Raw genomic sequence first — 52,588 nt, 5'->3', positions numbered from 1 at the left:
AACCATAATATAAGGCTTTACTCCCAGTTTCCCGAGGCTATTCCTTTCCATAGGGCAGGTTACCCACGCGTTACTCACCCGTTCGCCACTTTCCAGTTCTAATTTCACCCGAAGGATCATTCAAAACCTTCTCGTTCGACTTGCATGTGTTAAGCATACCGCCAGCGTTCGTCCTGAGCCAGGATCAAACTCTCAATAAAAAGTTTATCGTTTAGCCTTTCGGCTTCTTGATCTGGTTCATTTGATGATTTTTTGAAGTGTTCATCGCACTTGCGTTTTTATCCTTTGCTGATTTTCATCAGCTGGAATTTCAGGTTTTATGGTACTATTCTCTTTTCTATGACCCTTACAGCTCTGCGCTGTAATCGTTGTTCGTTTTCTCAAGCGAACTTCTTTATTATACCGCGTTGCCTTTGTTCTGTCAAGCGCTTTTTAAAATTTATTTTTTAAATTTCTCAAGCGCCGGACTGAAAGCCCTGCGGTTCTGTACTCTCCGAGACAGCTTACTTAGTATACCCCGGACCTTACCCTTTGTCAAGCGCTTTTTAACATTTGTTTTAATCTTTTTTGATTTTATTTTAAGCTGGATATTTAAAAAAACAGATGCGCGGCGTCATCTGCTTTTTTCTACATTATATAGAGTATCTGTGGATTACAATTTGCTCCGGTAGAGCTGGATACCATCCAGCCCCCAGATCTTTTCGGAGAAGGCGCCAGGCTCTAGGGTGTTCTGAACTTTTTCCATGGTATTCATACGGGCGTCAATGATGTCGATGTGGTGAAGCAGCTCAGCTTCTGGAAACATCGGCTTTTTGGGGCTTCCGTATTCGGCTTCGTAATGGTGTGACAGAATCATGTGCTTTAAGAGGAGAAGAACTTCCTCGCTGACGCCAAGTTTTTGTCCATATTGGTCGATTTCCACGATTTCTGTGACGATATGCCCCAACAGCTTGCCTTCCTCGGTATAGTCGCTTACAGAGCCGTTTTCATCGGATTCCATCTCGGTAATTTTGCCGATGTCGTGAAGGATGATGCCCGAATACAGTAAATCTGCATTGAGAAATGGGTAAAGCGGTGTCAGGCTTTTTCCGATTTGCAGCATAGAATAGGTGTGATAGAGCAGCCCCCCCTTTAGGGCATGGTGGTTAGACTTAGCGGCCGGGAAATAGGACAGTACTTTTGTCTTATCTTCAAAAATGGCCTTGGTCAGCTTTTTAATGTCTTCATTTGTAAAGGCATCGATGGTCGTGTTGATCTCTCTGATCATGTCATTGACATTTTTGGGGGCACACTCCACAAAATCGTCGATGCTGACATCGTCGCCCTCATTGGCCAGACGCATACGGTTGGCAATGAGCTGGAGATGCCCGTTGTATTCCTGGACAGCGCCTTTGATCTTTACGAGCTTGCCAGTGACAAATTCCTCTTCATCGGCTTCCTTGACATCCCACATTTTTCCGTCGATTTCATCAAAGTTGGTGTCGGTGAGCTTCATATTAAAATAGCGGCTGCCGTTGGCAGCGGTTTTGGTTACCTGGGATTTGATAAAGAGATAGCCTAAAAACGGCTGTCCCTTCTGTAGATTTTTTATTTCCATTCTTTTCTCCTATTTACAGCGTTCCGGGAATTTTTCTTTATAGGTATTGAGTCCCTGTTTCAGGGTTTCCACGGCAGCTGCCATATCCGTATCCTTTAAAACATAGGCAATGCGCACTTCATCTGCGCCGTCCTCGGGATGAATATAAAAATCGTTGGCCGGGGACAGCAGCACGGTTTTTCCCTCGTAATCAAAATCGGTGATCATCCATTCGATAAAATCACAGGCATTCTTTGTCGGAAGCTTGGCCACATAGTAAAATGCTCCCGTTGGCTTTTTACAGACCACGCCGTCGATGGTTTTCAGACAATCGTAGACAATATCGCGTCGATGCGTGTATTCCTTGAGCACGTCATCAAAAAAGCTGGTGTCCAGCTTAAATAGCTCAGCGGCGCCAAGCTGGTCGACGCTGGAGACGGCCAGACGCATCTGGCAGAGTTTTTTAATCTGATTCATGAACACTTGATTTTTTGACAAGATAAAGCCAATGCGGGCGCCGCAGGCACTATAGCGCTTTGAAATACTATCGATAATAATGCAGTTCTGGTCCAGCTCTGGATAATGACCGGGGCTCACATAGGCGAGCCCGTCATAAATAAATTCGCGGTAAACTTCATCAGCGATGACGTAAAGATCGTGAGCAAGAGCGATATCCCGCACGCGTTCGATTTCTTCTCTGCTGAACACCTTACCAGTTGGGTTGCCAGGGTTGGTGATCAGAATTGCCCTGGTCGCCGGGGTGATAGCCGCCTCGATGGTTTCTCTGTCCGGCAGTGCAAAGCCTTCTTCGGCATAGGTTTTAATGCCTCTTAAGTCAATGCTGGTGGCTGAGGCCATCTCTTTATAAATGCTGTAGAGCGGTTCCGGGGTCAGAATCTGGTCGCCGGGGTTGCAGATGGTCAGAAAGGTGAATAGCAGGGCTTCGCTGCCGCCATTGGTGATGAGCATATCCCCTTTATGGTAGGTTAAGCCGTATTTCCGGTAATATTTGCAGGCTTCTTCCCGCAATGCGTTTTCGCCTTCGGGAGCTGCGTAGGCCAGAACGTTTTCCTTCATTTCGTTGACTTTTTTCATGAAGCTGGGCGGGGTACAGATATCGGGCTGTCCGATATTCAGGTAATAGACTTTTTTTCCCTCAGTCTCAGCTTTATCCACCAGGGGATAATATTTTAAAAGGGCGGGTTCTCCCATCCCCATTACGCGTTTGGATATTTGCATTTTATATTAACTCCTTTTTGATTTCCTTACATTAATGTATTCATTATAAGCTTAAGGCGAAAAAAAAACAAGCGCCACAAGGATTTTGGCGCGGATAAAAAAGGAGTGCCACGACAGGCTTTGTCGGCCCTTTCGTGCACTCCTCTTTTTTAGATTACTCTTCTTCGCCGAAGCCAGAATCGATCAGCTCGATCAGTGTATCGACTGCCTGCTGTTCGTCGTCGCCTTCAGCGCTTACAGCAACGCGTGTTCCCTTTGACAGGCACATTGCCATAACTGCGATGATGGATTTTGCGTTTCCTTCTTTATCCTCATCCAGATTTTTTACATTGATGGCTGATTTAAAGCCGCTGGCTTTTTTGGTAAAGTCCGATGCTGGTCTTGCGTGAAGACCGGTTTTGTTGATAATAACCGTTTCTTTTGAATACATATTTACCTCTCCGTTTTCTTAGGTGTGAATGATTTCGATGGTACAGCCTACAGTGATTTCTGGCATACCTTCGCCAAGGAGTTCGATGTGTCCTGGGATCTTCGCCGTATCCCCTCCATTGAAGCAGAAAGTACAGTGCCCCATTGTTCTGAATGTTTCGTTAGCTTCACTGCCGACAGCTGTTACCACGAATTCCTGTCCGCCAATGGCGATGATATCGTTCACGGCAATATCCTTTTCCATTTCTTCGATTGAATGGAGAACAGCCATTTCTCTGAGGGCTGCAGGTGCGTTATCGTTAAAGACGATAATCATTTTTTCACCGATAAAGTCCTGCACCATTGGTCCAATTTCGGTTACGGTTGATTTATATCCCATGATTCTTCCTCCTTAAAATCTATTCTAGAGCATTGTTGCTACAAAATATGCGATAAGCACCATGATCGGTCCTGTGAACAATCTAGATAATAACACAGATGGTACCCCGATGTCTACTGTATCGCTCGCGGCATCTCCCATGGATAAACCAACTGGGATAAAGTCGCAGCCTACCTGAGCATCGACGGCAAAAAGGGCCGGAAGTGCTAAAACGACCGGAAATGCGCCAATCATGATCCCATAACCGACCAAAACGGATAATACCTGGCCGATTAACGCGCCGGAACCAACCAGCGGAGAAATCATAGGAAGTGCGCAAATAATTACCAGTATCAAAAGACCCGGAAGGGTTCCTAAATACGGATAAACGTATTGTCCCATCAGAGCACCTAAACCGGAGAATTCGATCAGGCCGATGAGCAATGAATAGAAAGCCATGAACGGGAGAATGTCTTTGATGGTAATATCAATGGCTTCTTTACCGCCCTGTACACACTTGGTTGCAAAACCAGCAAGGGCTTTACCGCCGCGTGCGACCCAGTTTTCTTTTGGGGCATCCGCTGCCGGAGCGGCTTCTTCAACCACTTCTTCTTCAGCAGTGTCTTCCTCGACTGGGACTTCTGAACCGTCTGCCGGTGTGATGCCGCTTTCGACAACGCCGGAAACGTAAATATCTTCTTTAATAAATTCCGCTAAGGGGCCAGACTGGCCAACAGGGGTGATATTAACGGTCATAACACCTTTTTTCGGGTATACACCGCATCTTAAGGTACCGCCGCAGTTAATGATAACACAGGCCATTTCATCATCCGGCACACCGTTTGAGAAACCGTCAATGGCTTCTGCGCCAGTGAGCTTGGCAATCTTGCGGGTTAACGGGTCGATGCCGCCGCCAGTAATAGAGACAATTTTATTTTTCTTTTCAGTTGGCTGGATAACGAGCGGTCCGCCCCATCCGCCATGTCCTTTTTCGATTCTTACTGCATTATACATGGTTTATGCCTCCGTTTCTGAGCCCTGTGCATGGCCGTATTTTGCTTTGTACTTAGCGTTGTAGATTACCTGGGTAAAGATGCTGCGAAGCAGTACCATCACCATCCCAAGCAGGAAGTATTCCACTGCTAAACCACCAAGAGATTCGATGCCGATACCGAACTGTAAGCCCTGTACATAGACACCGCTGGCAATCCCCAGCCATACGAAAAGTTCGCCTGGGTTGGCGTGCGGGAATAAGCCGGTGACCGGGTGGCAGAAAGAAATACCAGGGTCAAAGAAGGCTACCTTCTGGTTTTCCGGTAAAAAACGGGCATAAGGATAAGTCATCGGGTTACCAGAGAATACCATGGCGATCACCGGTGACAGAATCCAGCGGGTTAAGAAAAATTTGTTGCACAGTTTAACAAGCTTTTCGATTCGTTCCAGTCCGATTAATTTAAACAGAATATGCATAAAGGTTATCATGATAATAACCCATGGCAGTAACTGTAAGACATAAAGTTGGATAAAGTAGTTCGCGCCGTTCTGGAACAGACCCATAAAGCCTTGTCCGAAAGTTTGTAAAGCTTCCATAAAATCACTCCTTCTAAAAATTAATAAATACTCATATAAATAAAACCATTAATCCTGCCGTATGCGTTACGGCCAACGTTTACACGTTCTCTGCATTTGTTCTTCACCTGAAGATAAACCGCCCCCTCACACAGCCCTGAAAGGCCCCTCAGCCTTTGCCGGACTGTTCTTTTCTGATTTCACGCTGTCTTGCGCGCAGCCGTGCCTGTAACTCCTGCCGTTCTAATCCGTCATCCTGCACGACCTTTTTTTGTTCCTCTTTTTCCATCTCTTTTGCGAGACGCCTGTCTATGGCTTCAATAGCCTGTATGAGAGCGCCTTTTTTACGGCGCTTATCAACCAACAGCGGACTATAGGGTTCTTTTTCGCGCAACCGGGGGTTGATGGCAAGATCTTCCTCGATCCCGATTTTGCGCACTTCATTGAGTGTCATGCCGTTATAGTCGTCCACATCTTCAAAACGCTTCCACATGGCAATGCCCTGTAGTCTTTTACAGGCCATGACCTGGTTGGTTCCCCGGTCCCATGCCAGCACAATAATGGCGCCGCCTTTTATATGAAAGCCGCCCTTGCGCATGCCAATGCCTAAGATCCAGCCCCTTCCCTGAAGGGCGCTTACGGCTTTCTGGTAGCTTTTATATTGAAGATAGGATAAAAAGCTCTGCAGAACCATCATGGCAAAAGCCAGAAATATAAAATACTTTAAGCCATCGTTCATCTGACACTCTCCATTTTTTACTAATAATCCTATATATTATTATATAACGATAAGCGAAGATCGACAATAAAGAATTAAACAGATCACATTTTTAAAAGAAAGTTTTTATATCCTCTCAGGATAACTTTCTTTTAAAAATGCGTTAGCCTTATTGCCGGACGCCCGCTACCACTCTGCGTGTCCTACCAAATTTCTGCGGAATTTGGATTTGGCGTCATAGGTATTTGCTCATTTCGTATAATGAATCATAAATACAGTCGGGTTCGACTTCAGACTCTGCAACAGTCTGCATATCCGCTTCACCGGTAAGTACCAGAAAGCCTTTTGCTCCGTTTTTAACACCGGTAGCCACATCCGTATAGATACGGTCACCGACAAAGGCAACCTCGTCGCGTTTGAAGCCGGTGATTTCCAATACCATATCCACCGTTTCCTTAAAAGGCTTGCCCAGGAAACGCGGCTTCACACCAGTGGAGGAGGTGATTAAATCGCACATTGCGCCGCAGTCTGGCATAAAGCCATCCTCTGTCGGGCAGTTGGTGTCCATATGGGTAGCCACAAAAGGTACGCCGTTACGGACAAAACGGCAGATTTTATCCAGCTTTTCATAGGTGAGGGTGGTATCAAAACTCTGAACCGCCACATCTGGCTCATCATCAACCAGATTGATGCCCTTTTCCTTAAAGCTGTTTTCCAAAAGCGGTGTCCCGTTCAGGTAAACACGCTTGCCTGGGTAGTAGGTTTTCAAAAATTCCGCGGTGACATCACCAGCGGTGACAACATCGCTTTCCTCTACCTCCAGACCCATTTTTGCCAGCTTTTCTTTGTAGAAAGACGGCACGCGGGATGCGTTATTGGTAAAGAAGATGAAGCTTCTTCCAGTTTCCTTAACCTTATGGATAAAATCCAAGGACCCTTCGATCAGGTTGTTGCCTAAATAGACGGTGCCATCCATATCCAGTACGAACAGTTTGACATCATTTAATGCCTGGTCTTTTTCAAATCGCATGTTTATTCTCCGTAAATTGTATTTGTAATTTTGTCTGCAATTTCTTCCAGACGGCCGTGGGCTTTTGCAAATTCCATAACAGAATACCGTGGACGTACTTTGTAGCCTTCGATCAGGCTTCTGTGGAATAAATCTCTGTCAATGCCGATATCCTTGGGTGTTACCGGGCAGCCGGCTTTGCGAAGAAGCGCTTCAATTTCTTCATGCGGCGGGCACAGCGCTCCGGTTCCCTCTGGCAGCAGGTCTGCCATTTCTTCAAAGAACATGGCGATGACCGGTGTCGCAACACCAACCTGTGTGCCGTGATGGATGGGTGTCAGGCCTCTCGCGATATAATCCATTTCCCAGTAATGGGACAGCATGTGTTCTGCGCCGGAAGCCGGACGGGAGATATTGACAAGCCCCATGGCCACACCGGTCAGGGTTAAGGCTTCAATCAGGTATAAGGTCGCTTCGTCGTTACGTTCCTTTAACGCTTCTGCCTGGCCAAAGCATTTGTCCAGAGCACGCTGCACAAGCTCTACGCAGGTTTCGCAGCGGTATTCGTCATTGACCTTAACGGATAAATCCCAATCTGCCAGAGCGGTAATTTTTCCTACGACATCGCCAAAGCCCGCATGGATTAATTCCATCGGCGCTTCTTTCATAATGTCGGTATCACCAACAACGCCATAAGCAAGGCATGCCGGATAAGAATATTTATAGCCATTGCAGATCAGCGGGGCACCATCGGCCACATAGCCATCCATAGAAGGCGCGGTGCAGACAATGATATAAGGCACCTTTGTACGGGAGGATACATATTTAACAGAGTCATTCAGTGAACCCGAACCTACGGCTACCATCAGGCTGACGTCTAGTTCCTGTTCTTCAAGAATACGTCCGACAACACTTTCATCTGGGATCAATAATTCTCCACCACGGTCAAACAGTAATTCCTTGACATTGAAGCCTGCGTCGTCCAACAGCTGTTTCGCTTCTCTTCCAGCTGCTTTATAGGTATTATCATCGTAAACGATGAGGATTTTTCCTTCTTTAAAGGGTTCCGCCACACGCGGCAGCTCCTTGATCGCGCCCTTCCCGATGGCGATGTCATGGATTGAAAAATTGTGATGTCTCCCGCAGGAGCAGTCGAATTCAGTGTTTGCCATTTCGTTGATGGCCAGGTTCAGGATTTCATTCATTGTTAGGTTCTCCTTTTAATTTAAAAAATCTAAAAGTATTAATGACCGTAAATTACGGCTATTCTTCTTCAATCAGCTTTCTTGCGCTTTCCACATCTGTAACCAGTGTATTGATATACTTACCGTTGATGGCGCCCTTGATGGCATCGACCTTTTCAATGCCGCAGGCTACACCGATGGAATGCGGTACGCGGCGCAGCTTTTTAATTTCAATGCCGACCACGTTGTTATCAATTTTGAAGGGAGTTGTACTTCCGTTTATGTCATAAAACTGCATACAGATGTCGCCTGCCACATGTTTTTCGCGCATTTTGTTCATTTCTACCCGGTCATAATAGCCGGTAGCCATAATGGCAGAAGTACTGTTGGGAACTCCGATTCCCACCAGTGCCACATCCAGCTTATCACCCATCCGGATAATTTTGCTGATGCCGTCCTCCTTCAAAAGCTCTTCCTTAATCTGTTTGCCGGAAACCCTTGCCGGTGCGTGCATGAGCATAAACTCTCCGCCAAAAACCTTTGCCAGATCCTCTACAATGTAGTTGGAATGCAGCTCCATCCGAAGATGGCCCATACCGCCGATCAGCGGGACAAAGGTGATGTTCTTGGTCGCGTTGCCCACAACGTGTCTGGCAATATACCCCAGGGTCGTACCCATGGATACCCCGACGATGTTGCCGTCCTTAACCACACGCTCCAGATACTGGGCGGCAGCCCGGCCAATTTCGTTTTTCTGGTCTTCGATGTCCTTCTTGGTGTCAACGACGATGACCTCACGCAGGCCATACAGGTTTTCGATTTCCCGCTCCAGCTCCACATAGTCGGTGCCTTCCAGGTTGTCGATGATGATTTTTACAATTCCCCGCTCCTTACCATTGCTGATGATCCGGGAAACCGTTGGCCTGGACAAGCCAAGCTGAGCTGAAATGACTTTCTGATTTAAATCCTGATTGTAATACATATCACAGATCTTAACCATCAGCCGCTCGTCATCAATGACCTTTTTCATCTTTTATCCCTCCAAACCTTTGTGATTTTTACTTTTGTTTATATCTGAAATATTGTCAATCATTGTTTAATGTCATTATATAACTTCTATAATGAATGTCAACCTGAAAAGTCGGTTATCTTAACAAGATTTTTGTATTTTTTCTAATTTTCTTCAAAATTTACGGATATTCTTCGCTGAAAATATTTACATTTTTTATTTTGTAAAAATAATATACTTTTTTTGAAATCAAAAAAATCCCACCGCAAGGCAGCATCTGCCCGCAGTGGGATGATCATCTCACTTTTCCTTCACTTCTTCTGTTTCCTGCTCCTGCACTTCCTCCGCCAGGGTGTCAGCGTCCTCAGCATCCACTTCCTCCACACTCAAATCAATGGTCTTGACATTCCGGTCTGCGCCGATAAAATAGGCAATGCCCAGAACAATGCTGACCATGTGCGGGATCATTGCAGTCAAACCATAGAGAATGCTCATACCCAGATTTACCGCACTGAACACAATGACCAGAATACTCAAGAACCTTAAAAAACGTGCCTTCCCAATGCTTTTACAGAAAATAATCCCCAAAATCCCAAGGATAACAATGCAGACGCCATTGACGATCAGCGATACTGACATCATATTGACCGTGTGCACCAGGCCTTCCATTGTAAGACCGCCCTCTGTGGCAATCTGCTGAATTTCATGGCTGTCGCCCAGCTGCTGCAGCATCGCCGCTGTTGAAAACAGTACGACGCCAAAAATTGTGATAAGGATACCCCATATCAGAAAAACAATGCCTGCGCCCTTTAAAAGGGCTTTTCCTTTCGGTTCCATTTTTTCCTCCTGAATAATAAGCTTTTTATTTATCCTATCACGAAAAGCAGGGATACCCGCAACCACTTTGGTAAAAATACACCCCTTTCGGTAAAACCCATAAAAGCGAAACCTTTTATTTTCAGAATGATTTTAATTGACAACCGTGATCTGCACTGGTACTATAATCACAGAAAAACAGTCCGTCTACTAAGGGCGGTCACGAGGTGAAAAGATCATGTTTAGAATAAAAGACTCTGACGCCATGCTGCACAATCTGATTGACCAGTCTGCCGCGGCTTTTTTTGACCAGTACCGCTTTGTCACACCAGCGGATTACTGTGTCTATAATTGTAAGAATGCCTGTCTTGAGGCCGAAGATATTCCCTGCTACGCAATCTGGCAGCGTGACACCCCCTGCCACAACTGTTCCTCCATTCGGGCACTCAGCCTCAAGGAGCCTGTCATCAAGCTGGAATATCTGGAAAACAAGGTCTTTCTGATCCTCTCCACCCCGCATACCCTCGATGGACGCCGCTGCGTTCTGGAAATGGCCAAGGATGTCACTGCCAGCCTGATGATCAATGATGACCGACACTGTGACAACACGATCATCACAGATGTTATCGCCGAACTCAACAATCTTTCTGTCCGTGATCTTTACACCGGCCTTTACAATAAAAATTACGCAGAACGCGAGGTTTCACGCTGTATTAACGAAAAAAAATCCTTTACCGCCGCCATGATGGATATTGATGATTTCAAAATTATCAACGACACTTACGGACACCAGACCGGTGACGTTGTCCTGCGTGAGATGGCCTCCCTGCTGACAGACGCGGCGGCCAACGGAAAAGGCTGGGCTGCCCGCATCGGCGGTGATGAGTTTATCTTAATTTTTCCTTCTCTTTCCCTTGAACAGGCAGAACCCGTCCTCTCCGCCCTGTCACGGGACATTAAAGAGCACCTTTTTTATAAAGGTGATTCCCGCTTTTCCGTCAATGCGAGCATGGGAATTAAGGAATACCACCCTGGGGAAATGAACGCCGCCGACTTTTTTGACCAGGTGGACATGCGGATGTATGCAGAAAAGAGACGAAATAAAAGCGGCCGATAAGCCGCTTTTTTAAATTGAGCGCAATAATTGTTTTACACGCCGGAGGTTTTATAATATAATTCTTTTTGAAAGCGCATGAGCATCGGGGATATGACACAGCTTTCATTTTAATTTATTCTGAAAAAAAGCGGCACTGCCGCGGGAGGTACAATATGACAAGAGCAACCGGCACCGTATCCAGAGGCGTACGGGCACCGATCATTCGAGAGGGCGACGATCTTGCGGGCATCGTGGTCGATTCTGTATTGGAGGCGTCTCAGAGCGAGGGCTTTGATTTAAACGACCGTGATGTTGTGGGCATTACTGAAGCTGTGGTCGCCCGGGCACAGGGCAATTACGCCAGCGTCGACGCCATCGCGGAGGATGTAAAGGCTAAATTCCCAGACGGCGAGTTCGGCGTGATTTTTCCAATCATGAGCCGCAACCGTTTTGCCATCTGTCTGCGCGGGATCGCCCGGGGCGCTAAAAAGCTGACCATTATGATGAGCTATCCCTCAGACGAGGTGGGCAATCATCTGGTCGATCTCGACCAGCTTGATGAAAAGGGCGTAAACCCCTGGACAGACGTGCTGGACGAAGCCCGTTACCGCGATCTGTTCGGAAGCAACCCCCACACCTTTACCGGCGTCGATTATGTCTCTTACTACAGGACGCTCTGCGAAGAGGAAAACGCCGAGGTCCGTTTTGTCTTTGCCAATGACTGCCGCAGCATTCTGCCCTATGAAAAGCATGTACTCACCTGCGATATCCATACCCGCGAGCGCTCCAAACGGCTGTTAAAGGCAGCGGGCGCTCTAACCGTTCTGGGCCTGGACGACCTGTTGACCAAACCGGTGGACGGCAGCGGCTACAACGCTGACTACGGCCTCCTGGGCTCAAACAAAGCCACCGAGGAAAAGGTCAAGCTCTTTCCAAAGGAGTGTGAGCATTTTGTCCATGAGGTACAGGCAAGACTGCACCAGGCTACCGGCAAAAGTATCGAGGTCATGGTTTTTGGCGACGGCGCCTTCAAGGATCCGGTCGGCAAGATCTGGGAATTGGCCGACCCGGTTGTCAGTCCGGCTTACACCGACGGTTTAAACGGAACCCCCAACGAAGTCAAGCTAAAATATCTGGCAGACAACAACTTTGCTGATTTATCTGGAGACGCCCTCAAATCAGCGATCTCCGAATACATTGCCAATAAACCCAAGGAATCCCTTGTGGGAAAAATGGAAACCCAGGGCACTACGCCGCGCCGTCTGACCGACCTGCTCGGCAGCCTGTGCGACTTAACCACCGGCAGCGGTGACAAGGGAACACCCATTGTATTAATCCAGGGGTATTTTGACAATTACGCGGATTAGAAAAAAGCAGTGTCTGGGCATTTCGGGCACTGCTTTTTAATTTAGGCTGCGGGGTATAACTTAAAAAACAGAAGGGATAAAGGCACATTCTATGAAATCCAATATTGTACTCAAAATCCTGGCACTGGTTATTGCGCTGTTCTCTGTTACGCTGTTAGCCTATACCATCGCAGAGGAACACCGGACGGATGAGCTGAACACTGTGCTGGACCCGCTGACCTTCACAGGCACCTGGCAGGCCAGTGACGGCGCAGCACCACAGCCTCTGACAGCTGATACCAAAATCGACTCTGACCAAAACCCTTCGGTTATTCTCACCGGCCACTTCAGCCAGAATATTAACGACGGCTCTCCCATTCTTTTCCGCGTGAGCAATATCCGGGTGCAATTGTATAAAAATGGCACTGAAATTTACAGCTTTGGCCAGCCAGGAGCCTACCCTTCTTTTTCAAAATCACCGGGTAACCAATGGGATGTGCTCCTCGCGCCCGGTGGCGTTGCCGCCAGCGATACCATCACCATCCGCCTGGAAAATATTTACCCCAGCAACAATGAGCAGGCTTTTAATCTTTTCCTTGAAAATCTTTTCATGGGTGATTCCGGCGTCCTGTTCAGAGACCTGGTCACCACCTCAGGCTCATCCCTGCTGCTGGGGGGCTTTATCCTGCTCATGGGACTGGTTCTGCTGGCAGCCGTCATTATTTTAAAAATCATCCGGACACCGCTGAGCTGGGCGCCTTTCCACCTGTCCCTGTTTACCATCGCCAGCGGACTGTGGATCTTTCTTGATTTTCATATCATCTCACTGCTCGTCACCACCAATGTTTTTACCAACATTCTGGATATTCTGAGTCTGAGCCTTATCATGCCCTTTTTGGGGCTCTATCTCCTGGACTTTGTAAAAAGCCGGGCCCGCTATGCGATTTCGGGCTGCGTTTACGCCGGGCTTGCCTTCACTCTGTTCTTTCTGCTGGTTCAGTCTCTGGGAATCTGGGACGGCTATGAGCTCCTCACCCCGCTCACCCTGCTTGACGCAGCGGCCGTGATCATTATTTTATTCAGCCTTATTTATGAGAATGCCCATAACCCACAGCGCGATACCCGCTTTATTCTGTTTTCCTGTGGTATCTGTTTTATTGGTTTTGGGGATATTGTAAACTACTATCTGGGGTTCCTGCCTTTTAACCTGTTCTTCAAGCTTGGCTTCACGCTCTTTATTCTGGCACAGCTTTCTTATATGGTCCGCTATACCCGGAACACCCTAGCCGCTGCCCGCAAAACGCAGGCGCTTGAAAAAGAGCTGGTGCAGAATCGTATCGCCATTATGCTGAGCCAGATCCAGCCTCATTTTCTGTTCAACGCTCTGACCGCCATCAAACAGCTCTGCGCCATTGATCCTGAAAAGGCCGAGGAGGCTGTCGGGCAGTTCGCTGGATTTCTCCGTGGCAACCTGGACTCACTGTCCCACACCGGCGCCATTCCTTTTGAAAAGGAACTGACCCACATTGAAAACTACCTGTCTCTGGAAAAAATGCGTTTTGGAAAACGTCTCAGCATCGCCTACGACATTGGCGTCAGCGACTTTTCTCTGCCGCCTCTGACGGTACAGCCTTTAGTGGAAAACGCAGTGCGCTACGGCGTAACCAAAAAACCTTCAGGAGGTACGGTTACCCTGTCCACCCAGGAAACAGAGGACAGTGTTATTCTCACCATTTCTGACGACGGCGTGGGCTTTGACCCTTCCGTCAAAAAAGAGGACGGCCGCAGCCATATCGGCATCGACAATGTCCGGAGCCGTCTGGAAAACCAGTGCGGCGGCCGCCTGACAGTTACCACCGTGCTGGGAAGCGGCACCACTGCCACCATTATTCTGCCTAAAAAAGGAGGTAGCACCGAATGAATATCATCGCAGTCGACGACGAAGCGCTGGCCCTGGGCTACATGCTTAAAATCCTAAAGGAGGCCGCGCCCGGCAGTCGTTTTAAGGGCTTTGAAGACCCCTTTGCCGCACTGGACTATCTCAGGGAAAATCCAGTGGACATTGCTTTTCTGGATATTGAAATGTATGGTCTGAACGGCATTGAGCTGGCCAAACGGTTCAAAGAGGCCGCCCCGTCGGTCAAGATCATCTTTTCCACCGGTTTTCCCGACTATGCCCTGGATGCCTTTTCAGTACATGCCAGCGGTTATCTGCTGAAGCCCCCCACCGTCGAAGCTGTAAAGTCCGAGATTGACAATCTCGGACTGCCGCCAGCCGTCAGCCAAAAACGGGTTCGGGTACAGACCTTCGGCAATTTTGAGGTCTTTGTGGACAACGCGCCTTTGCGCTTTGGACGCGCAAAGGCCAAAGAGCTTTTTGCTTATCTGGTGGACCGAAAGGGCTCTGGCTCTACCACCGCTGAGCTGATCTCTGTTCTGTGGGAGGACCGGGACCTGTCCCATTCCCTGCAGAGCCAGTTCCAGACCGTTGCCGCAGACATGATAAAGACCTTTAAAGCCGTCAATGCCGGGGATATCCTGATCAAAAAACGCAATTACCTGTCTGTGGACACCGAAAAGCTGGACTGTGATTACTATAATTTTCTAAAGGGCGATATCCGCGCCATCAACAGCTACGCTGGCGAATATATGCGCAATTACAGCTGGGCTGAATTTACCACCGGTTTCTTATCCCAGAAAGCCGGCATCCTCTGATTTACCAAAAAAGCCAGCACTGGGCTGGCTTTTTAATGGTCATCAAAGTACCTTCCTGCCCGCTCCGCGCTTCTCCTCAGCAGGTCAAAAAAAATGGCTCTCTCAATTTCTGTCATGCCTGCTGTGATTTCATCGACCCATCCGGTGCCAATGCGCTGCAGCTCTGGCAGCACCTCGTAGGCTTTTTCGGTGGGGTAAACGTCAAAGGAACGGCTGTCACAGGCGTTTGCCTCCCGGGTCAGGTAGCCATTTTCCTCAAGCTTTGCCACCATTTTAGTCACCGTGCTTTTATTCATGTCCAGCAGCTCAACAAAGCGGTTCTGCGGTATGCCCTCGTTTTCACAGGTGATCATGATAAAGGGCGCTTGTCCGCTGGTCAGCCCCAGCTCGCTGGTCTGTTTATTTAAATACATCTGAGTCTTCCTCTGAATAATGGAGATCAGCTTTAATATTTCATCCTGGGTCGGCAGCTCCATACTGGTGCCTCCTTCAAATTTCTGGCGTTACTCTAATTTTATGGCGTTACCGTCCATTTGTCAAATGAAAAGGCTTGCTGCAAATAAAAAAAGAATGCCACAAAGCGATGCGGCATTCTTTTGGGCTACACTCTCCAGCGCTTCAGGGCTGGAAAAAATTCTTTCATCATTCCCCGCGCCTGTTCCTCTGTCATTTCTGCATTATTCTCCACCATCGGACCAACGCAGATTTCAATCATTTCTTCCATGCTCATATCCGGCGCTGTAAAAGCGCCTTTCTCATAGCAGTACTGGCAGTAATCGTCGTTTGCACTGCCATCGGCATTTGTTCCGCATACCTCTTCGCTCATCGGCATCCCGCAGGACTGGCAAAATTTTTCCATTTTTTCCTCCTGATGTTCTGTATTTGTCTCTAGCATACCACCTAAACACTGACATCCTGTGTCATGATTTGAAAATTAATTTTGTTCAATAAGCTCAAGCATCACGCCGTCCGGGTCCTGAATAAAGAAAAAACGGGTTTTGGGATTTGGCTGAAAGGGTCCGCTTAAAACCGGCACGCCTTTTTTCTGAAGTGTCTCCATACATTCCTCCACCGACGCAATCTCAAATCCCAGCGAGATCTTTTCATTGACGTTCACCTCGCTGTCGCGAGCGTCTCCGATGAGCTCAAGCTCTGCCCCCTCACCGCCCATAAAGGCGATTTCTTTTTCCGGACCCGCTTTAAAGCGGCGCAAAACCTTAAGGCCGAGAATCTCCTCATAAAACCGGATGGACTCCTCTAAATGATTAACGTGAATGGTTACAAAAGAAAATTTCATGTCTGCTTTTATCCGCCAGGCCAGATGCCTTCTTTCTCTGGTATTTTTCAGTGCCAGCTCCTGGCACTGGCACTGCCCGTAAACTTTCTCTATTTAAAAGAACCGCCGCATTAGCAGCGGTTCTTTACCGTTGTTTCATAAATTTTATCAATTTCCAGCCTGCAGGGTCACATCGGCTTCTTTTGTCTGCCCGCCGCGTTCGTAAGTAATCTTAACGGTGTCTCCCGGCTTGTGTCCATAGAGGATTTCCTTCATCTTCAGCATGGTATTCACATCCTTGCCGTCAATGGTCAAAAGGATATCGCCTTTCTGGATACCCGCATTGGCCGCACCGCCGCCTGCCTGCACTGAGGCAACATAAATTCCCTTGTCAATGGGCTCTGCATCGTTGTAATAAGCAGCCTGCTGTTTATCATAGCCGCTGATCCCGATCACAGTCGGCGTAAAGCTGCCGCTTGTCACGACCTGATTGAGGATGGGTTTGACCACATTGATGGGAATGGCAAAGCCCATGCCTTCACCCTGGGCGTTTTTATAGGTATTAATGCCAATGACCTCACGGTTTGCGTTGACAAGCGGTCCGCCGCTGTTCCCTTTATTGATGGTGGCGTCTGTCTGGATCAAGTCTTCCGCTACCAGGCTGCTGTCAACAACCAGGCTTCGGTTTAAGGCGGAGATGATCCCCGCGGTGACGCTTCGTTCAAACTGAAGCCCCAGAGGATTCCCAATGGCGATGGCCACCTCACCGACTTTTAAATTATCAGAGTCTCCCAGAGTAACTGCTGGAAGATTTTTGGCGTCAATTTTAATAATAGCCATATCCAGGCTGGAATCTGCCCAAACCTTCTGGGCTGTGTAGTTATTTCCGTCAGCCAGAGAAACTTTTATTTCCTTTGGGTTATCGCTGATAACATGCTGGTTTGTGACAATATAACCATCAGACGTCACAATGAATCCTGAGCCTACGCCCACAGCTTCCTGAGTGCCCATCATGGTATTTTCTGTCATGGTGGTCTCAATTCCGGCCACGGATTCAGGGACAACCTGTGCCACGGCTTCTACCTGAGAGTCCACATTCACATCGTTGACGATAACCTTCTGGCCCGCGACAGTCTCGGTACGGGTCCCCCCGCCGAGGGTACCTGTAAAGTACAGGACAGCCACGAGAATAATCGCCACGATGATCCCACCGACTACACCGCCTACGATGGCGGCGGACACATGGGACTCTCTCTTTGGTCTTTCATTATTTTCGTACATTTTTCTTTCACCTCGTTTAATTTTGGATGAAAGTTCCTCTACAGTTCATAAATTTCACTGCTGTTTTTACGGCCTGCCACCACTAACGACAAATCTTCTCCGGGCTGTATGCCTTCGGTCTCCAGAATCCGCGCAGTGGTCTGGTACGCCAGAAGGGGATAATTATTTTCCTCACTGAGATGGGCTAAAACAACCTTATCAAGCCCTTCCTTGACCAGGGTACAGACCGTCTCGCCGCATATTTCATTGGAGAGATGCCCATGGTTTCCCTTAATACGCTGCTTAAGCGGAAAGGGGTAGCGTCCTGCTTCCAGCATGGCGGGATCGTGGTTAGATTCCAGCACCACAAGATCTCTGCCCTTCAGGGCTTCCATAATTCTGGGCGTGATAACGCCCGTATCGGTGGCAATACCCACACTGCTGCATCCGCTGTCAATGGTAAAGCCCACAGATTCCACCGCGTCGTGGGAGGTATTGAAAGCTTCGATCTGTAAATCTCCGATAACAAAGGCCTGGCCGGTTTCAAAAACCCGGACATTATGCTCCGCAATCTTTCCAAGGCTGTCCCGCATGCTTTCCCAAGTGGCAAAGTTGGCGTAAACCGGAAGGTCATAGCGTCTTGAAAGTACACCGACACCGTGAATATGATCGCGGTGCTCATGTGTTACCAGAATACCGCCAAGCTGGGCGGGCAGCTCATCGACGGCGCACAGCGCCTGTTCAATCCGCTTTCCGCTGAGGCCTGCGTCGATCAAAAGCTTTGTCTTACTGTGTGAAACAAAAAGGCTGTTTCCAGAACTTCCACTGTATAAACTACAAAATTTCATGCGAATCTCCTACTATCGAAAATTCGATCGGTAATAGAACTTCTTCTGCGCTTTAAGACAGAAGTGTCGCTGCTTACATGTTATCGAATCTTACTTAATCTTTACTTAACGCAACTTCTTTTAAAAACAGCAAAAAAACCCCGGACTTTAGCGGTCCGGGAGAACTTTTCAACTTTTCCTTTTTCATACCTGTCTGGGATATGAAAGGTCTGATTCCATAGGTAAAAAAGTGTACCCCTCCGCTTTAAGCGTCTCAAAAAGCTGGGGCAAAGCGGCCCGTGTGGTGTCCCGCAGCTCTGCATGGCAGAGGACAGTGCTCACATTGTGCTGATGAACCTCGCTCATAATTTTATTCACAACCGCGTCGGTGCTGGCGGGATTACCGCCCCCGTCACCAGCCGAGGAATTCCAGTCCACATAGTTATAGCCTCTGTCAAGAATCCCCTGTATACAGGTTGCGTTAGCGTTGAGCGAACCACCAGGGAACCTGAACATATGGGATATCTCACCCTTTCCTGTCACTTCAAGCTGAAATGCATCCAGTTTCGCAACGTCCTCATAAAAAGCCGGCGGATTTTTATAAAGGTCGTATTTATGACTCCAGCTGTGATTTCCAAGGGTGTGGCCTTCATCTACAATCCTCTTATAGGCAGCTCTTGCCACTTCATTATCACGGCCATTTGTAAAAAAGGTGGCCTTGATGTGATATTTTTTCAGAATGTCAAGCACCTCATTGGTATGCTCGCTGGGGCCGTCGTCAAAGGTCATAAAAACAACCTTAAGTCCATCGGTATCACCGTTTCGGATGCGCTCTTTAATGGCCTCCTGTTCCTTACTTTCTTCGGTCTTCAAGGCGCTGGTGCCCTTTTCCGCGGCGTTTGACAGGGCGGTCTGAAGGGTTTCCACCGCCTGAAGCGCTGTCTGGGAGTTCTTCTCAAGCTTCTTTGCCGGATGGGTGGCTATGAAAAAGAACGCCGTCATGAGCACAGCAGCAAGCGCCGCCACCCACACGTAAAACCGCGGTTTAAACCGGATGCGGCGTCTTTTTCGTGTCTTCATTTTTAGTCTTCGACTTTCTTTTCAATGGCCTCACGGCGGATAATGCCGCCAAGACTCCGGATATTACTTTCTAACTTTTCATAGCCGCGGTCAATATACTGGATATCTGTAATCCGGGTTTCGCCCTCGGCGATAAGCCCTGCGATGACCATGGCAGCACCCGCGCGCAGATCAGTTGCTTTAATCTTAGTCCCGGACAAAGTCGGAACGCCGGTAATATTGGCGACACGTCCGTTGATGGCAATCTCTGCGCCCATTTTGCGCAGTTCATCCACATATTTAAAACGGTTCTCAAAAATACTTTCAGTAATAACACTTTGTCCACTGGCAATGCTCATGAGTACTGCCATGGGCTGCTGCAGGTCGGTCGGGAAGCCTGGATAAGGCAGTGTTTTCACCTTACAGCCTTTAATATTTTCTTTTCCAATGACGCGGATACCATTGTCCTCTTCAATGATCTCGACGCCCATTTCACGCATTTTTGCGGTGACAGCCTCCATATGCTTCGGAATAACGTTTTTCACGAGCACATTGCCACAGGTTGCGGCAGCCGCCATCATATAGGTTCCTGCTGTGATCTGATCCGGTACGACGGAGTATTCACAGCCATGCATTTCATCCACACCTTTGATCTTAATGGTATCTGTTCCCGCGCCCTTAATATTTGCTCCCATCAAGTTCAGGAAGTTTGCCACATCCACAATATGCGGTTCTTTGGCCGCGTTTTCGATGATGGTCATGCCTTCTGCGCGGGTCGCCGCCAGCATGATATTGATAGTAGCGCCAACGCTGACCACATCCAGATAAATATCCGCGCCGATCAGACGGTCCGCTGTCATCTTAACCTGGCCGTGCTCAATGAGCACCTTTGCTCCAAGCGCTTCAAACCCCTTGATATGCTGGTCGATGGGGCGGTCTCCAATATTACAGCCACCCGGCAACGGAACAATGGCCTTGTGGTAACGGCCCAGCAGCGCTCCCAGCAGATAGTAAGACGCACGCATCTTTCCAGTTTCTTCTTCATATTCCGAACAGTCATAATTGATTGGTTTGTCCGTATTTATAATTAAAGTATCATTTTCTCTGTATATTTCTGCCCCCATCTTTTCCAGGATTGCAACGATCTTGTTAACATCCTTAATGTCGGGCACATTATCGATTTTGCTTGAGCAGGAACAAAGGATGGCTGCGGGAATAATACCCAATACTGCATTTTTTGCTCCGGAGATTGCCACCTCACCGTTTAGCGGGTGACCTCCTTCAATGATAAAAGTATCCATATAATAGTCTTCCTTTCGCACACGCATTTAACTTTGTTATTATATCATACCTAAACTGATTGGCAACCCAAAGTGCCCGTTTTTAAGCCAACAAATGAAAGAATTTACATCTCGTATACAATTGGGATAAAAAACTGCAGGGTTTTGTGCTATAATAAGAGCACTCTTTAATCAAGGATGTGTTTTCCAAATGAATCAGTTCAAGTTTATCATCGACAACGACAATATGGCCATGACGCCAGTCGAAAATATATTTATCAATCACTATATGCCCCGGGCCCGGGGCGATTATGTGAAGGTGTATCTTTTTGGGCTGAAGCACTGCTTTAACCATTCCCTTGAGCCCATTGACAACCTGGCACTCAGCAAGCTTTTTGACCTGACTGAGGGGGATGTCATCAAGGCATGGGAATACTGGGAAAAGGAGGGCATCCTCTCCCTGGAATACGTTGGCACAAAAGACATCATCGTCACTTATTACAACATTTCTGCCAGGCTGATGTCGCACCATACCAAGACAGAGGCCGAAACTAAAAAAGCAGAAACGCCCCAGAAGCAGGATCCTGACAGCATGGAGGCCCGTGTTGCCCACATGTATTCCAAAATTCAGCAGATGTATGGCAGCCGGACCATCACCCAGAAGGAAACTCAGATGTTTAAAAACTGGATCACTGAGTACCATTTTACCCCGGAAACTGTGATCCTTCTGGTGGAATATTCCATGAACCTTATTGGTAAAAAGGAAAAGCCCTTCACGGCAAAACAAATCATCAACTACCTGAAATCCGTAGCCGAGGGCTGGTACAGGGCCGGTATCCGTGAAGCCGCAGAGGCCGATGCCTATATCCGAAAAAGCGCAGGTGAACAGAAGCTGGTCTATGATGTTTTCAAATATCTCGGCCTTCGTCGGGCGCCCATCGCCTGGGAAAAGGAAATGATCATTCGCTGGGCAGACGACTACCACTTTGATATGGACATCATCACCGCGGCCATGCAGCGTTCCAGCAAACAGGATATCCGCTACATCGACGCCATTTTAAAACGCTGGTCCCAGAAGGGTTACACCAGCCTGGAAGAAATTAACGCAGAGCCTAAAAAGGGCTACCATCAGTCAAAGGGCGACGTCGTGATCAGCGAAGACCGCAAAAAGGTCTATGAAGAGCTTGACCAGTTAGACGAAGCCTGGTTATGGAGTGACGACAATGAATGAACGAACCAAAAAAGTCTACGATGCTTTTGAGCAAAAGCAGTTCCGAAACAAGCTTGAGCTTAAGCGAAAACAGGAGGCGCTTTATGCCTCCATTCCAAAGCTCGCTGAACTCGACCATGCCATCAACCTTCAGGGAATCCGAATGACCCGTGAGGTGTCCCGCAAAAATCCTGAAGCCATCGCCGAATTCCGCCAGAGTGTCGGGGCCTTAAAAAAGCAGAAGGAAGCCCTGCTGCTCCAAAACGGCTATCCGCTGGATTACCTGACGCTCCGCTACGACTGCCCAATCTGCAAGGATACCGGCTACGTGGACGGACAGGTCTGTTCCTGTTTAAAACAGGAGCTCATCCGGGCAGCCTTTAACAACTATGATTTGAATGTTCACGCCCAGGCCGAAAATTTCGATACCTTTAACCCGGGTTATTACGCAAACGAAACCGCTGAAGCTCAGAATGGCTCACCAAGGGAAAAAATGTGCCGTCTCAAGGAAAAAATGCAGCATTACTGCCTGCATTTCGAGTCGCAAAATGACAACTACCTGTTTACCGGCAAACCCGGCGTGGGTAAAACCTTTATGTCAAACTGTGTCGCCAACGCCCTTATCGGGCAGGGCTACAATGTTATCTATATCACCGCCGCTCATCTGGTCCAGGATATTCAGAGTAAAATTTTCAATGATAATATACCCATTAATGAAATATATTCCCCACTTTTCACCGCTGATTTGTTGATTATCGATGATTTCGGGGCAGAGTTTTACTCGGATTTCAGCAAAAAGCAGCTTTTTGAGGTAATCAATACCCGGCTGCAGGAGCATAAAAAAATCATTTTATCCACCAACCTGACCATGCCCCAGATTCTTGAAAACTACGACGAGCGTCTGACTTCCAGAATCCGCGGCAACTTCCTGAACATTGTCTTTGCCGGAGACGATATCCGCCTGATTAAAAAACGCATGGGATAAAAAACAGCGCCGGAGCTTTACAACTCCGGCGCTGTTTTATTTTTTATAATCCGGTCATAGGGCGCAGATGTTCCATAGATATCATTGATCATCTGTGTGTACCGCCCATCCTTTTCATAGACCACGATGGGCGCCTCTGTAATCAGATAAGGTTTCCCTGCCTTCATGCCCTCCACCAAAACCAGATTAGCCGGCTTGTCTGCATAGGGATGGATAAACTGCAGGCGTTTGGGCTCTACCCTGTGATCCCGCATCGCGCTCATAATATCCGCCAGACGGTCTGCACGGTGGATTAAAAACAGCTTGCCGCGGTCCTTCAACATCCGCTTGGCAAAAATTGCGATATCCTCAATACCGCACAGAATTTCGTGGCGCGCAATGGCCTTGGTCTCCATAGGATTTTTAAGCCCATGCCCCACCTTCATATAAGGCGGGTTGCTGACCACCACATCATAGCTGGTCGGCCGTACCTGCTCACCAGGGTTCCTGATATCACCATGAATAATCTCAATTTTTTCTTCCAGTCCATTGCAGGCTATACTGCGCCCAGCCATCTCCACCATATTCTCCTGAATTTCAAGGGCCTGGATTTTCTGAGCGCCTGTTCTTCCATATAAAAGCAGCGGAATAATCCCAGTTCCTGTCCCCAGGTCAATCACCCGGCTCTTTTTGCGCACTGCTCCCGAAGCAAACCATGACAGCAGCACTGCATCAATGCCAAAGCAGAAATAATCCGGGTTTTGAATGATCTTGAGTCCCTTAATTCCTAAATCTTCTAAACGCTCGTTCTCTTTTATAAAGTTATCCACAATTTATGCTCCATTATTCTTTCTATACCACAATATTTTGAAAAACACCCGTTTTCCACAAAAGTTGTCCACAATTTACCCGATTTTGTGCACTTATTGTGGATAACTCTGTGTAAGATTGTCCTAATTTTAACAAAAAGACTGTAATATTAAGCCGTTGAACACTTTTTGTTTTTTGCCAGCCCTGTTTATTACTCTTTTATAAAGTTATCCACATTTCCACAGTTTTTTGTGTGCATTCTGTGGATGAATCCCCCGTTCCTTTATTTTAGGGCTTTTCTTTTCCGAGCAAAACAAGTGTTTTTGTGTACAATTTTCTACTACTATACCATAAGTTATTCACAGTTTAAATACGAATACTGTCACTTTTTCGTAAATTTACTTTATTCTGACTCAGCTTTTTGTTATAATAAATTTAACTATAAACGAAAGCATGGTATAGACTATGGATAAACGCAATCCAGAGAGCCGCGAAGTCGAAGAGCTTCTGGAAAAAAAGAAGGATCTTTTTTCCCTTTTCTCCGCCTTTGAGGACCGGATCGATCATAAAATATCCCATCTCACTGATTCCGCGGAAATTCCCGTAGAATCCATCAAACAGAAAATCGTAGAATCCACCGGGCATCATCTGGAGGATCCTGTTGAGGATCTTTTTGAGCAGGCTGTTTTAAAGAGCCAGCAGAAAACCCATGAAAGCGGCATCATTGGTTTCCACACCGAAGAAATCCTCGGCGTAGAGGAAGCCCTGGCCGAACTGAAAAAAGCAGAACCCGCTAACTCCTTTGAGGAAGAGCCTGCTGCAGAACCAGCCGAAGTCATTGAAATGCCAGAAGATCCTGTCATTCTTACACAGACTGAACCCATCCCAACGCCCAATCCGGAGATTTCAGAGGCAGAACCGTCCGGGACAGACACCCAGACGCCTGCTGATATCTGGGTGGAGACAGAAATTTCTGAACCAGACCTTTCTGTCGAAAACCAGGACAATGCCGACGGCCCGCCAGAAGGAAGAATTGCCCGTCATGATGGAGAACCAATGGAGCTCCCGCTTGGCGTTGACGAGCCCGATCTGGCCGAAATCGACGAGCTGCTGCAAGAAGCCGAAGAATTAATGGAGGATATTCCTTACAGCCGGTATATGGCCGCAAGAGCCGCCGTCGACAAGGAAGTTCTCGATGATAATCCGCTGGAAACATCCGGGGATGAAGAGGCTGATTTTGAAGCTTATGATGAAGAATCTTTCGAAGAATATGACCCCGATGACTCGGACGCTTTTGAAACAGACAGCGACGAATATGGCGCCCTCTTTGAAGAAGATGACTTTGACGAGAATGACGCCTTTGACGACGAAGATTCCTTTTTAGAAGAGCACTCCAAGGAGGCAACTCTTTTTGAAGAAAACGGTCCTGAGGATTTTCCTGAGGGCGAAGACTTCGAGGAAGAAGACTTTTTAGCTGAAGATGATGCTATTTTCCAGGAAACCGTCAATGACACGACTTCCGAGGAGGCATCAGACCATCCTTTTGCCGATTTTTTTGAAGATACTGTGGAGACCGTCAAGGAAGATTTGTTTGATGAACTCCCACTGGATAAAGCCCCGGAGGAAGAATATTCTGATAATAATCTGGATGACGTCACCTACGAAAATGTTGATGCCGTGTCCCTCGGTGCCTTTAAATATTCCGCCGTATCCCTGCGTCTGATTTTATTTGTTATTGCCATGCTGGGCATGGGGGTATTCACCGCCCTGTCCTCAGGACGTTTTATTGCTATGGACTACCTGATTCTTTTTGTCCTGTGCATTTTTGTGGCCCTGACCATGGATATGTCCTTCAATGCTACCCTCATCGTAACCGTAGTCATCATGCTCGGGTGCTTTGGGGGACTGATATACACCTTCTTTACCGGCGGAGAAGTCAGTATGTTTCACATGTTTTGGTTTATCATCATCCCAGCCTGTCTGCTGACCGCCTCCGGCCTGGTCCAGAAAATCAAAGAAGTTATCCTCGCAAACCAGCTGCTTAATGAGGAGTTGGACAGCCTCTATGCCGAACAGGAGGACACTTTGTTCGAGAATAGCGAGGAAGAATAAAAGCTTTTTATACCGTCAGCGTATGCTGACGGTTTTTGTTTTATGTTGATAAATATAGCTTTTATTATTCTTCAACTTTCATATAACACCTTACATCTCATGTTAATCTTCAACGACTTGTAAGATGTATGCTGGAGAGGATTTTGCGCATTTAAATACATCTCATGTTAATCTTCAACTTCGCAAAAGAGTCGATACTATCAAACGTGATCGTGATTTAAATACATCTCATGTTAATCTTCAACCGACCGGAATTTTCCCGTTGGCATCCCGCTTGGCCATTTAAATACATCTCATGTTAATCTTCAACCCTACGCCGACGCCCTGGCCGCCGTAGAAGGCGACAATTTAAATACATCTCATGTTAATCTTCAACGCACTAAAACTCTTTCACAGGAATTATAACTTCGAATTTAAATACATCTCATGTTAATCTTCAACGCTTTTTACTTTCGTAAGCCCGGCCAGCGTAACCCATTTAAATACATCTCATGTTAATCTTCAACTTTTGTTTTGTTTAGTTTATTAATGGTGGCGGCCTGATTTAAATACATCTCATGTTAATCTTCAACGTACCATTTAGTCCAGTCTGGCCGAAACATGCTGGATTTAAATACATCTCATGTTAATCTTCAACGATATTTTCTTTGTTATAATGGTCGCAAAAAGATATATTTAAATACATCTCATGTTAATCTTCAACGATCAGTACGCCATGATCCATTCGAGGCTCAATTATTTAAATACATCTCATGTTAATCTTCAACTCAAAACCGGCAAAGGGCTCAGCCTCGCGGAAGAGCATTTAAATACATCTCATGTTAATCTTCAACACCATGTAAAAGAAGTATGTGAGCGGTTCAATAAATTTAAATACATCTCATGTTAATCTTCAACAAAATACTTACATAATTGGCTTTCCACGTGCTTTTCATTTAAATACATCTCATGTTAATCTTCAACTTACAAGCCCCTCCCAATTGAAACGATGTGGATTAATTTAAATACATCTCATGTTAATCTTCAACCAACGCACAGTACAAAGTATGGACAACCGACGACGCATTTAAATACATCTCATGTTAATCTTCAACTGCTTTATGGTATGCCCTTGACACGGTGACCGTGGCATTTAAATACATCTCATGTTAATCTTCAACCATAACAATCAAGCCATTCTTCCTCTATTTATATTCTCTAAGACCCTTGATTTCAAGCCATTTCTCTACAAATTTACCAGCCGCAGAGATTTTCGTCAATTCTTCTTTCAAATGGCGCTCAAACCTTTTGTTTAAAAGGATTTTGACTTTTTAAAATTTTCTGTGCCTGGTAAAACAGAACTACAGAAAAAGGTCTTCTGAGGATTCGGAGATGCCCATGACTTCTTCTCCAAAGACATTTCCATTCAGCAGTTTTACAATACAGACGAAGTCTTCATCTTCAACAATAATTTTTTTCAGTTCGTTTTTCAGGGCAATCAATTTTGAAGGGGTTATGTCTCCTCTGAATACAGATTTCTGATAATGCACAAGATATTTTTTGCAAATTTTAAAAATTTTAGCCACACGCTTTTCATTAATATCATAAAACACGAAGGCATAATTATAATTAAAATTTTTATCTGTACTCATAGCTTCTCTCCCATATTAAAGGGGATAAATGGCTTTTCCTCAAGAATGTCTTTGATCAGCTTATAGCAGTCCAACTTCAACGCAGTCCGATAGCTGGTCTTTCGTTTGAGCTTTGGATGCTCAAACACACTGTCCAAACGGGCTTCAAAGGCGCTAATAAAAATTTTTCGCCCCTCCTCATTCAGGATACAATAATTCAGCTTTTTTTCAAAATGCTTGTCTACCTGTAGTTTTCGGTTATTGACCACATCAAAAATTGTCTTGAAAACAATGGCTGGTTTAAAAACTTCGCATAAATCGAGGCTCAGAGAAAAACGTCCCTCTGAAGGCTCATGAAGAAAGCTGATCCGCTGGTCAAGATGGGTCTGATAAATCACCGACACGGTTTTGCTGTACAGCAGGCTGTTTCCAAAGGAGACCAAAGCATTGATTGGATTATCCGGAGGCCGTTTGACCCTTTTGTTCATGATAAAATCTTCAGGCAGAAAATACTGAAAGCTGCTGTAAAACCGTTGCCAGATTTCGCCCTCGGCCTGCAAAACCTGCTTGACATCCTCTGCTTTGCCGATCCGATCAGGCAAGTCATGCCTGATCCAGTCAATGGTCGGCTTGACGTCTTTTTTATCATGCTTATAATAATGATACAGCAGTTCATCGATATTCTTTCCAATGCCGCCTACGATGGCCTTCGCAATGCCTAAACGCCGATTTTCAAATGCTTTTACCTGCGCGATGAGCAGTTTCCCGCTGACCAAATGCTCTTTGGGATAAAAGGTACCGCTGTAACCGCCGTAATAGTTAAAAAAATGTACAATGATTTCATTTTTCGCCAAAAAATCCAACAGCTTGGTGTTCAGCGATATTTCAGACATACAATAAATCTCACTGACCTGCTCAACTGGAATATACTTGTTGCGGCTGCCCACTCGAAAACACAGCGAATTATCCTTTCGGCTCAGCTCACCCATGGAGGTTAAATACTTTGTTGTTCCCATTTTACCTTCTCCTATAAAACACAGTAGTCAAAATACGCGCATTGACGACACTTTTTACCCGTCTCCCGCTCAGGCGGAAAGGGGGTTTCCAGCAGTGTCTCAATGGCGCGAATGATTTCCTCTAATTCTTTTTCGCGCTCCTGGGTTAAATCCTCATAATAGATTTTCCGCTCGGCCTTTTTCTTTTCGATAAATTCAATTTTTCCTCTGCGCTCGATCCCCTTATCCTTCAGAACCTTTAAATAAAACAGTACCTGCCATTTGACCGCTTCATAATCCGCATCCGATTTTTTTACCTCGACCAGATAATCCTTCGTAATCTTATCTAAACGGATATTCTCAATGCTGATTTCCGTCGATTCACTTTCTTCTGCCCTTATCTCGTGCAGGGCTTTTCTAATTTTCACATCTTCACTGTTGCTTTCCAGGTTGATGCGGTTTCCATGCAGCCAGCACTGCCTTTTACAATGAAAATAATAATTGACCAGGGTTCCGTTAACCTTCATTTTATTTTCCTCACAGAAAGTCGTTTTCACGCTTTAGTTTTTCACGGCTGAATTTTCCGTTTTCAAAAAATCGCTCGCCGTCCTTAAAATAGTACAGCTCACCCAAAAGCTCGTCTTGGCACAACACACAGGCATCAGCAAAGCTTTTGTCAACTTCATAGATAAAGTAGTCCATCTTTGCCTGCACCTCTGACAGACGGACCCGCTTTTCAGCATAGGGCATTGCCGCATCCTGCAATAGCGCTCCGTAGGATTTCCACACCTGGCTTCCAACAAGGACTTCTCCGTCTTCACTGATAACCTCCGTATTCAGGAACAGGGATACTTTCCTCCGATTATCGTCAATCAGGCGCATCCTTTCCTGTATCTCGGGAAAATTGAAAGTCCACAGATGCCGGTCCCGAAAAACTTCCAGATTTAAATCATTTTCTTTTCGGCTCTGCGCCTCAAGGCCTTCTAAAACGCAGGCATAAAATTTTGAAAATTCTTTATTGATCAGGATTTCCTGCATGGCCTTGTTGGCGCCGGTCAGCCTCAAATTATCGGCTTTACGGATATCCTTCTGATAAATCATATCGGGTGAATCCAGGTTGAAAAAATACACGACAGCGCCTTTTTTCCGGCAGGAACGGTTGATTCTCCCGAGAAACTGTTCCTCGGCGTCCAGAATAGAGGTGTCTTTAAAGCCAATGTCCATGTCGATATCGACGCCGGCTTCTATGACCTGGGTGGCTACCAGTATGATATTTTCTGCTGTTCTCACCTGGCTGATAATCCGTTTGCGTTCCGCCTTGTGGTCATCCCCGGTCATCAGTTCAATGGATACCCGATCATTTTCCACAACGTCCTTCAAACGGTTATAGAAATCAACAGCCGAAGCTTTTTTGATAAACTCAACCACAATTTTGTTTTCAGCGTCTGGATTTTTCCTGAGGGCGTTTGAAACCTCGAGGACCTTTTTTAAAAGCGCATCAAAGGTTTCTTCCGGTTCCAGCTCCAGCATGGAGAAATCCAGCTCTACTCTGTCTTTAAACAGGGGATTTTGAAAATAAAATTCCCGGTTTTTCACGAGATAAGTCACCTTTTCATCTCCAACACTGAGCCGGTTTAAATCTGGCAGGGTTGCGGACATAATGATCACTTTAAAATTTAAAATACGCGCATAGGCTTTCAGAAAGATAATGATTTCCTTCCAGATCCGGTTTTTATAGCTCTGTATTTCATCGAGAATGATGACGGAATTCGCCAGATGCGCCAGCGGAAATACCGCCTCGCGGCCTGTTCCGAAAATACCCTCAAAAAATTTCACATGGGTGGTCAGCACAATGGGATAGTGCATAAACTGCCGGGCCAGCAGAGACTTTTCATAATCAATTTTATCCTGCCTTGTATAATCCCATTCGCCTTCATCGGTCGTTTCCCCGTATTTCTTGATGGGTGTAATGCTGTTAATGACCCCCATTTTTTCGCCGAGGGCTTTCCCAAAGCATTCTTCCAGGGAATCCCGGGTTTGCTCGACCAGGGTGTTGAAGGGAAAAACGTAGAGAATCCGGTTGAGCTGTTGATCCTTTTTTATGAGCTGCAAAGCCAGATTGATGGAGGTTTTCGTCTTCCCAGAGCCCGTGGGCGCCTCTAAATAGTACACATTATCCTTTTGGCTATGAAGCAGATTTTCTTCTGCTTCTAAAAACAACCGGCTTCTTAAAATATTAATATCGCCATCAGGCGCTTGATCTTTTTTAATTTTTCGGATATTTTGTGTGACGGGATCGGCATTGAACGCATCTAGATAGGGCGTGACGTCATCCAGTACGCCAAAATCATCAACCGGGGCGCCGTTCATGTATTCTGAGGTTGCGTAGAAATCGCAGGCAACCAGAATAGCGTAGAGGAATCGGGTATAGATGTAAAAATCCACACATTTCCACGGGTTATTTTTATGTATAATATTCAGCCTTTCCTCAAAAAACAAACCGAGTCCAGCGGCAGTGTCAAAAGTCGTCAGATTCCTGTAAGCCTCCAGTTCCTCTCTCGTCTCGCTCAAATCATTCTCAAACCGCTCCAGAAAAACGCTGAATTCCGTCAGACTGCCGTGATGCTTTTGGATGACAAAGGTGTTGAGCAGCAGAAAAACGAAAAACAAATCATACTGCCGGTCGTCCTCTACCGCATCAATTTTTTGATAATAATAATCAAAATAAACGCGGGCTGAAAAAGCAGAGTGGTTCTGGTTATTGGATTCAGTGCGACTAAAAGCCTTGTTTTGCATCTTACCCCGCTGAAAATTGGGATTAATCTTTCCAATGTCATGCAGATAAAGGGTATTCAAAATCATTTCGCGCCACAAAGACACCGTTTCTCTGGCGCAGTCTGGAAAAAAGTTTTTTTCCAGACATCTGAACACACTTTCCAGGTGTTTTTCCCGGCACAGAAGGCCGAAATAATCCAGAGTTAAATCCAGATGCTCCTGTAAGTTTTCCGCTTTTTTTTCATCTTTGATGTGTGCATAAAAGGGCTTATCGGTTTCGATAAGCCCTGCAAAATCAAAAACTGGCGTCTTTTCAAAATAGGAATTTACTTTTTTAGAAAAAGACATAATGTCTCTCCTCCAGACGGAAAACGCTGGCCGCATCGGTCAGAGAAACCCGCTGATTCGTGTCGATCATCGCCTGTGTCACGTATTGGTTACACGCTGGTTCCAGAGCCACCGGAAGTCGTTCCTGGTATTTGTATGGTACTTCCCGGCCAAGAGGGCGGCGAGCAAAATTCTCTGACAGGCTGCCCTGATTTGCCGGAAAAAGTCCGTATACTCTCAAATTCTCCCTTTTTGTCTCTGCCTCCAGTTCCACTTCCTCCACATTTTCGATGACCGCAGTATGGTCGTTTTTTCCAAGGTAGGGTAAAAACTCAAACCGGGATTCTAAAATCCGCTCCGCGAGGTTCTCAGACTGTGGATCGTCTACGAGAAAAGCGATCTCCCACTTCGGATTTTCCAGCCATTGCTCCTTGACGATGAGGTTCCCGCCCTCCTCCTTAGAGGCATAGCCCACCGAATTGTTAAAGGTCTGTACCTTTTTGGGAATATAGCCCTTTTCATTCAGCGGACAGATCGATACCTTCAGTCTCTTCAGCTTTTCATAAAACTCCGGGTAGGTTTCTGCTTTAGTCTGCCCGTTATACCCCCGGAAGCCCATCACCGCACCAAATATTCCCAGCAGGGCGACCTTATGGATACAGCCGTAGGTATAATAGCAGTAAGTATTGACATCCGGTTGTTTGAAAAAAGCGGTCTTCCCCCTTAACAGAAATCTCAGGGCTTTCATTTTAAAGCGCTTCCTTTGTGAAAATATGGTAGGCCTTCGCCTTATCCAAGCTGCCTTCCAGGATTGTCGTCAGGGGATTATAATAGATTTCTATGGATAAAATCCGGTCGCCAAAGGCGTTTAACAGCTCGTCTAACCCTAAAGATATGACGCCTTTTTCATTATCCTCTGTTTTTTTAAATCGGATAAACTGCGCTAAATCCGGCAAGTACAGATCCGCTTCCGTTTCCACAAACAGGCCAAACTCATTTTCACAGCCAACCTTTGCATTGGTGTTAAAGGCCGTGGCTGCCATTAAAGCGGCTTCCTTGAATTTTTCATAATCGGCTTCAGTATAGCCTTCAGTTACGCCCATTTCCACAAAATCTTTGTAGGCTGTCGGATTAATGGCAAATCCGTAAAAATAATGGGCTTCGTTGCTGACAATTTTTGTGCCGAGGGTGGACTGCTCGGCATCTTCCTTTGTGCCATCTCTAAAGGGTGACAGTATCTGCTGTTCTTCAACATTATGGCCGTCATATTGATTAAAACCCTGGGTGATCTGGACCGCCCCGGTGATGGAAGTGTTATTACCGCCCTCCGCAAAGGTTGCACCGAAGTTTTTGACATCGATGGCCTTAAAAAGATTTGTTAACACTGCTTTATTATCATTTGTTTTTTTAAGATCCTCTACCTCAAAAATCTGTTCATAGCGCTCCTTCAATGATCGCGGACGCACCTTGATGCCTTCTTTTTTATCTTCTTCCGCTTTGAAAGACTTAATATAGAGCACTTTTTCTCCCTGTTCATCCCACATTTTTTTCATGGGGTATTTAAAGGCTTTGTCACTGCCAAACACCTCACCTGTTGAAATCGCTTTTGGCATTCCGCTAAAATCGGCATTCCAATTGGCCATAATTGATTTAATTCCGAGCACACCGTAAACACGTTTATTCATTTTCTGCTTCTCCTTCGTTTTTATTTTTCTTTTCATAGACCAGGCTTCTGTCCAAATATCCCGCGATAAGCATCTGACTGTCCGTTTTTTTATTCTCTGGGATATGCAGCAAAAACATCGAGTATAGCCTTGAAATCCTCTGGGGGTATTTAATCGCGTAATTATACTTTTTATACAATCTCTCTAAAACAACCTGAAGCTGCTGCGCTGTTCTGGCGTTAATAACCGGATTGACGAGGGCTGGTGTTGGTTTGCTTGACTGGTTTAAAGAAAGCAAAAACTGGGCGATCTGTCCGGCAGCATAATAATACATTGCATCGTCTTCAATTGTACTCCGCGTGTCGCTGTTTATCATTTCACTTAAACGCTCAAAAATCTCTTCATATGTTTGTTCCATTCTTTCTCCTCCTTCAAAATAATTCAATATTGATTCCCGCACATTAAACTGTTCGATCGCTTTTGGAATATGTCTGTTTAAAATTGAATTTTTAATCAATACCAGCGAGCTCTCCGCAAAAAAGGATCTTACAGCCACGGACTCTCCTTTAAAAAACCAGTTGAAATACCCGGTACGGCACCTGAGCAGCTCCTCCTTAACTTTTGTATCATTGAGCCGGATATCCTTTGCGTCTGTAAAAAAATTTGTGATTAAAAACTTTTTAAAAAATACTGAATTAATAAGTATTTTTACATCTTCGAGTTTTTTAACTTTTTCATACACTAGATCTGTCGCATTCTTTTCCGGAACAGGGATATACTGTTTCAACTCAATGGGCTCGATTTCCGCTTCAAACCCTGTAATCTCGTCGAAGTCGTGGATTTCAAGCTCTTTCCCCTTTTGTATTCGCAAATAATACCCTCTAAAGGATTGTTTGAGTGATTCGTTGTTGCTGAGCGCTATTATTCCGTCTTTCTCGTTTAAATAAATATTATTTTTCCCAAGACAGGCCTGATTGTATAAATAATCGAAAAACTTATTTTGAAGCGCTAATTCTTTAGAAGAAATAAGATAAGGCAAAGTATTTTTACGGGTTTTATTATCAAGATAGGGCTTTTTATCATTAAGTCCCATATTGTCATTCGATAATCCAAAGATTTCATCTTCAATTTCGACGTTATATTTCGTCTTATTATAAGCATTAGGAACTATATAACGCTTACTTTCTTTCTGATATAAATTTATATCCTCTTCAAAATAAATTTTAAGATAATTTTTATCGTCTTTTAAATTATTATCTGAAATAATCGTAAAAATATGTTCTTCAATCCAAGCTTTATACTTTTCTATTTTATTAAGTTCTGGTTCTCCAATTTCTTTTTCGACCATATCATAAAGCTTTTGGCCTTTTTTGTCATATTTTTTCTTTGGCTCACTTAGACGATCATAATATCCTTTGATAACTTCTTTTGACAATAGAATTTTTCCAGTTTTATCGGGCTTAATATTATTTTTTTTCACCCAAAAAGAATAATAATTATTGCTATGAATTTTCTTATTCTTATCCATCGGCTTATCTGTAGAGATAAGTTTAGAGAGATAATCCTTTTCAATAAAGCTTTCAAAATCCTCCGGCGGTTCTTTCTGCTTCGGCAGTTCTTTAATCTCTTTAATCGCTCCATTCCTGTCGACCAAAACATAAGAGCCTTCCGCTGGAACATAGGTATCTAAAATCAGGCTTTCTCCTTTTTCTTCATAAATTTTTTTAAAGACATCAAGGCATTCCTTAAGCATTCTCTCACCCCTTTCTAAAGGTATTTATAAGCGCAGAAGCCGTTTCCTCTTGCGTTATTTTCCCCAAGCCCGCAGCCCAGTGCCATGTAGGCAAGCTCCTGAGCCATGGGATTCTGCGCAAGCTGTAAAGTAATCTTGTCTCCCAATAAGGTTATTCCTTTATAAGGACAGGAGATCGGGCCTTTATTGTCAAATTGCAGATGCGTGTAAAGATCAAAGTCTTCGTCACATTTTTCACCCGTGAAGTTGTTATATTTTTTGATCAGGTTTTCCTTAAGTCTCCGTTCAAATTCATCAAGTGTGACAATCTCTTTCCAGTAACCGCCGCCGGATTTCTGGATCACTGGCGTTAATGTGTAGATTCGGCCGATGGGAATTTTTTTGATTCTTCTTACGGTCATGGTCAGAGACTTCATCTCTTCGGTATAAGCATTGATGAGGTGTTCCTTGAAATAATTCATCAAATTTTCATCTATTGTCCGTATCTGTATGGTGTAAATTTTATCCTGCCTGTAAACCCTCTCGCGTTCCACCGGGAAAAACCCAGAGAAACAGTAATTTTTATAGCCGATCTTTTGATGAAACGCCGCCATCTTTTCATTCTGCACCAGTGCTTTGTCAATCAATGCGCTGATTTTTTCCTGAACTGAATTAATTGAAATATCCTTGAGTAAAAATACTTTTAACCGTCCTTCGTACACATTCATATAGTTCACCCCCGTTATATTTTTTCTAAAACTCAAAACACATTTTTTATTTTGCTTTTTGGTATTTTCCTCGCTTACTTCTTTACATACATTCTATTCTCCAAAAGTATATTTGTCAAGCACTTTTTGTTTATTTTTTCAAACGTAAACTAACTGATTCTATTCGCTAAAAATATAGATTCAAACAACGCCATTAACATCAACAAAAAAATCCAAGCGTTTGATTCCGCTTGGATTATACAGTACACTTACATCGCATGTTAAACTTCAAAAACTATTTTTCAAACATAAACTAACATTTAAATACATCTACACGTTAAACTTCAATCTTCTATTTTTAAACGCCAAACAACCTCCGACAATTCTCAAATGTTGTTTCCTGCACCTCTTCCACTGGTATCTCCTTAATCTCTGCGACCTTTTCGGCCACAAAACGGACATAGGCGGGCTCGTTGCGTCTTCCCCGGTAGGGGACTGGGGTGAGGTAAGGGCTGTCGGTTTCGATGAGAAGCCGGTCCAGCGGCATATATTTGACCACATCAGGGGCTTTTCTGGAATTTTTAAAGGTCAGGGGGCCGCCGATGGAGAGGTAAAGCCCAAAATCGAGGAGAATTTTGGCCATCTCAACACTTCCGCTATAGCTGTGAAATACCCCGCCGACATTGGGATCAAGACAGGATTTTACCATATCCAGGCAGTCGCCGTGGGCATCGCGGTCGTGAACGATGATGGGCTTTTTCAGTTCATTTGCCAGGCCGATCTGTTCCTCAAATACCTTCTTCTGCAAATCTCTCGGAGCGCCATCGTCATAATAATAATCCAGGCCAATTTCTCCAATGGCCAGTACTTTATCCTGTTCACACCACTTTCGGATCATTTTTGGGTGCTTATTTTTATCAAAGGACGCGCAGTCAGAGGGATGAAACCCGACACCGGCATAGACGATATCATAGGTCTGGCTCAGCTCTATAGCGCGAACGCTGGTACTTTCCTCGGTGCCGGGGTTTAAAATAAAACCGATACCGGCCTCCCGGGCATTTTCGATGATCGTATCCACTTCATTTTCAAAACGCTCATCATCTAAATGCGCGTGGCTGTCAGCTAACATTTTTATCACTTCCTTCTGGTTTATTATAATCGAACAGATGTCATTATGAAAGTCCTTAAAAAGATTTATTTCCAAATTTCCAGAATAAATTCAAAAAAGAGAAAAACCCTCGCAACGCATAAGGGGGACGTTGTCTCGAGGGTTTCTCTATAGGGGAGAGGGGGGGTAATATATGATTTTATTCCGCTGTGAGCCTCACTACTCACAGCTCAATAAACAAATCTGCACCGCTTGAAACAGGGGAGTTTCAATTGGTATTTGTTTATTTGTCTATAGTATACAACCTTTTGAAAATAAGTCAATAGTGAAATGCGTTGCACCTTTTCTGTAACAGTTTTCACGATAATGATACTCGTTTTCGCTCTCACTTTGTGCAAACTTCCCTTCAGAAAGTTTTAAGCTTTTTGTGTTCTCGCCGATGTTTTATTCTGTCGGTCCACTTCCATGGTAATTCTTTTCTTCCGAACATTGCTTAAAATTTCTGTGAGTCCGTCACTGTCCTCAGCCTGGATCATTTTTTTCATGGTGTCCATACTTTTTTCAAACTTTTCAATCTGGTCTACCAATGCTTCCTTATTGCAGATAAACAGCTCTGTCCACATGCCTGCATTGATCATGGCAATGCGTGTGAGGTCTCCGAAACTGCCGCCTTCATAATCCGTGATGTGGAGATCCTCCTCACTGTCCACCAGGGCACTGGCGATAACATGGCAGAGCTGCGAGGTAAAGGCGATCTTCTGGTCGTGGACTTCTGCAGTGGTTTCCACGATATTCACAAAGCCCAGATTGCGGATAATCTCTTTGATAAAAGCCAGATTTTCCGGTTTGTTTTCCGGCTGAGGAACTAAAATATAATTGCGGTCCTTAAAGATGGCATCATCTGCATTGCCGAAGCCTTCTTTTTCGCTGCCGGCCATCGGATGGCCCAGAATCAAATCCAGATCCTCCCGAAGCACTCCCCTGAGTTGATCGACCAACAGCTTTTTAACGCCGGTAATATCAGTGATAACAGCGTTCTCTTTGAAGTCCTCCATATATTCCAAAATAAAATCCAGCGCAAGCTGTGGATAAAGACAAATCACCACCAGATCAGATACTCCCAGAATCTGGCGTATCCCTTCCGGTTCGCTGACACCCCAGTCGATAACCTCTTTCCTCAGAGCGTCCTCCAGAACCTCCTCGTTAATGTCAAAGGCGCAGATCTTATCCGGCCCCTGCTTTCGGATGCCCATGGCCAGGGCGCCGCCCATGAGCCCCAGACCGATAAAGCTGACGGTTTTTCCTTTTAATGTCTCCATCCTAAAGAACCTTTCCCTCAAATTCTGCGTATTTTTTGAGTGTGGTCATAATTTTATTGAATTCATCTGGCGTAATGGCCTGGTCCCCGTCACACAACGCTTCCTCAGGCTTATTGTGCACCTCAATCATAACGCCGTCCGCGCCGGCGGCAATGGCGGCCTTTGACATGGATTCCACCATCCAGTTAATGCCTGTGGCGTGGCTGGGGTCAATGATCACGGGCAGATGGCTCTTTTTCTTGAGCAGTGGGATACAGCTGAGGTCAAGGGTATTGCGGGTCGCGTTTTCAAAGGTGCGGATACCGCGTTCACAGAGGATCACCTGCTCATTGCCGCCTGCCATGATGTATTCCGCTGACATGAGGAATTCCCGCATGGTAGCGGACAGGCCGCGTTTCAGCAGAATCGGTTTATCAATTTTGCCAAGTTCCTTGAGCATGGTGAAATTCTGCATATTACGGGCGCCAACCTGAATAACATCCACCTCATCAAAGAGCGGCAGCTGAGACATGTCCATCAGTTCAGTCACAATGGGCAGCCCGGTTTCCTTTTTAGCCAAAAGCAGCAGCTCCAGACCATCTGCGCCCATCCCCTGGAATGAGTAAGGCGATGTTCTGGGTTTGAAAGCGCCGCCTCTCAAAAATTTAGCGCCAGATGCTTTGACAGCTCGGGCAATTTCAATGATCTGTTCCTCACTTTCCACAGAACAGGGGCCTGCGATAACGGAAACATGGCCCTCACCGATGAGGTTTCCCTGAACATCAATAATTGAATCATCCGGATGGAAAGCACGGTTTGCTTTTTTGTAAGGCTCCTGTACCCGCATGACCTTTTCAACGATATGATTTGAACGCAGCTTATGGACGTCAATGGTCTGGGTCTCTCCAATTAAACCTAAAATTGTATGATCCACCCCTTGAGAGTAATGGATTTTTAATCCCTGGTTCTCAATGGCAGCGGCCAGTTTCTGTACTTCTTCTTCCGGGGTTCCTGGTTTTACGACAACAATCATTTGTATTTCTCCTTAGGTTTTTATTTGAATTCACGGCCTGCATGTGCACTTGCAGGCATTTTAGGGCAAAAGAAAAGGGAGACTCACCGAGTCTCCCTTAATAAACTGATTTTTCTTCAGTATTGGAAAATTTACAATGCCTCTATGACACCGCAAAACGACTCTCAGGTGAACTTAATTTCATGCACGCAAAGTAACCAGCACCATAATAATAGCCCTGGCTAAAGTAAAAGTATGCATTTAAGCTCATTCTTAAATCCTTCATGACGTTTTTCCTTTACTGAGTTTTTTAAGTTGTTTTTCATTATAGACCTGTTTCCGCGAGTTGTCAACGCGTTTTTGTAAAAATACATTGGGGGCTGGTAGGGAAAAGTACATCTCATGTTAAATCTTCACATGGTGCACAAAGGAGAAATGATTGTCCCGGCAAAATTTAAATACATCTCATGTTAAATCTTCACCGTGATCACCCTGATCGACAAAGCCACCCTGACCCAATTTAAATACATCTCATATTAAATCTTCACATCCGCGGCTAGCCCATTCTTTGCCTGGAAATCTCATTTAAATACATCTCATGTTAAATCTTCACAGAAGTATCGGAGGTATTTTAGATGGGCCTCATTGTATTTAAATACATCTCATGTTAAATCTTCACATGGTGGTATCTTGTATTAAGGTGTCAATCTTTCCGTATTTAAATACATCTCATGTTAAATCTTCACGAAGTCAGGCAATCATTGATAAAGCTCAAGGTGTCATATTTAAATACATCTCATGTTAAATCTTCACAGGACGGGGCTGATGGTAAGAATGGCAAAGACGGCCATTTAAATACATCTCATGTTAAATCTTCACTAGAAGCTGGTTTTCTTCCCGCCAGTATTGGTGAAATATTTAAATACATCTCATGTTAAATCTTCACTTACAGACAGTGCTTCGGGCGGGACATTCCAATTTTATTTAAATACATCTCATGTTAAATCTTCACCGGATATCGAAGGTTTTTCCGTCAGGAATTAACTTATTTAAATACATCTCATGTTAAATCTTCACTATTATTCAAAGTGGAATCGAGTTAATTTTTGCGTATTTAAATACATCTCATGTTAAATCTTCACGGTTTAAACCACAAGGTCATCCGGTTTAATTATAGATTTAAATACATCTCATGTTAAATCTTCACCACAGCATTCAAGCCGTTTTTAATAACACCAATTTTGCTCAATCCGTCTGGTCAGGGCCTTTTCTCGATATTTTCCCAGGTTCTGGCTTTGTTTAGCCTTTCTTTTCATACAGAGGCTTAATCCCTTCTGTTAACGGGCTTCTGGGTTTTTGGCATTTCTTAGCCCCTGGTAAATCTAACGGTTAAAACCGGATGAGCTCCTGATAGATCTTTTCGATGAACTGGTCCGTCATACCGGAGATATAATCAATGATGGCCCGGTAGAAATCCAAAGGTTCTTCGGGGATGTGGTAGATGATCTGGTTTTGCAGAGGACATCCTTCTGTCCGCCGGTCGGTCTGATTCCAGTAGTCGCTGATCCAGTTCATAAAATTGGTAGTTAACAGGGGGAATTGCTTTTGAAAATAGGGAAGTTTTTCTGCGATCTCGCCTCGATTGTAGAGCTCCTTCAGCGCGTCGTACACCCGGTGTATAATCAATTCTCCATAGTCTTTATAGCCGTTCAGCCGCTCGTGATGGTAGATGTTTTTTACATTAAAATCCTGGATATTTTTCAAGACCTCGAAACCCTCGTCAGAAAAACGCAGGCCATTCGCAACAGAGCTGTTTTTTCCAAGGTCCAGGATCAAAAGGTGAATCACCGTGGTGTTGTTGACATTTCCTCTGGATTGTCCCTGCTTTTCAAAATACTCTGCCACGATGCCGTCAAGTATCTCCAGCTGGCCGTCACTCAGGATATCCAGCGTTTGCGCGTCCTCGATGTCACGGCCCAGGTAAGATATTTTGTCGGCCAGCTTAACCACACAGCCCTCCCATGTAAAGGGTGAAAACTGGTTGACGCGCTTAAAGGTTGACAGGTCAATGGCTTCTTCTCTTGGGTACAGGGCGGCCTCGCTGACTTCGCCGCAATGGGAAATAATACCATCCCGCACCCCGTAGGTCAAATCAAGATTATATTTTTTCCGGTCCGGCCCTTCCAGAAGCTCAATATTATCCACAAAGTGCAGCCCGTTTTTTTCATGCCAGTAATACTGACCATTCTGGCCGCTCCACAGCTTCTCATCTCGGACAATGTCATTGAGCACTTTTTCACCGTGATGGCCGAAGGGCGGATGACCCAGATCATGGCCGATGGCAATGGCTCTTGCCAGCTCTACGTTAAGCCCCATGTACTCACAGATGGTGGACGCTACCGATTCCACGTAGTTTACATGCTCGATACGGGTACTGATGTGGTCATTCCCCGGCGAGAAAAACACCTGGGTTTTATGCTTGAGACGCCTGTAGGCTGTACTGTGGAGTATCCGTGTAAAATCTCTCCCAAAGGGTGTGCGGATATCGCCCTCCTTCTGGTACAGCGTATGCTGTCTGGCAGTGGCGGCCTTCCATTTTCCGGACTCTGGAACAGTTGCCACCCTGGCCAGACGTCCCTGTGTATTGATCATTTCCTGTCACCTTCTTTCCGTAAATTCTAAAAAAAGCCCTCCGGGCTTTCCGTCGGGCTTTCTTCCACAAATGGATTCCTCAGGTCCAAATGCTTCCTTAAATTTTATTATACAGCACTTTTAAAAGCCCGTAAAGCATTATTTGCATTGACAAGCATATGGAATAATGGTATATTACATATAATTCTTATTAAATTAATATGTTTTCATGCATTAAGGAGATAAATCATGGATAAAAACTTGAAATTTGAAACCCTCCAGCTTCACGCCGGACAAACCCCGGACCCTGTAACCCATTCTGTGGCAGTGCCCATTTACCAGACCACTTCCTACGCCTTTGACAGCACCGAACACGCAGAAAACCTCTTTGGCTTAAAGGAAAACGGCAATATCTACACCCGTATCATGAACCCGACCTCTGACGTACTGGAAAAGCGTATGGCCGCCCTTGAAGGCGGTGTCGGCGCTCTGGCGGTAGCTTCTGGCTCTGCGGCTATCACCCTGACGATCATGACCATCGCCCAGGCCGGTGACGAAATCGTCGCTGCCTCTACCCTTTACGGCGGCACCTTCAACCTGTTTGACGCGACTCTGCCAAAATTCGGCATCAAAACCACCTTTGTGGACCCGGACGATCCTGCGAACTTTGAAGCTGCGGTCAATGAAAACACCAAAGCCATTTACATCGAATCCCTCGGCAACCCCAGCATCAACATCGTCGATGTCGAGGCTGTTGCGAAAATTGCCCATGACCATAAAATCCCGCTGATCATCGACAACACCTTTGCCACCCCTTATCTTTTCAGGGCACTGGATTTTGGCGCGGACATTGTGGTTTACTCTGCCACCAAGTTCATCGGCGGCCACGGCACCACCATCGGCGGCGTCATCGTGGACGGCGGTACCTTTGACTGGGCAGGCAGCGGCAAATTCCCGGAATTCACAGAGCCTGACGAAAGCTACCACGGCATTGTCTACACCCGGGATGCCGGTGAGGCTGCCTTTATCACGAAGGCCCGCGTCCAGATGCTCCGGGATACTGGCGCCTGTATCAGCCCGTTCAATTCCTTTTTGCTGCTTCAGGGCCTTGAGACCCTCTCGCTGCGGCTGGACCGCCATGTGGAAAACACCCGCCGGGTCATTGACTTTTTATCCGGCCACCCCGCAGTTACCTGGGTAAATTATCCTGACCAGACAGACAGCAAATACCATGCTCTGGCCAAAAAATATTTTCCCCGCGGCACAGGCTCCATCTTTACCTTTGGCATTAAAGGCGGCATTGAGGCTGCACGCAGGTTCATCGATCATATCCAGATTTTCACCCATCTCGCCAACGTAGCGGACGCCAAGTCCCTGGTGATCCACCCGGCGACCACGACCCACCAGCAGCTTTCCGGCGACGCGCTGCTGGCAGCCGGCATTACAGAGGATATGATCCGCGTGTCTATCGGTCTGGAAAACGCCGGTGACTTAATCGGCGCCTTAGACGACGCGCTGCAGCTTTCACAGAAATAGAAACAGGGAGAGTATAATCAAATGAAAGTCTATGAAGAATTAACCGAGCTCATCGGCGGCACACCGCTGCTGAAGCTTAACCACCTGATGGAAAAGGAGGCGCTGGAGACTAACCTTTTCGGCAAGCTGGAATTTTTCAATCCCGGCGGCAGTGTCAAGGACCGGATCGCCCTGTCCATGATCCTCGACGCAGAGGAGAAGGGCCTCCTTGCTCCCGGCGGCACGATCATTGAGCCCACCAGCGGCAATACAGGCATTGGCCTGGCTTTGGTGGCAACCCTCAGAGGGTACCACCTCATTCTGACCATGCCGGAAACCATGAGCATTGAACGGAGGAGCCTGCTCAAGGCTTTTGGCGCAGAAATCGTCCTGACCGATGGCGATATGGCCATGCAGGGCTCCATCGACAAGGCCAGAGAGCTTAACCAGAAGATTCCAAACTCCATTATTCTGGAGCAGTTTGAAAATCCCGCCAACCCCATCGCCCATGAAAAGACCACCGCTGTCGAAATTTTAGATGACCTGGACGGAAGCGTGGATATCTTTGTGGCCGGCGTTGGCACAGGCGGCACCCTCGGCGGCGTGGGAAAGGGGTTAAAGGAAAAAAATCCAGACGTGCAGATCATTGCTGTGGAGCCCTGGAGTTCACAGGTGTTAAAGGGTGAGCCCGCTGGCTTTCACGCCATCCAGGGGATCGGCGCAAACTTTGTTCCAGCGGTCCTGGATCTTGACATCATCGATGAGATCATTCCAGTCAAGGATGAAGACGCCTACGCCTACGCCCGTGTGTTAACCAAAACTGAGGGCCTTTTGGTCGGTATTTCCTCCGGCGCCGCGGTCTGGGCAGCCATAGAGCTTGCCAGGCGGCCAGAAAACGCGAAAAAAAACATTGTTGTCCTGATGCCCGACACAGGAGAACGCTATTTATCCACACCGCTTTTTAATTAAATAAAGCCCGGGCAGGCCGGATTGCAAGGCGCAGCAATCTGGCCTTAACCGACATTAACTAAAAAAGGAAGTGACTCTATGCCTATTAAAATCCCAGGCGATCTGCCTGCTTTTCAGATTCTCGAGAATGAAAACATCTTTGTCATGGACCAGGACCGGGCAACCACACAGGATATCCGTCCGCTGAAAATCGCCATCATGAACCTGATGCCCACCAAGATTGTTACCGAGACCCAGCTTCTGCGGCTCGTGGGCAATACCCCTATCCAGGTGGATGTCACCCTTTTGCAGTCCGATACCCATGACTGCAAAAATACCGACCAGGCGCATCTGGATACTTTCTATAAAACCTTCAGCGATGTACGCTACGAATACTTTGACGGCCTGATCATCACCGGCGCGCCCATCGAGACCCTCCCCTTTGAGGAAGTGGACTACTGGGACGAGCTGGTGGATATCATGGACTGGAGCCTGACCCACGTCTATTCCACGCTTCACATCTGCTGGGGCGCCCAGGCGGCTTTATACCACCACTACGGCGTGCCCAAGCACAACCTGGACCACAAGCTCTTCGGCGTTTTCGAACACCATCTTGAAGAAAAATACATTCCGCTTTTCCGCGGCTTTGATGATATTTTTTACGTGCCCCACTCCCGTCATTCCGAGGTACGGCGCGAGGATATCGAAAAGGTACCAGAGCTCTCCATGATGGCCATGTCCGACGACGCGGGCGTATACATTGTAACCGCCAGGGAAGGGCGGCAGATCTTTATCACAGGCCACAGCGAATACGACTGGGATACTCTGAAAAAAGAATACGACCGGGATGTCTCTCAGGGGAAGCCCATCAATGTTCCCAACAACTATTACCCGGGCGACGACCCTTCGAAAAAACCCGTGGTGCGCTGGCGAGGCCACTCCAATCTGCTTTTTTTCAACTGGCTCAATTATTACGTTTATCAGGCAACGCCCTATGACCTGGATAACAATCCGGATTTTGATCATCACTAAACGATTTTCCGCAAAAGCTGTACCATTCCTCAAAGGGATGCTACAGCTTTTTGTTTTCTAAAAAACTTCAGCCATCACGCTCAATCCCAGCGTTATAAAGGACAGCAGCCCCTGCCGGCAAATTGCTTTGTCCCGGCAAGTATGATATAATTTGTTCTGTAAAGGTACCAAGAAAGCAAACTATAAAAAATACTGATCTTTTATGAAAAACAATTTATATTTTGGCCTGTAAATGATCGCACCCGAAAGAAAGGCAAGCTCTCCATGAATAAAAATAATCAAAAAAGCAAGGACGGAAACTGGCAAATTTCCTTCTCGCCGATTTTTCGGTATGTTGCTGTTTTTTGTCTTTTAATTTTTGCCACCATTATGCTTGGCGGCGCTGTTTTGTCCTTCAGCCAGATGAAATCCAACGCCCAGGTTTTATTGTCGAATGTCCATGCGCAGACTTCGCAGCGCATCGACGAATCCATTACGCTATTGGAATCACTGGCAAGCCTGCCGGAGTTTTATGACCCAAATGTCCCGCCCATTGAAAAGGTGAAAAAGCTCGACCAGATGTCCCCATACTTCGACTACCTGATGATCTGTTATGTGGACTCCAATATCACCGTCTACTCCGATGGTTCCGAGCCTGCCAGCCTGGCCAGCCGGGATTATATGCAGCGGCTGTTTTCCACCGGACAGCGCCAGGTTACCGACAGCTTTGCCGCCGGAGCCGACGGTGTAACCCTCAATTATACAGTGGCTGTTCCTCTGCTTGACGCGCAGAATAATATTACCGGCTGTCTCTTCTGCGCCATCTATTTTGACGAGGTGGTCGATATTTTAAAACAGTCCGCGGCCACCAGCGGCTATGAGGCAACCCTGATCGGTTCACAGGGGCAAATCATGTCCTCTACCGCGGGGCTGCCCTACGGTGAGCCGCTGATGAAGGAGCTGCAAAACGCCAGGGTCATCGGCACAACGCCGGATAAGCTTCAGGAACAGCTCTTAGCCGCGGAACCAGGGGATTACTGGAGCCTCCAGAACGGCAGTCTTGTCTACACTGCCTACCAGCGGGTCGAGGACACAGGCTGGGATTTGCTGTGCTCTGTTGATTTCCGTACCGCTTTCCTGGGAATCCTCCCCAGCCTCCTGTTGGTCGCGGCGCTGGCGGCGCTGCTGTGTCTTGGACTGTCCTTTCTGCTGCGGCGTTATATTGCGGGACAGATGCATAGCGTGGACCTCCTTGTAGAATCTGTGGAAAAGCTTGAAAAGAAGCTCTATCAGGATGAGCGTCCCGAAAACGTCGATTTCAATGAAATTATCCGTCTGACCAGCGATGGCCTGTCCGACGCCTTAACTGGTCTGGTGACCCGTTCGGTATTTCTCAACCAGGCCGAGGCCCAGCTGCAGAAGATCAATCCCGAATATACCAGCGCCCTCTGCTTTGTGGACATGGATAACCTCAAATCCATCAACGATACCTACGGCCACTACGGCGGCGACGTCGCCCTGAAAAATGTAGGCTATATCCTTCGGGAATACGAGAAGAAATACGACGGCCTCGTCAGCCGGTACGGCGGTGATGAGTTCGTCATGCTGCTGATCAACCTGGACGACGAAGCTGAACTGCGCAGCGTGCTGGAGGAGCTTGTTCTGAGGCTTCATTCTGAAATCGGCTCAGCCGGTCAGCAGATCAATGTCCAGTGCAGTGTCGGCGTATCCCTCTGCCAGCCTGGCATGAAGCTGGAAAAAATGATCGCCGACGCCGATGAGGCCTTGTACTTTGTGAAACAAAACGGAAAAGGTTATTACAAAATTCATCAGAACTGAGGTGTGTATGAAACAGCGTGTCAAGCGGCGGCTTCTGGCCTGTGCCGTTATTCTGCTAATCCTGGCTTTCACCGCAGCACTGGGTATGGGCATGACCCGGGCGCTGACCGGCATCCGCCGGAGCGACGCGGAGCAGATTCTCCATTTTTACAGTGAAGATATCCAATTTCAGCTTCAGGGCCGGTTAAACGAAGCTGACGCCCTGGCCCAAATGGCATTGATCATGGACAGAAGCAGCACTGCCTGGTTTGAAAACGCAGCGGCGCCTCTGCTTTCGCAGGAGCAGGTGCGCTATGTCTGCCTGATCGAAGGCGATACCATTACCAGCGCCCTTCCCAGGGAAACCTTCGGCTATCAGACAGGTCAGAGCCTGAGGGATTTATCCTATATTTTTACCCTTTCCAAGGTCGTCAAAGAACTTGTGATCGAGGGTCCTGTTGTGCTGGAGGGCGCATCAGATGACCGGCCGGTCTTTCTCTTTCTGCAGCCCTTTGTCAAGGACAACGCCTATCTGGGGGAGGTAGCCCTGGCTCTGGACAGCGAGTATGTCTTGGGGCAGCTCAGCCTCCAGTATCTCTCAGACCAGGGATATGACTATGAATTATGGCGTGTTAATCCCCAAAACGGCGGCAAGGACGTCATCGCCGTTTCAGGCAGTAATATCGATTTCTCCAACGCGGTAAAAACCTCCTTTAACCTGCCGACAGAGTGGAACATCAGCATCCAGCCGACAGACGGCTGGATTTCTCCCACCAACCGGGCTGTCATCATCAGCAGCTGTTTTGCCGCTGCACTTCTGATGCTGGGTATGGCCTGCGCGATGTACCAGTCCCTCACACGAAAATGGATTTTAAAGAAGGTCTCCACCGTGGATATCCAGACAGGTCTTTACAATCTGCCCGGTTTTACCGCCGCCCTGGATGGATGGCTCTCCGACGCTAGCAGGGGCCCTGTTTATCTTTTTTACTTTGTGTACGAAAGCTACAATCAGGTATCACAGCTGATCGGCCCGGCAGAGGAATCCATCTTTTTAAAGAGTATTCCCGAGCGTCTCAATGCCTTTATCCAGAGCCCCTTTATCGCAGGGCGCCTGGGCGATGGCAATTTCGCCATCGCCGTCTGTGAGGATATGAGCCTTAACCAGCAGGAGGACTTCGCAAAGGGCGTAACGCTTGAGCTCCTGCTGAGAACCCGCCTGAACGGCAAGAAGCTCTTTTTAACCACCCACTATCAATACAGACACTGCAGCGCCGGCAGAAACCAGGCCGAAAAGGAAATCACCGCACTGGTACACAGCTATTATGAACACCGTTCCAGCGAATCGCCTGCCCACCGGCTTACCGAAAAATGCCGCCAGCTGATCGCGGGGCAGAATAATGTCACCTTTGACGAATATACAGACCTTGAAATGATGGAGCTCTCCAAAACCTTTAATCAATACCGGAAACAGGTTGAGCAGCTGGCCTACTTTGACCCGGTCTTCAATGTGGGGAACCGGTCAAAATACCAGCGGGACGCCAACATGCTCATCTCCTATGATAAAAAGCGCCCCTTCAGTCTTTTCTGTGTGGATATCTGCGCCTTCAGCCAGTATAACCAGCTGTTCAGCGCAGATATCGGCGACAGAATTTTGCATGAGGTTGTACAGCGTCTGTCGCGGCTCTTCGGCAACTACCTGTACCGCATCAACGGTGACGTCTTTCTGGGCATTACTCTGTCTGGCGAGGATGAAACCTCTTTTGCCACCAAGCTCCAGACCCTGCTCTCATCACCGGTCACAGCCGGGCACGCCACCTTTACCCTTCGGGTGCGCACAGCCGTTTGCCTCTACCCCGCAAACGGCCCGAGCCCGGAAATTCTTCTGGACCGTATCCAGTCCGCCATGCGCTACGCCAAGGAGTCCGGCCAGAAGATCATGTTCTACAATGATGAGCTGGACGAAATTATCCGCAGCGAGGCCGATATTATAACCCGGCTGGAAGCCGCCATTAAAGAGGAAACCCTTGAGGTCTGGTATCAGCCGATCATGCACCTGGCCACAGGCTCCTTTAGCACCGCAGAGGCGCTGGTGCGTCTGCCGGATGGTAACGGCGGTTATTTCTCCGCCGGCCAGGCTGTCGCCCTGGCAGAACGCAGCGGCATGGTTGACCAGCTCGGCAATTATGTCCTCAGCCGGGCGGGCCGGTTTATCAACGCTCAGGGCAAGGCTCTGGGTTTAAAAAACATACATGTCAATCTCTCGGTTCAGCAGCTTTTGGTGGAAAACATTTCAGACCATCTGCTCAGCATCATCCGCGCTTCCGGCGCAGACAACGGACAGATTACACTGGAATTAACCGAGAGCGTCCTCATTCAGTCCATTGAGCACGCCTCTTCCACTCTCGAAGCCCTGCGCCAGGCAGGCATCCAGATTGCCCTGGATGATTTTGGCGTAGGCTACAGCAGCCTCAACTACCTCTTTAACCTGCCCGTAGACGTCATCAAGATTGACCGTTCGCTGACCCAGCAGATCTGCACAAGTCATAAACAGCGCGCCCTGCTCAACAGCATTGTAGAGATGGCCGAAGTCAATGCGCTGACGGTTGTGGCCGAAGGGGTTGAGACCCTGGAAGATCAGAGGGAGGTCGCGGCCTCCGGGGTACAGTATATCCAAGGCTATTATTACGCGCGGCCCATGTGTGAAGAAGCCCTGACTAAATTTTTAAGCCAGAAGACCCGCGCCTCAGACAATTAAATCAAGCTTAACAAAAACAAACGCCGCCTGCAAAACCGTTTTTAGAACGGCAATGCCAGGCGGTGTTTTTTAAAGACAAAAATTTATTTAAAATAACTTTGAAAAGAGTTATGCACAATTAAGCTTGCAAATTTATAGAAGAGGGGATATAATGATAAAGCAAAAGCAAATAAAAAGTGCGGCATCCGGCAATGTGCGGGAACACATTACCGGCTTGCGCAGGTGAAGACACCACCATACACAACGGCCCTCCCGGGCACGTACCGCTTATTTATTATATGCCATTTTGTGTTTTATCACAAGTGATTTTTTGTGCGCCAAGGTAATAAGGCAGTGTATTTGTGTAACGCGTTTTCGGAGAAAGAGATCGAGGGGACTTCTGTATCCTTAATTCGTTTTTTGAAGCTGTGTATGGTCACGTCTGGCCCTGCATGGCTTTTTTGTTTGCCTTCTGCGGGGCAGCGGGGCTGAACCTCTGTCCCGCGGATAAAAAACACAATGACGGAGGAAAGAAAAATGCAGGAACTCGACCACAAGGCCATTGGCCTTCGCATCCGCAAACAGCGGACCTTTTTAAATATGTCACGGGACCAGCTGGCCAGAAAAATCGGCATCACCCCCACCTTTCTGGCAGATATTAAGCTTGGCACAAAGGGCTTTTCACTCAAAAGCCTGAATTATTTCTGCAGCACCCTCAAAATGTCGTCGGACGCGATCCTCTATGGGCCGCGGGAGTACATGGGTACAAAATATTCAGCCATACTGGAGCTGCTTGAGCGCTGCCCCAAGGATAAAGGCAAATACGCGGAAGAGATTCTGACCCTGTTTCTGCTGAGTCATGACCCGGTTGAGGAAGTACCCAGAGCCCAAAAATAAAAAAAGCAGCCCGCCACGGCTGCTTTTTTACGCTACAAAAACAAGGTTTAGTCTGCTTTATTCAAACAGCACTTCTTGTACTTTTTTCCGCTGCCGCAGGGGCAGGGATCATTCCGGCCAACCTTTGGCGGGGCGACGATGGGCTGCTGTTTTGGCGGTTCACAGGAAAAATCAGGCGCCTCTGTCACCGTCGTATAGCGGTCCTCCGCGCTCCTGCTGACGGCCCGGCTTTTTTCCAGCCATTCGTCCGCTTCCTCCGTTTTGCCAAGAATGGTGCAGACCTCGGCGATCTCGTCATACAGGAGGTCGATATCCCGGTAGTGGAGCAAATCCAACTCAGGCTGCTTGGCGCATTCTGCCAGCACAGTATCGATTCCCCTTTTATAAATGGTGTAAGCCCTCTCATTATCGTCACCGTGCCTTCCGCCATATTCTCTGGCGTAGCCTGCCCAGAGATAGACATCTTCAGGATCTTCCTCGAGCATTTTTTCAAAAAGGGCGTCTCCCTCTTCACGCTTTCCCAGTAAATAATAAAGCTCTGCCAGGTTCTGCTCAATATCTCCCGTGCTCCAGGACCGCTCAAACTCCCCGAGCATCGTCGTGCAGAAGATTTCCCGCTCCCGCGCTTTACCTCTTCCGGAATTTAAAAACACCATCTCCAGATCGCCAAGCCAGTTCCCAAAGCTGACACATGCCCTGCTATTCGCCTTGCTGTCAAGGCAGGCCAAAAAATTGCGGCTCCCCGTTTTACGGTTTTCCTCAACGAACTTTTCCCATATCGGGTACCAGACATCAATGGTTTTATCGATATTTTTTTCTACGAAGCTATACCCTCTCCTCATTTCCTTCATCAAGTCGGCTGTTTCTTTTTCTGTAAACATTTTTTCCCCTTAATCTGCTTTAATTTGTAATGGTTTAATCATAATACATTTCGAAGTAAATTATTCTTACAAAAAATTATTTCCGAAATGCTTTAAAATTTTATTTTACCGGTTCGGCCGTTTCAGGCGATGCTGCCGTCTCCTCCTCCAGATCTTCGGTTTCTTTTCTCTGATAACTCAGTCCTTCTTATCACTTTCACGCGGATTTGGATTTACATTTGCCTCGTTTTCTGCAGCCTGCGCATGGATCGAGAATTTCAGAAAGCACCCGCTCGTCAAGTGTTTCTATTATTTCTTTTTCTTTATACAAAATGTTATAAGCCTCATACTTTCTGTGATTCCGGATTTCCCTTTCGCACTGTGCTTTCAGGTCTTTATTTGTTCTTTGCCAATAGTCCATTTCCTCATCTTTTCCGAGGCTTTCGCACAGCGCTGCAAAGCCCGCTATAAAAATATCCGCGCCGTTTTCTATGAGTATGCTGGCATCCATTCTGCTGTTCAAAAATGCCGCCGCACCTCTTTCACAGATACGGTAAGCCTTGTTCATATCTTTCTTTGTTTCTTTTTTCGTATAGTGCTCAGCGTAGCGCTGCCAGCCAAAAAAATTCACCGGATAATCTGCAAGCGCGTTTTCCACCAGCGCATTGGCTTCATTTTCTTTGCCCTGCAGATAAAAAAGATCGGCCAGGTTAACCTGAAAAACGTTCCGGATATTGCCCGTATCAAAATCATTCATCATAATTTTGCAGAACTCTTCCCGCTCCTTCTCCCGATTGCGTCCGGACCAGAAGAAAGCCGACACCAGATCATCAAACCAACCGCTGATTTCCATCGCTTTCCAATAATCCCTGATGCCCGCATATAAATAGGTGCTCTTCATTGCTTTACTCTCATTTGCAATTTTCAGGAAAACCGAATACCAGATATCGATCGCTCTGTTTGCATCGCTCTCATACAATTCATCCCCCTGAGCAATTTCTTCCAATAGCACGTCTGTTTCAATTTCTGTAAACATATTAAATCCCCTTACTTTTGTAATGGTTTAATCTTAGCACAGCAAGGA

45 protein-coding genes, 1 rRNA gene, 1 pseudogene and 2 CRISPR repeat arrays are annotated in these 52,588 nt (G+C 46.6%); of the genes and pseudogenes, 13 read left to right on the top strand and 34 right to left on the bottom strand.

Annotated features, from left to right (window positions below):
• The 12 genes from FYJ53_RS12435 to FYJ53_RS12380 all read right to left on the bottom strand — a co-directional run.
• A 16S ribosomal RNA gene (locus tag FYJ53_RS12435) occupies positions 1-200 on the bottom strand; the annotation flags it as partial.
• A 452-nt stretch (positions 201-652) separates the two neighbouring features.
• Positions 653-1,597 (bottom strand): 3'-5' exoribonuclease YhaM family protein, encoded by a 945-nt coding sequence (locus FYJ53_RS12430; protein WP_148428589.1) that lies wholly within the window; start codon positions 1,595-1,597, stop codon positions 653-655.
• 9 nt (positions 1,598-1,606) lie between these two features.
• Positions 1,607-2,815: a pyridoxal phosphate-dependent aminotransferase gene (locus tag FYJ53_RS12425; protein ID WP_148428587.1), complete on the bottom strand. Its 1,209-nt coding sequence runs from the start codon at positions 2,813-2,815 to the stop codon at positions 1,607-1,609.
• 154 nt (positions 2,816-2,969) lie between these two features.
• Positions 2,970-3,245, bottom strand: coding sequence for an HPr family phosphocarrier protein (locus tag FYJ53_RS12420; RefSeq protein ID WP_013378529.1), 276 nt, complete (start codon positions 3,243-3,245; stop codon positions 2,970-2,972).
• A gap of 18 nt (positions 3,246-3,263) precedes the next feature.
• On the bottom strand, positions 3,264-3,623 hold the full coding sequence (locus FYJ53_RS12415) for a PTS glucitol/sorbitol transporter subunit IIA (RefSeq protein WP_013378528.1): 360 nt from the start codon (positions 3,621-3,623) through the stop codon (positions 3,264-3,266).
• 24 nt (positions 3,624-3,647) lie between these two features.
• Entirely contained in the window at positions 3,648-4,616 is a 969-nt protein-coding gene (locus FYJ53_RS12410) for a PTS glucitol/sorbitol transporter subunit IIB (protein WP_013378527.1), read from the bottom strand.
• A 3-nt stretch (positions 4,617-4,619) separates the two neighbouring features.
• Positions 4,620-5,192 carry a PTS glucitol/sorbitol transporter subunit IIC gene (locus FYJ53_RS12405; RefSeq protein WP_013378526.1) on the bottom strand — a complete coding sequence of 191 codons (573 nt, stop codon included), beginning with the start codon at positions 5,190-5,192 and terminating at the stop codon, positions 4,620-4,622.
• Between the two features lie 148 nt (positions 5,193-5,340).
• The gene (locus tag FYJ53_RS12400) at positions 5,341-5,910 is read right to left on the bottom strand and encodes a transcriptional regulator GutM (RefSeq protein WP_013378525.1); all 570 of its coding nucleotides are present in this window, start codon (positions 5,908-5,910) and stop codon (positions 5,341-5,343) included.
• A gap of 214 nt (positions 5,911-6,124) precedes the next feature.
• Positions 6,125-6,919, bottom strand: a complete 795-nt coding sequence (locus FYJ53_RS12395) for an HAD-IIA family hydrolase (RefSeq protein ID WP_013378524.1) — start codon at positions 6,917-6,919, stop codon at positions 6,125-6,127.
• Positions 6,920-6,921: 2 nt separating this feature from the next.
• Complete coding sequence (locus FYJ53_RS12390) at positions 6,922-8,103, bottom strand: sn-glycerol-1-phosphate dehydrogenase (RefSeq protein WP_090412304.1); 1,182 nt, start codon at positions 8,101-8,103, stop codon at positions 6,922-6,924.
• 58 nt (positions 8,104-8,161) lie between these two features.
• The gene (locus FYJ53_RS12385; protein ID WP_013378522.1) at positions 8,162-9,112 is read right to left on the bottom strand and encodes a sugar-binding transcriptional regulator; all 951 of its coding nucleotides are present in this window, start codon (positions 9,110-9,112) and stop codon (positions 8,162-8,164) included.
• Between the two features lie 279 nt (positions 9,113-9,391).
• Positions 9,392-9,928 (bottom strand): hypothetical protein, encoded by a 537-nt coding sequence (locus tag FYJ53_RS12380; protein ID WP_041689793.1) that lies wholly within the window; start codon positions 9,926-9,928, stop codon positions 9,392-9,394.
• Positions 9,929-10,145: 217 nt separating this feature from the next.
• Between FYJ53_RS12380 and FYJ53_RS12375 the strand changes: the two genes are divergently transcribed.
• The 4 genes from FYJ53_RS12375 (at position 10,146) to FYJ53_RS12360 (ending at position 15,064) form a co-directional block, all read left to right on the top strand.
• Positions 10,146-11,024, top strand: coding sequence for a GGDEF domain-containing protein (locus FYJ53_RS12375; RefSeq protein WP_090412302.1), 879 nt, complete (start codon positions 10,146-10,148; stop codon positions 11,022-11,024).
• A gap of 152 nt (positions 11,025-11,176) precedes the next feature.
• Positions 11,177-12,370 (top strand): coenzyme F420-0:L-glutamate ligase, encoded by a 1,194-nt coding sequence (locus tag FYJ53_RS12370; RefSeq protein WP_013378518.1) that lies wholly within the window; start codon positions 11,177-11,179, stop codon positions 12,368-12,370.
• Between the two features lie 91 nt (positions 12,371-12,461).
• Positions 12,462-14,270 (top strand): sensor histidine kinase, encoded by a 1,809-nt coding sequence (locus FYJ53_RS12365; RefSeq protein ID WP_090412300.1) that lies wholly within the window; start codon positions 12,462-12,464, stop codon positions 14,268-14,270.
• Positions 14,267-15,064, top strand: a complete 798-nt coding sequence (locus FYJ53_RS12360) for a response regulator (protein ID WP_013378515.1) — start codon at positions 14,267-14,269, stop codon at positions 15,062-15,064. The genes FYJ53_RS12365 and FYJ53_RS12360 overlap by 4 nt, the downstream gene beginning before the upstream one ends.
• A gap of 32 nt (positions 15,065-15,096) precedes the next feature.
• Here FYJ53_RS12360 and FYJ53_RS12355 read toward each other — a convergent pair whose 3' ends face one another.
• From FYJ53_RS12355 to FYJ53_RS12325, 7 genes are all read right to left on the bottom strand, one after another.
• Positions 15,097-15,540, bottom strand: coding sequence for a MarR family winged helix-turn-helix transcriptional regulator (locus FYJ53_RS12355; RefSeq protein WP_013378514.1), 444 nt, complete (start codon positions 15,538-15,540; stop codon positions 15,097-15,099).
• Positions 15,541-15,665: 125 nt separating this feature from the next.
• A complete protein-coding gene (locus FYJ53_RS12350) occupies positions 15,666-15,923 on the bottom strand; it encodes a zinc ribbon domain-containing protein (protein ID WP_090412299.1) in 258 nt (85 codons plus the stop codon).
• A gap of 75 nt (positions 15,924-15,998) precedes the next feature.
• Positions 15,999-16,361, bottom strand: a complete 363-nt coding sequence (locus tag FYJ53_RS12345) for a VOC family protein (RefSeq protein ID WP_013378512.1) — start codon at positions 16,359-16,361, stop codon at positions 15,999-16,001.
• Positions 16,362-16,508: 147 nt separating this feature from the next.
• The gene (locus FYJ53_RS12340; protein ID WP_154557358.1) at positions 16,509-17,621 is read right to left on the bottom strand and encodes a S1C family serine protease; all 1,113 of its coding nucleotides are present in this window, start codon (positions 17,619-17,621) and stop codon (positions 16,509-16,511) included.
• Positions 17,622-17,659: 38 nt separating this feature from the next.
• Positions 17,660-18,448 (bottom strand): MBL fold metallo-hydrolase, encoded by a 789-nt coding sequence (locus FYJ53_RS12335; RefSeq protein WP_013378509.1) that lies wholly within the window; start codon positions 18,446-18,448, stop codon positions 17,660-17,662.
• Between the two features lie 183 nt (positions 18,449-18,631).
• A complete protein-coding gene (locus FYJ53_RS12330; RefSeq protein WP_013378508.1) occupies positions 18,632-19,507 on the bottom strand; it encodes a polysaccharide deacetylase family protein in 876 nt (291 codons plus the stop codon).
• 2 nt (positions 19,508-19,509) lie between these two features.
• Positions 19,510-20,787: a UDP-N-acetylglucosamine 1-carboxyvinyltransferase gene (locus FYJ53_RS12325; RefSeq protein ID WP_013378507.1), complete on the bottom strand. Its 1,278-nt coding sequence runs from the start codon at positions 20,785-20,787 to the stop codon at positions 19,510-19,512.
• A 190-nt stretch (positions 20,788-20,977) separates the two neighbouring features.
• On the opposite strand from FYJ53_RS12325, the gene FYJ53_RS12320 reads away from it, so the two are divergent.
• Positions 20,978-21,997 carry a DnaD domain protein gene (locus FYJ53_RS12320; protein WP_013378506.1) on the top strand — a complete coding sequence of 340 codons (1,020 nt, stop codon included), beginning with the start codon at positions 20,978-20,980 and terminating at the stop codon, positions 21,995-21,997.
• Positions 21,990-22,961 (top strand): ATP-binding protein, encoded by a 972-nt coding sequence (locus tag FYJ53_RS12315; RefSeq protein ID WP_148428583.1) that lies wholly within the window; start codon positions 21,990-21,992, stop codon positions 22,959-22,961. Before FYJ53_RS12320 ends, FYJ53_RS12315 begins: the two co-directional genes overlap by 8 nt.
• A 17-nt stretch (positions 22,962-22,978) precedes the next feature.
• On the opposite strand, the gene FYJ53_RS12310 is transcribed toward FYJ53_RS12315, so the two are convergent.
• Positions 22,979-23,770 carry a tRNA1(Val) (adenine(37)-N6)-methyltransferase gene (locus tag FYJ53_RS12310; RefSeq protein ID WP_013378504.1) on the bottom strand — a complete coding sequence of 264 codons (792 nt, stop codon included), beginning with the start codon at positions 23,768-23,770 and terminating at the stop codon, positions 22,979-22,981.
• Between the two features lie 445 nt (positions 23,771-24,215).
• Here FYJ53_RS12310 and FYJ53_RS12305 point away from each other — a divergent pair, with 445 nt between their 5' ends.
• The gene (locus tag FYJ53_RS12305) at positions 24,216-25,862 is read left to right on the top strand and encodes a hypothetical protein (protein ID WP_148428581.1); all 1,647 of its coding nucleotides are present in this window, start codon (positions 24,216-24,218) and stop codon (positions 25,860-25,862) included.
• Between the two features lie 84 nt (positions 25,863-25,946).
• A CRISPR array of direct repeats spans positions 25,947-27,022; the repeat unit is 30 nt; unit sequence ATTTAAATACATCTCATGTTAATCTTCAAC.
• A gap of 180 nt (positions 27,023-27,202) precedes the next feature.
• Here FYJ53_RS12305 and cas2 read toward each other — a convergent pair.
• The 12 genes from cas2 to FYJ53_RS12245 all read right to left on the bottom strand — a co-directional run bounded on the left by cas2 (position 27,203) and on the right by FYJ53_RS12245 (position 41,742).
• Positions 27,203-27,493: a CRISPR-associated endonuclease Cas2 gene (gene cas2 / locus FYJ53_RS12300; protein ID WP_013378500.1), complete on the bottom strand. Its 291-nt coding sequence runs from the start codon at positions 27,491-27,493 to the stop codon at positions 27,203-27,205.
• The gene (gene cas1b / locus FYJ53_RS12295; protein ID WP_148428579.1) at positions 27,490-28,488 is read right to left on the bottom strand and encodes a type I-B CRISPR-associated endonuclease Cas1b; all 999 of its coding nucleotides are present in this window, start codon (positions 28,486-28,488) and stop codon (positions 27,490-27,492) included. Before cas1b ends, cas2 begins: the two co-directional genes overlap by 4 nt.
• A gap of 11 nt (positions 28,489-28,499) precedes the next feature.
• Positions 28,500-28,994 carry a CRISPR-associated protein Cas4 gene (locus FYJ53_RS12290; protein ID WP_148428577.1) on the bottom strand — a complete coding sequence of 165 codons (495 nt, stop codon included), beginning with the start codon at positions 28,992-28,994 and terminating at the stop codon, positions 28,500-28,502.
• Positions 28,995-29,004: 10 nt separating this feature from the next.
• On the bottom strand, positions 29,005-31,590 hold the full coding sequence (gene cas3 / locus FYJ53_RS12285) for a CRISPR-associated helicase Cas3' (protein ID WP_148428575.1): 2,586 nt from the start codon (positions 31,588-31,590) through the stop codon (positions 29,005-29,007).
• Positions 31,577-32,317, bottom strand: coding sequence for a type I-B CRISPR-associated protein Cas5b (cas5b, locus tag FYJ53_RS12280; protein ID WP_148428573.1), 741 nt, complete (start codon positions 32,315-32,317; stop codon positions 31,577-31,579). Before cas5b ends, cas3 begins: the two co-directional genes overlap by 14 nt.
• A 1-nt stretch (position 32,318) precedes the next feature.
• On the bottom strand, positions 32,319-33,254 hold the full coding sequence (locus tag FYJ53_RS12275) for a type I CRISPR-associated protein Cas7 (RefSeq protein ID WP_148428571.1): 936 nt from the start codon (positions 33,252-33,254) through the stop codon (positions 32,319-32,321).
• Positions 33,247-34,986, bottom strand: a complete 1,740-nt coding sequence (locus FYJ53_RS12270; protein ID WP_148428569.1) for a type I-B CRISPR-associated protein Cas8b/Csh1 — start codon at positions 34,984-34,986, stop codon at positions 33,247-33,249. Before FYJ53_RS12270 ends, FYJ53_RS12275 begins: the two co-directional genes overlap by 8 nt.
• Before the next feature lie 14 nt (positions 34,987-35,000).
• The gene (gene cas6, locus FYJ53_RS12265) at positions 35,001-35,693 is read right to left on the bottom strand and encodes a CRISPR-associated endoribonuclease Cas6 (RefSeq protein WP_148428568.1); all 693 of its coding nucleotides are present in this window, start codon (positions 35,691-35,693) and stop codon (positions 35,001-35,003) included.
• A 337-nt stretch (positions 35,694-36,030) separates the two neighbouring features.
• Positions 36,031-36,801 carry a TatD family hydrolase gene (locus tag FYJ53_RS12260; RefSeq protein WP_148428565.1) on the bottom strand — a complete coding sequence of 257 codons (771 nt, stop codon included), beginning with the start codon at positions 36,799-36,801 and terminating at the stop codon, positions 36,031-36,033.
• A 395-nt stretch (positions 36,802-37,196) separates the two neighbouring features.
• Positions 37,197-38,099 (bottom strand): prephenate dehydrogenase, encoded by a 903-nt coding sequence (locus FYJ53_RS12255; RefSeq protein WP_013378491.1) that lies wholly within the window; start codon positions 38,097-38,099, stop codon positions 37,197-37,199.
• A gap of 1 nt (position 38,100) precedes the next feature.
• The gene (gene aroF / locus FYJ53_RS12250) at positions 38,101-39,111 is read right to left on the bottom strand and encodes a 3-deoxy-7-phosphoheptulonate synthase (RefSeq protein ID WP_090412141.1); all 1,011 of its coding nucleotides are present in this window, start codon (positions 39,109-39,111) and stop codon (positions 38,101-38,103) included.
• Positions 39,112-39,477: 366 nt separating this feature from the next.
• Positions 39,478-40,297: a CRISPR direct-repeat array (repeat unit 30 nt; unit sequence ATTTAAATACATCTCATGTTAAATCTTCAC).
• 182 nt (positions 40,298-40,479) lie between these two features.
• Positions 40,480-41,742, bottom strand: a complete 1,263-nt coding sequence (locus tag FYJ53_RS12245) for a deoxyguanosinetriphosphate triphosphohydrolase family protein (RefSeq protein WP_013378487.1) — start codon at positions 41,740-41,742, stop codon at positions 40,480-40,482.
• A gap of 228 nt (positions 41,743-41,970) precedes the next feature.
• Here FYJ53_RS12245 and FYJ53_RS12240 point away from each other — a divergent pair, with 228 nt between their 5' ends.
• The 6 genes from FYJ53_RS12240 to FYJ53_RS12215 all read left to right on the top strand — a co-directional run bounded on the left by FYJ53_RS12240 (position 41,971) and on the right by FYJ53_RS12215 (position 50,644).
• A complete protein-coding gene (locus FYJ53_RS12240; protein WP_154557357.1) occupies positions 41,971-43,257 on the top strand; it encodes an O-acetylhomoserine aminocarboxypropyltransferase/cysteine synthase family protein in 1,287 nt (428 codons plus the stop codon).
• A gap of 21 nt (positions 43,258-43,278) precedes the next feature.
• On the top strand, positions 43,279-44,205 hold the full coding sequence (gene cysK / locus FYJ53_RS12235; RefSeq protein ID WP_148428561.1) for a cysteine synthase A: 927 nt from the start codon (positions 43,279-43,281) through the stop codon (positions 44,203-44,205).
• A 78-nt stretch (positions 44,206-44,283) separates the two neighbouring features.
• Positions 44,284-45,216, top strand: coding sequence for a homoserine O-succinyltransferase (metA, locus tag FYJ53_RS12230; protein ID WP_013378484.1), 933 nt, complete (start codon positions 44,284-44,286; stop codon positions 45,214-45,216).
• 264 nt (positions 45,217-45,480) lie between these two features.
• Positions 45,481-47,034, top strand: a complete 1,554-nt coding sequence (locus tag FYJ53_RS12225) for a sensor domain-containing diguanylate cyclase (protein WP_148428559.1) — start codon at positions 45,481-45,483, stop codon at positions 47,032-47,034.
• A 7-nt stretch (positions 47,035-47,041) separates the two neighbouring features.
• Positions 47,042-49,768 (top strand): EAL domain-containing protein, encoded by a 2,727-nt coding sequence (locus FYJ53_RS12220; RefSeq protein ID WP_148428557.1) that lies wholly within the window; start codon positions 47,042-47,044, stop codon positions 49,766-49,768.
• A 516-nt stretch (positions 49,769-50,284) separates the two neighbouring features.
• A complete protein-coding gene (locus FYJ53_RS12215; protein ID WP_148428555.1) occupies positions 50,285-50,644 on the top strand; it encodes a helix-turn-helix domain-containing protein in 360 nt (119 codons plus the stop codon).
• A gap of 47 nt (positions 50,645-50,691) precedes the next feature.
• Here FYJ53_RS12215 and FYJ53_RS21880 read toward each other — a convergent pair.
• Together FYJ53_RS21880 and FYJ53_RS12205 are read right to left on the bottom strand one after the other, a co-directional pair.
• A pseudogene (locus tag FYJ53_RS21880) lies at positions 50,692-50,769 on the bottom strand (SEC-C metal-binding domain-containing protein); the annotation flags it as partial.
• 952 nt (positions 50,770-51,721) lie between these two features.
• Complete coding sequence (locus FYJ53_RS12205) at positions 51,722-52,540, bottom strand: hypothetical protein (protein WP_148428553.1); 819 nt, start codon at positions 52,538-52,540, stop codon at positions 51,722-51,724.
• Positions 52,541-52,588: the final 48 nt, after the last annotated feature.

Origin of the sequence: Eubacterium sp. BL-380-WT-2B (genome assembly GCF_009696115.1) — a bacterium.
Taxonomy (GTDB): domain Bacteria; phylum Bacillota; class Clostridia; order Eubacteriales; family Eubacteriaceae; genus Eubacterium; species Eubacterium callanderi.
Note: the sequence above shows the minus strand (reverse complement) of the source record. Positions and strands in the feature narration are given on the sequence as shown.

Coding starts and splice junctions, on each gene's coding strand:
- FYJ53_RS12430 (WP_148428589.1), bottom strand. CDS start 1,597: ATGGAAATAAAAAATCTACAGAAGGGACAGCCGTTTTTAGGCTATCTC.
- FYJ53_RS12425 (WP_148428587.1), bottom strand. CDS start 2,815: ATGCAAATATCCAAACGCGTAATGGGGATGGGAGAACCCGCCCTTTTA.
- FYJ53_RS12420 (WP_013378529.1), bottom strand. CDS start 3,245: ATGTATTCAAAAGAAACGGTTATTATCAACAAAACCGGTCTTCACGCA.
- FYJ53_RS12415 (WP_013378528.1), bottom strand. CDS start 3,623: ATGGGATATAAATCAACCGTAACCGAAATTGGACCAATGGTGCAGGAC.
- FYJ53_RS12410 (WP_013378527.1), bottom strand. CDS start 4,616: ATGTATAATGCAGTAAGAATCGAAAAAGGACATGGCGGATGGGGCGGA.
- FYJ53_RS12405 (WP_013378526.1), bottom strand. CDS start 5,192: ATGGAAGCTTTACAAACTTTCGGACAAGGCTTTATGGGTCTGTTCCAG.
- FYJ53_RS12400 (WP_013378525.1), bottom strand. CDS start 5,910: ATGAACGATGGCTTAAAGTATTTTATATTTCTGGCTTTTGCCATGATG.
- FYJ53_RS12395 (WP_013378524.1), bottom strand. CDS start 6,919: ATGCGATTTGAAAAAGACCAGGCATTAAATGATGTCAAACTGTTCGTA.
- FYJ53_RS12390 (WP_090412304.1), bottom strand. CDS start 8,103: ATGAATGAAATCCTGAACCTGGCCATCAACGAAATGGCAAACACTGAA.
- FYJ53_RS12385 (WP_013378522.1), bottom strand. CDS start 9,112: ATGAAAAAGGTCATTGATGACGAGCGGCTGATGGTTAAGATCTGTGAT.
- FYJ53_RS12380 (WP_041689793.1), bottom strand. CDS start 9,928: ATGGAACCGAAAGGAAAAGCCCTTTTAAAGGGCGCAGGCATTGTTTTT.
- FYJ53_RS12375 (WP_090412302.1), top strand. CDS start 10,146: ATGTTTAGAATAAAAGACTCTGACGCCATGCTGCACAATCTGATTGAC.
- FYJ53_RS12370 (WP_013378518.1), top strand. CDS start 11,177: ATGACAAGAGCAACCGGCACCGTATCCAGAGGCGTACGGGCACCGATC.
- FYJ53_RS12365 (WP_090412300.1), top strand. CDS start 12,462: ATGAAATCCAATATTGTACTCAAAATCCTGGCACTGGTTATTGCGCTG.
- FYJ53_RS12360 (WP_013378515.1), top strand. CDS start 14,267: ATGAATATCATCGCAGTCGACGACGAAGCGCTGGCCCTGGGCTACATG.
- FYJ53_RS12355 (WP_013378514.1), bottom strand. CDS start 15,540: ATGGAGCTGCCGACCCAGGATGAAATATTAAAGCTGATCTCCATTATT.
- FYJ53_RS12350 (WP_090412299.1), bottom strand. CDS start 15,923: ATGGAAAAATTTTGCCAGTCCTGCGGGATGCCGATGAGCGAAGAGGTA.
- FYJ53_RS12345 (WP_013378512.1), bottom strand. CDS start 16,361: ATGAAATTTTCTTTTGTAACCATTCACGTTAATCATTTAGAGGAGTCC.
- FYJ53_RS12340 (WP_154557358.1), bottom strand. CDS start 17,621: ATGTACGAAAATAATGAAAGACCAAAGAGAGAGTCCCATGTGTCCGCC.
- FYJ53_RS12335 (WP_013378509.1), bottom strand. CDS start 18,448: ATGAAATTTTGTAGTTTATACAGTGGAAGTTCTGGAAACAGCCTTTTT.
- FYJ53_RS12330 (WP_013378508.1), bottom strand. CDS start 19,507: ATGAAGACACGAAAAAGACGCCGCATCCGGTTTAAACCGCGGTTTTAC.
- FYJ53_RS12325 (WP_013378507.1), bottom strand. CDS start 20,787: ATGGATACTTTTATCATTGAAGGAGGTCACCCGCTAAACGGTGAGGTG.
- FYJ53_RS12320 (WP_013378506.1), top strand. CDS start 20,978: ATGAATCAGTTCAAGTTTATCATCGACAACGACAATATGGCCATGACG.
- FYJ53_RS12315 (WP_148428583.1), top strand. CDS start 21,990: ATGAATGAACGAACCAAAAAAGTCTACGATGCTTTTGAGCAAAAGCAG.
- FYJ53_RS12305 (WP_148428581.1), top strand. CDS start 24,216: ATGGATAAACGCAATCCAGAGAGCCGCGAAGTCGAAGAGCTTCTGGAA.
- cas2 (WP_013378500.1), bottom strand. CDS start 27,493: ATGAGTACAGATAAAAATTTTAATTATAATTATGCCTTCGTGTTTTAT.
- cas1b (WP_148428579.1), bottom strand. CDS start 28,488: ATGGGAACAACAAAGTATTTAACCTCCATGGGTGAGCTGAGCCGAAAG.
- FYJ53_RS12290 (WP_148428577.1), bottom strand. CDS start 28,994: ATGAAGGTTAACGGAACCCTGGTCAATTATTATTTTCATTGTAAAAGG.
- cas3 (WP_148428575.1), bottom strand. CDS start 31,590: ATGTCTTTTTCTAAAAAAGTAAATTCCTATTTTGAAAAGACGCCAGTT.
- cas5b (WP_148428573.1), bottom strand. CDS start 32,317: ATGAAAGCCCTGAGATTTCTGTTAAGGGGGAAGACCGCTTTTTTCAAA.
- FYJ53_RS12275 (WP_148428571.1), bottom strand. CDS start 33,254: ATGAATAAACGTGTTTACGGTGTGCTCGGAATTAAATCAATTATGGCC.
- FYJ53_RS12270 (WP_148428569.1), bottom strand. CDS start 34,986: ATGCTTAAGGAATGCCTTGATGTCTTTAAAAAAATTTATGAAGAAAAA.
- cas6 (WP_148428568.1), bottom strand. CDS start 35,693: ATGAATGTGTACGAAGGACGGTTAAAAGTATTTTTACTCAAGGATATT.
- FYJ53_RS12260 (WP_148428565.1), bottom strand. CDS start 36,801: ATGTTAGCTGACAGCCACGCGCATTTAGATGATGAGCGTTTTGAAAAT.
- FYJ53_RS12255 (WP_013378491.1), bottom strand. CDS start 38,099: ATGGAGACATTAAAAGGAAAAACCGTCAGCTTTATCGGTCTGGGGCTC.
- aroF (WP_090412141.1), bottom strand. CDS start 39,111: ATGATTGTTGTCGTAAAACCAGGAACCCCGGAAGAAGAAGTACAGAAA.
- FYJ53_RS12245 (WP_013378487.1), bottom strand. CDS start 41,742: ATGATCAATACACAGGGACGTCTGGCCAGGGTGGCAACTGTTCCAGAG.
- FYJ53_RS12240 (WP_154557357.1), top strand. CDS start 41,971: ATGGATAAAAACTTGAAATTTGAAACCCTCCAGCTTCACGCCGGACAA.
- cysK (WP_148428561.1), top strand. CDS start 43,279: ATGAAAGTCTATGAAGAATTAACCGAGCTCATCGGCGGCACACCGCTG.
- metA (WP_013378484.1), top strand. CDS start 44,284: ATGCCTATTAAAATCCCAGGCGATCTGCCTGCTTTTCAGATTCTCGAG.
- FYJ53_RS12225 (WP_148428559.1), top strand. CDS start 45,481: ATGAATAAAAATAATCAAAAAAGCAAGGACGGAAACTGGCAAATTTCC.
- FYJ53_RS12220 (WP_148428557.1), top strand. CDS start 47,042: ATGAAACAGCGTGTCAAGCGGCGGCTTCTGGCCTGTGCCGTTATTCTG.
- FYJ53_RS12215 (WP_148428555.1), top strand. CDS start 50,285: ATGCAGGAACTCGACCACAAGGCCATTGGCCTTCGCATCCGCAAACAG.
- FYJ53_RS12205 (WP_148428553.1), bottom strand. CDS start 52,540: ATGTTTACAGAAATTGAAACAGACGTGCTATTGGAAGAAATTGCTCAG.